40 protein-coding genes, 1 tRNA gene and 1 riboswitch are annotated in these 45,983 nt (G+C 72.3%); of the genes, 27 read left to right on the top strand and 14 right to left on the bottom strand.

From position 1 onward, the window contains the following. Nucleotides 1-130: 130 nt before the first annotated feature. A complete protein-coding gene (locus ACFVX6_RS04910; protein WP_389688005.1) occupies nt 131-583 on the bottom strand; it encodes a hypothetical protein in 453 nt (150 codons plus the stop codon). Nucleotides 584-980: 397 nt separating this feature from the next. Here ACFVX6_RS04910 and ACFVX6_RS04905 point away from each other — a divergent pair, with 397 nt between their 5' ends. The 3 genes from ACFVX6_RS04905 (at nt 981) to ACFVX6_RS04895 (ending at nt 5,372) form a co-directional block, all read left to right on the top strand. After that, nucleotides 981-2,573, top strand: a complete 1,593-nt coding sequence (locus tag ACFVX6_RS04905) for an endo-1,3-alpha-glucanase family glycosylhydrolase (RefSeq protein WP_389688003.1) — start codon at nt 981-983, stop codon at nt 2,571-2,573. Between the two features lie 123 nt (nt 2,574-2,696). Further along, a riboswitch (cobalamin riboswitch) is annotated at nt 2,697-2,838 on the top strand. A gap of 42 nt (nt 2,839-2,880) precedes the next feature. Continuing rightward, complete coding sequence (locus ACFVX6_RS04900) at nt 2,881-4,659, top strand: ribonucleoside triphosphate reductase (protein WP_389688001.1); 1,779 nt, start codon at nt 2,881-2,883, stop codon at nt 4,657-4,659. After that, the gene (locus tag ACFVX6_RS04895; protein ID WP_389687999.1) at nt 4,656-5,372 is read left to right on the top strand and encodes an anaerobic ribonucleoside-triphosphate reductase activating protein; all 717 of its coding nucleotides are present in this window, start codon (nt 4,656-4,658) and stop codon (nt 5,370-5,372) included. Before ACFVX6_RS04900 ends, ACFVX6_RS04895 begins: the two co-directional genes overlap by 4 nt. Here the strand turns inward: ACFVX6_RS04895 and ACFVX6_RS04890 are convergent. Further along, entirely contained in the window at nt 5,369-5,788 is a 420-nt protein-coding gene (locus ACFVX6_RS04890; protein ID WP_389687997.1) for a YybH family protein, read from the bottom strand. The genes ACFVX6_RS04895 and ACFVX6_RS04890 overlap by 4 nt on opposite strands. A 152-nt stretch (nt 5,789-5,940) precedes the next feature. On the opposite strand from ACFVX6_RS04890, the gene ACFVX6_RS04885 reads away from it, so the two are divergent. Next, a complete protein-coding gene (locus ACFVX6_RS04885; RefSeq protein WP_389687995.1) occupies nt 5,941-6,864 on the top strand; it encodes a LysR family transcriptional regulator in 924 nt (307 codons plus the stop codon). A 38-nt stretch (nt 6,865-6,902) separates the two neighbouring features. Further along, nucleotides 6,903-8,132, top strand: coding sequence for an aminotransferase class V-fold PLP-dependent enzyme (locus ACFVX6_RS04880; RefSeq protein ID WP_389687994.1), 1,230 nt, complete (start codon nt 6,903-6,905; stop codon nt 8,130-8,132). A gap of 47 nt (nt 8,133-8,179) precedes the next feature. Here the strand turns inward: ACFVX6_RS04880 and ACFVX6_RS04875 are convergent, their stop codons facing one another. Next, nucleotides 8,180-8,656 carry a MarR family winged helix-turn-helix transcriptional regulator gene (locus ACFVX6_RS04875; RefSeq protein ID WP_389687992.1) on the bottom strand — a complete coding sequence of 159 codons (477 nt, stop codon included), beginning with the start codon at nt 8,654-8,656 and terminating at the stop codon, nt 8,180-8,182. Nucleotides 8,657-8,736: 80 nt separating this feature from the next. On the opposite strand from ACFVX6_RS04875, the gene ACFVX6_RS04870 reads away from it, so the two are divergent. After that, nucleotides 8,737-9,648, top strand: a complete 912-nt coding sequence (locus tag ACFVX6_RS04870; protein ID WP_389687990.1) for an alpha/beta hydrolase — start codon at nt 8,737-8,739, stop codon at nt 9,646-9,648. Here ACFVX6_RS04870 and cobF read toward each other — a convergent pair. After that, nucleotides 9,645-10,397, bottom strand: a complete 753-nt coding sequence (cobF, locus tag ACFVX6_RS04865; RefSeq protein ID WP_250741975.1) for a precorrin-6A synthase (deacetylating) — start codon at nt 10,395-10,397, stop codon at nt 9,645-9,647. The two genes, ACFVX6_RS04870 and cobF, sit on opposite strands and share 4 nt — an antisense overlap. A gap of 18 nt (nt 10,398-10,415) precedes the next feature. Between cobF and ACFVX6_RS04860 the strand changes: the two genes are divergently transcribed. Genes ACFVX6_RS04860 through ACFVX6_RS04845 form a run of 4 tightly spaced genes read left to right on the top strand, consistent with a single transcriptional unit; the run spans nt 10,416 to nt 13,678 of the window. Continuing rightward, nucleotides 10,416-11,171: a (Fe-S)-binding protein gene (locus ACFVX6_RS04860; protein ID WP_389687988.1), complete on the top strand. Its 756-nt coding sequence runs from the start codon at nt 10,416-10,418 to the stop codon at nt 11,169-11,171. Continuing rightward, on the top strand, nt 11,168-12,655 hold the full coding sequence (locus ACFVX6_RS04855) for a lactate utilization protein B (protein WP_389687986.1): 1,488 nt from the start codon (nt 11,168-11,170) through the stop codon (nt 12,653-12,655). The genes ACFVX6_RS04860 and ACFVX6_RS04855 overlap by 4 nt, the downstream gene beginning before the upstream one ends. Continuing rightward, nucleotides 12,652-13,284 carry a lactate utilization protein C gene (locus ACFVX6_RS04850; protein WP_389687984.1) on the top strand — a complete coding sequence of 211 codons (633 nt, stop codon included), beginning with the start codon at nt 12,652-12,654 and terminating at the stop codon, nt 13,282-13,284. Before ACFVX6_RS04855 ends, ACFVX6_RS04850 begins: the two co-directional genes overlap by 4 nt. A 4-nt stretch (nt 13,285-13,288) precedes the next feature. Then, the gene (locus tag ACFVX6_RS04845) at nt 13,289-13,678 is read left to right on the top strand and encodes a VOC family protein (protein WP_389687982.1); all 390 of its coding nucleotides are present in this window, start codon (nt 13,289-13,291) and stop codon (nt 13,676-13,678) included. A 112-nt stretch (nt 13,679-13,790) separates the two neighbouring features. Here ACFVX6_RS04845 and ACFVX6_RS04840 read toward each other — a convergent pair whose 3' ends face one another. After that, entirely contained in the window at nt 13,791-14,354 is a 564-nt protein-coding gene (locus ACFVX6_RS04840) for a DUF309 domain-containing protein (RefSeq protein ID WP_389687980.1), read from the bottom strand. Between the two features lie 118 nt (nt 14,355-14,472). Between ACFVX6_RS04840 and ACFVX6_RS04835 the strand changes: the two genes are divergently transcribed. Together ACFVX6_RS04835 and ACFVX6_RS04830 are read left to right on the top strand one after the other, a co-directional pair. Beyond that, nucleotides 14,473-14,546, top strand: a tRNA-Pro gene (locus tag ACFVX6_RS04835). Nucleotides 14,547-14,753: 207 nt separating this feature from the next. After that, entirely contained in the window at nt 14,754-16,382 is a 1,629-nt protein-coding gene (locus ACFVX6_RS04830; protein ID WP_389687978.1) for a phosphodiester glycosidase family protein, read from the top strand. Between the two features lie 214 nt (nt 16,383-16,596). On the opposite strand, the gene ACFVX6_RS04825 is transcribed toward ACFVX6_RS04830, so the two are convergent. Next, nucleotides 16,597-18,663, bottom strand: a complete 2,067-nt coding sequence (locus ACFVX6_RS04825; protein WP_389687976.1) for a phosphocholine-specific phospholipase C — start codon at nt 18,661-18,663, stop codon at nt 16,597-16,599. A gap of 233 nt (nt 18,664-18,896) precedes the next feature. On the opposite strand from ACFVX6_RS04825, the gene ACFVX6_RS04820 reads away from it, so the two are divergent. Then, entirely contained in the window at nt 18,897-20,747 is a 1,851-nt protein-coding gene (locus ACFVX6_RS04820; RefSeq protein WP_389687974.1) for an ABC transporter ATP-binding protein, read from the top strand. 51 nt (nt 20,748-20,798) lie between these two features. On the opposite strand, the gene ACFVX6_RS04815 is transcribed toward ACFVX6_RS04820, so the two are convergent. Next, nucleotides 20,799-21,554, bottom strand: a complete 756-nt coding sequence (locus ACFVX6_RS04815) for a BTAD domain-containing putative transcriptional regulator (RefSeq protein WP_389687972.1) — start codon at nt 21,552-21,554, stop codon at nt 20,799-20,801. Between the two features lie 312 nt (nt 21,555-21,866). Between ACFVX6_RS04815 and ACFVX6_RS04810 the strand changes: the two genes are divergently transcribed. The 5 genes from ACFVX6_RS04810 to ACFVX6_RS04790 all read left to right on the top strand — a co-directional run bounded on the left by ACFVX6_RS04810 (nt 21,867) and on the right by ACFVX6_RS04790 (nt 27,294). Then, a complete protein-coding gene (locus tag ACFVX6_RS04810) occupies nt 21,867-22,133 on the top strand; it encodes a StsA-related sactipeptide RiPP (RefSeq protein ID WP_250741964.1) in 267 nt (88 codons plus the stop codon). A 71-nt stretch (nt 22,134-22,204) separates the two neighbouring features. Further along, a complete protein-coding gene (stsB, locus tag ACFVX6_RS04805; RefSeq protein WP_389687970.1) occupies nt 22,205-23,704 on the top strand; it encodes a StsB family radical SAM/SPASM domain sactipeptide maturase in 1,500 nt (499 codons plus the stop codon). After that, nucleotides 23,685-24,002: a PqqD family protein gene (locus tag ACFVX6_RS04800; protein ID WP_389687968.1), complete on the top strand. Its 318-nt coding sequence runs from the start codon at nt 23,685-23,687 to the stop codon at nt 24,000-24,002. The genes stsB and ACFVX6_RS04800 overlap by 20 nt, the downstream gene beginning before the upstream one ends. Then, nucleotides 23,999-25,432, top strand: a complete 1,434-nt coding sequence (locus tag ACFVX6_RS04795) for an NAD(P)/FAD-dependent oxidoreductase (protein ID WP_389687966.1) — start codon at nt 23,999-24,001, stop codon at nt 25,430-25,432. The genes ACFVX6_RS04800 and ACFVX6_RS04795 overlap by 4 nt, the downstream gene beginning before the upstream one ends. Further along, complete coding sequence (locus tag ACFVX6_RS04790) at nt 25,429-27,294, top strand: S9 family peptidase (protein ID WP_389687964.1); 1,866 nt, start codon at nt 25,429-25,431, stop codon at nt 27,292-27,294. The genes ACFVX6_RS04795 and ACFVX6_RS04790 overlap by 4 nt, the downstream gene beginning before the upstream one ends. Nucleotides 27,295-27,301: 7 nt before the next feature. On the opposite strand, the gene ACFVX6_RS04785 is transcribed toward ACFVX6_RS04790, so the two are convergent. The 6 genes from ACFVX6_RS04785 to ACFVX6_RS04760 form a co-directional block, all read right to left on the bottom strand. Then, on the bottom strand, nt 27,302-28,585 hold the full coding sequence (locus ACFVX6_RS04785) for a helix-turn-helix domain-containing protein (RefSeq protein ID WP_389687962.1): 1,284 nt from the start codon (nt 28,583-28,585) through the stop codon (nt 27,302-27,304). 82 nt (nt 28,586-28,667) lie between these two features. Then, on the bottom strand, nt 28,668-29,306 hold the full coding sequence (locus ACFVX6_RS04780) for a GAF domain-containing protein (protein WP_389687960.1): 639 nt from the start codon (nt 29,304-29,306) through the stop codon (nt 28,668-28,670). After that, nucleotides 29,303-30,181, bottom strand: coding sequence for a S8 family serine peptidase (locus ACFVX6_RS04775; protein ID WP_389687958.1), 879 nt, complete (start codon nt 30,179-30,181; stop codon nt 29,303-29,305). Before ACFVX6_RS04775 ends, ACFVX6_RS04780 begins: the two co-directional genes overlap by 4 nt. After that, on the bottom strand, nt 30,172-33,264 hold the full coding sequence (locus ACFVX6_RS04770) for an adenylate/guanylate cyclase domain-containing protein (RefSeq protein ID WP_389687956.1): 3,093 nt from the start codon (nt 33,262-33,264) through the stop codon (nt 30,172-30,174). Before ACFVX6_RS04770 ends, ACFVX6_RS04775 begins: the two co-directional genes overlap by 10 nt. A gap of 6 nt (nt 33,265-33,270) precedes the next feature. Then, nucleotides 33,271-33,720: an aroma-sacti cluster domain-containing protein gene (locus ACFVX6_RS04765; protein ID WP_389687955.1), complete on the bottom strand. Its 450-nt coding sequence runs from the start codon at nt 33,718-33,720 to the stop codon at nt 33,271-33,273. Nucleotides 33,721-33,806: 86 nt separating this feature from the next. Next, nucleotides 33,807-34,640, bottom strand: a complete 834-nt coding sequence (locus ACFVX6_RS04760; RefSeq protein ID WP_389687953.1) for a hypothetical protein — start codon at nt 34,638-34,640, stop codon at nt 33,807-33,809. Nucleotides 34,641-34,985: 345 nt separating this feature from the next. On the opposite strand from ACFVX6_RS04760, the gene ACFVX6_RS04755 reads away from it, so the two are divergent. From ACFVX6_RS04755 to ACFVX6_RS04735, 5 genes are all read left to right on the top strand, one after another. Then, nucleotides 34,986-35,927: an ABC transporter ATP-binding protein gene (locus ACFVX6_RS04755; RefSeq protein WP_389687951.1), complete on the top strand. Its 942-nt coding sequence runs from the start codon at nt 34,986-34,988 to the stop codon at nt 35,925-35,927. Between the two features lie 4 nt (nt 35,928-35,931). Then, nucleotides 35,932-36,741: an ABC transporter permease gene (locus ACFVX6_RS04750; RefSeq protein ID WP_389687949.1), complete on the top strand. Its 810-nt coding sequence runs from the start codon at nt 35,932-35,934 to the stop codon at nt 36,739-36,741. A gap of 19 nt (nt 36,742-36,760) precedes the next feature. After that, the gene (locus ACFVX6_RS04745; RefSeq protein WP_389687947.1) at nt 36,761-38,011 is read left to right on the top strand and encodes a YcaO-like family protein; all 1,251 of its coding nucleotides are present in this window, start codon (nt 36,761-36,763) and stop codon (nt 38,009-38,011) included. A 14-nt stretch (nt 38,012-38,025) separates the two neighbouring features. Continuing rightward, a complete protein-coding gene (locus ACFVX6_RS04740; protein WP_389687945.1) occupies nt 38,026-39,372 on the top strand; it encodes a TfuA-like protein in 1,347 nt (448 codons plus the stop codon). Between the two features lie 96 nt (nt 39,373-39,468). Then, on the top strand, nt 39,469-39,633 hold the full coding sequence (locus ACFVX6_RS04735; RefSeq protein WP_389687943.1) for a DUF6434 domain-containing protein: 165 nt from the start codon (nt 39,469-39,471) through the stop codon (nt 39,631-39,633). Between the two features lie 142 nt (nt 39,634-39,775). On the opposite strand, the gene ACFVX6_RS04730 is transcribed toward ACFVX6_RS04735, so the two are convergent. Next, nucleotides 39,776-40,921, bottom strand: a complete 1,146-nt coding sequence (locus ACFVX6_RS04730) for an MFS transporter (protein WP_389688013.1) — start codon at nt 40,919-40,921, stop codon at nt 39,776-39,778. A 180-nt stretch (nt 40,922-41,101) separates the two neighbouring features. Here ACFVX6_RS04730 and ACFVX6_RS04725 point away from each other — a divergent pair, with 180 nt between their 5' ends. The 4 genes from ACFVX6_RS04725 (at nt 41,102) to ACFVX6_RS04710 (ending at nt 45,894) form a co-directional block, all read left to right on the top strand. Continuing rightward, nucleotides 41,102-41,854 carry an AraC family transcriptional regulator gene (locus ACFVX6_RS04725; protein ID WP_389687941.1) on the top strand — a complete coding sequence of 251 codons (753 nt, stop codon included), beginning with the start codon at nt 41,102-41,104 and terminating at the stop codon, nt 41,852-41,854. A gap of 83 nt (nt 41,855-41,937) precedes the next feature. Continuing rightward, on the top strand, nt 41,938-43,683 hold the full coding sequence (locus ACFVX6_RS04720) for an FAD-dependent monooxygenase (protein ID WP_389687939.1): 1,746 nt from the start codon (nt 41,938-41,940) through the stop codon (nt 43,681-43,683). A gap of 181 nt (nt 43,684-43,864) precedes the next feature. Further along, on the top strand, nt 43,865-44,929 hold the full coding sequence (locus ACFVX6_RS04715; protein WP_389687937.1) for an alpha/beta hydrolase family protein: 1,065 nt from the start codon (nt 43,865-43,867) through the stop codon (nt 44,927-44,929). A 164-nt stretch (nt 44,930-45,093) separates the two neighbouring features. Then, on the top strand, nt 45,094-45,894 hold the full coding sequence (locus ACFVX6_RS04710; protein WP_389687935.1) for a polysaccharide deacetylase family protein: 801 nt from the start codon (nt 45,094-45,096) through the stop codon (nt 45,892-45,894). Nucleotides 45,895-45,983: the final 89 nt, after the last annotated feature.

Raw genomic sequence — 45,983 nt, 5'->3', positions numbered from 1 at the left:
CGCGCGGGTGCAGGCCCGCCCGGGCGGCGCCCAACCCCGACTCCGTAACAACCGCACTGCGTCCCCCCGCCCCGCGGGCCCCGCCCGGGCCGCCACCCCCCGCCGGGGGCGGACCCGTCTCCGCGCCCGGTCAGAGCCGGTGCACCTGATCCGGCGCGAAGGCCAGCGGGTCGCTCCCGGCGGCCAGGACCCGCAGCCCGGGAGCCACGGCGAGCAGCTCGCGCAGCCAGTCCAGGGACTCGGACGCGAGGTGCTCGCAGCCGTCGAGGACGAGCAGCATGTCGCGCTCCGCCAGCCACGACGCCGCGTTCGACGTCCCGCACGGCAGGAACGGCATGCCCGGTACGCAGCCCAGCGCGGCCGTCAGGTCGCGGACCCCGAACCGGCGGTCCATGGACACCACGGCCACGCCGTCGTAGAAATTGGACGAGAGCCGTTGCCCTATCTCCCGCACCAATTGGCTCCGGGGCTCCCGGAACCGTCCGGTGACGGTCAGTACTTTGCCCCGCCGCACGGCGGTGAAAAGACGGGACAGCTCTGCGGAGGTCGCCGGGAACGTACCGGCGCCTCTGGAATCCCTCATCGGCACGATGCCCCCCTGCATGCGTGACCTGCGGCAAGAGGGTTGTTTCAAGCCGCATGAAGACGATTATGCGCCAGTTTCCGTGAAAGGCCAGGGGAACTCCCTATTCCGGTGAATCGCCCGTGGCGCCCGATGATCACAGCAGTTGTACAGATCACGCGCCTTTGTCCACGCCTCGGATCCCGGGGAACGGTTGTCCGAGGGCCCGGAATCCGCTGTACTGCTGCTGTGCTTCCCGATGTACGGGCGTGGCGCGGGCATTGTCGGGGGAGGGGCCAGGATGAGTGCGGACCGGCGTCGGTCAGAGCGGGGCGCGAGACCCGCGTCGCACCGGCGCCGTGCGGGCTTCCGACGCCGAAGACCCCTGCTGAGCCTCTTCCTGTCCGCCTTCCTCCTCGTGGGCGTCTGCGCCGCGACGGGCATCGCCTGGGAGCCCCGTACCGTCGCCGACGCGCGGGCCCGCCCGGCACCGGTCCCGGGCGACACCCTGCCCGGGACCCCCGGCGACGGCCCCGCGCCCGCCGTCACCGGCCCCACCGGCCCGGGTGCGACCGCCCCGCAGAGCCCGGGCGGGCAGCCGCCTGACCCGAAGGCCCAGGGGTCCGGCGCGGACGGCGCAGCGCGCCCCACCGGAGCCCTGCCCTTCGACATGCCGCAGCCGTCCGTCCTGCGCTCCGGCACCGCCGGCAAGAAGCTGGTCTTCGCCCACTACTTCACCCCGTACCCGCTCTCCCTGGACAACGTCGGCGCCGACGCCGACTACTACACCCGCAACTACCTGAAGCCGGACGGCGAGAACGGCAAGCACGAGCGCTACGGCGGCCTGCTCCGCGACCGCCCGCTGCCCGTCCCGCCCAAGGCCGGGAACTGGGAGCTCGCCAACCTCCAGCAGGAGGTCCGCACGGCTCGCGCCGCCGGCATCGACGGATTCACCCTCGACCTGCTCTCCCTGGCCGGGAAGAACCGGGAACGCTCCAACCTCCTGATGGAAGCCGCCCGTTCGGTGGATCCGGCCTTCAAGGTCATGCTGATGCCGGACATGACCTCCCTGGGCACCGACGACCCGGTCGTGCTCGCCGACCTCCTCGCGGAACTCGGCAAGGCCCCGGCCGCCCACCGGCTCCCCGACGGCCGGCTGGTCGTCTCGCCGTTCAAGGCGGAGGAGAAGAGCGTCGCCTGGTGGACCGGGGTCATGGACGCCCTGAAGTCGCGGCACGGGATCCGGACCGCCTTCGTCCCGCTCTTCCTCGACTTCGGCGCGCACAGCGGCGAGTTCGAGCCCATCAGCTACGGATTCTCCGAGTGGGGCAGTCGCAGCTACGTCGGCCAGGAGAGCTCCACGCGCGACGTCCGGCGCGCCCACGCCGCGGGCAAGATCTGGATGCAGCCCGTATCGGTCCAGGACGCCCGCCCCAACCAGGGCATCTACGACGAGGCGGGCAACACCGCGACCCTGCGCGCCACATGGAACCGCGCCATCGAGGACGGGGCCGACTGGGTCCAGCTCACCACGTGGAACGACTACAGCGAGAGCAGCCAGTTCGCGCCCTCCCTGCACAACGGCCATGCCTACCTGGACCTTTCCTCGTACTACCTCACCCGGTTCAAGACGGGCGGCTGGCCGAAGATCGTCCGCGACACGCTCTACCTGAGCTCGCGCACCCAGTTCTCCGCCGCGGACCCGAGCGGCAGCCAGTCCCTCGTGATGTCGCTGCGGGGCGGCAGCGCCGCGGCCCGGGACGCGGTGGAGGTGCTGAGCTTCCTGACCGCGCCCGCGAGCATCCGTACGACCGTGGGCGCGGCCGAAGACGCGCACGCGGCCCCCGCCGGGGTCCACTCCGAGCTGCTGCCCCTGGGCCCGGGCGTCGGCTCGGCGTCCGTGGTGCGGGGCGGCAAGGCCGGGGCCCGGGTGGAGCTGCGCTACCGGGTGGACCGGGCGGTGGAGGTGCAGGACCTCCAGTACTACGCCGCCACCAGCGGCCGGAGCTGAGTCCGCCGGGCTGCGGCGCGGGTCCGCAGGGCGCTCCGGCGCGGGTCCCAGGGGCCGAAGTCCCTTGCCTCGGGACCTTCGTCACCCCATATGTAGTGGTGGCGCTCTGCCGTCACATCCATATGTAGTGTTGGCTCTGCCGGTTCGGCGGGGCCTCTCCCCGACCGAGGCAACAGGGAACCCGGTGGGAATCCGGGACTGCCCCGCAACGGTGAGTCCGCCACGGCGGACGAGTCCGACACCTGCCGGCGCGGGCTTTCGAAAAAGCCCGCCATTCTTCCGTGCCGAGCCTCGTGGGAGGGCTGCCGTGACTGCTGTCGTCGATGCCGTAGAGACCGTGACCGAGTACCTGGACCGTCGGGACTGGCGGGTGAACGCCAACGCCAACCAGGGCTATTCGCTCGGCGGACTCATCCTCAACGCCGCGGGCAAGGTCACCGCGAACTACTGGCTGGAGCAGGTCTATCCCGCCGCGGTGGCCCGCGCCCACCGCGAGGGCGACCTCCACATCCACGACCTGGACATGCTCTCCGGCTACTGCGCCGGCTGGTCCCTGCGCACCCTGCTCACCGAGGGCTTCAACGGGGTCCCCGGCCAGATCGACTCCGCTCCGCCCAGGCACCTGTCCTCGGCCGTCGGCCAGATCGTGAACTTCCTCGGCACCCTGCAGAACGAATGGGCGGGGGCCCAGGCCTTCTCCTCCTTCGATACGTACCTCGCCCCCTACGTCCGCCTCGACGCGCTGACGTACGACCAGGTCAGGCAGTGCATCCAGGAGCTCGTGCACAACCTCAACGTGCCCTCGCGCTGGGGCACGCAGACCCCCTTCATCAACCTCACCTTCGACTGGACCTGCCCCGAGGACCTGCGCGCGCAGATCCCGGTGGTCGCGGGGGAGGAGACCGGTTTCACCTACGGCGAGCTCCAGGCCGAGATGGACATGATCAACCGGGCGTACATCGAGGTGATGACGGAAGGCGACGCCGCCGGGCGGGTGTTCACCTTCCCCATCCCGACCTACAACATCACCCGCGACTTCCCCTGGGAGAGCGAGAACGCCGAACTGCTCTTCGCGATGACCGCCAAGTACGGGCTCCCGTACTTCCAGAACTTCATCAACTCCGAGCTCGAACCGCACATGATCCGCTCCATGTGCTGCCGGCTCCAGCTCGACCTGACCGAGCTGCTCAAGCGCGGCAACGGCCTCTTCGGCAGCGCCGAGCAGACCGGCTCGCTCGGTGTGGTCACCCTCAACTGCGCCCGGCTCGGGCACCTCTGCGCGGGCGACGAGACGCGGCTGCTGGCCGAGGTGGACCGGCTGTGCGAGCTCGCCAAGGACAGCCTCGAACTCAAGCGGATCACCGTCCAGGACCTGATCGACGGTGGTCTCTTCCCCTACACCAAGCGGTACTTGGGCACCCTGCGCAACCATTTCTCCACCATCGGGGTCAACGGCGTCAACGAAATGGTCCGCAACTTCAGCGCGGACGCCCACGACATCACCACCCCCGAGGGTCACGCCCTCGCGGTCCGCCTCCTGGACCGGGTCCGGGCCCGGATGGTCGACTTCCAGGAGAGCACCGGCCACCTGTACAACCTGGAGGCCACCCCCGCCGAGGGCACGACGTACCGCTTCGCGAAGGAGGACCGGGCCCGCTTCCCCGGCATCCTCCAGGCCGGCACCGACGCCAACCCGTACTACACCAACTCCTCGCAGCTGCCCGTCGGCTGGACCGACGACCCCTTCGAGGCGCTGGAGCGCCAGGACGAACTGCAGGGCAAGTACACGGGCGGCACCGTCCTGCACCTGTACACGCCCGAGCGGATCCCGACGGCGGAGGCCTGCCGCAAGCTGGTCCGGCGCTCGCTGGAGACCTTCCGGCTCCCGTACCTGACGGTGACCCCGACCTTCTCCGTCTGCGCGGACCACGGCTACCTGGCGGGGGAGCAGCCCCACTGCCCCACGTGCGGGGCGGCGTGCGAGATCTGGACCCGGGTCATGGGCTACCACCGCCCGGTGTCCTCCTTCAACATCGGCAAGAAGGGCGAACACGCCGAGCGAGTCCACTTCAAGGCGGCGGTGTGAGCGGCGAAGCGGCCGGCGAAGCGGCCGGCGAAGCGGCCGGCGAAGCGGCCGGCGGAACGGCCGGTTCGCCGCTCACTCCGCCCGCCGAACCGGCGGGCGGAGTGGGCCCCGGCGAGGTCATCCGCATCGGCGGCTGGTCCCGGCTGTCCACCTGCGACTGGCCCGGCCGACTGGTCACCACCGTCTTCTGCCAAGGCTGCCCCTGGCGGTGCGGCTACTGCCACAACCCCGGCCTGCTGCCCGCCCGGGGCCCCGCCGCCGTCTCCTGGAACGAGGTGCTCGGCCACCTCGCCCGCCGGACGGGGCTGCTCGACGGGATCGTCTTCTCGGGCGGGGAACCGCTGCTCCAGCGCGGCCTGCCCCAGGCCGTACGGGAGGCCCGCGCGCTGGGCCTGGAGGTCGGCCTCCATACCGGGGGAGCCTTCCCCCGGCGCCTGGCCCGACTGCTGGAGGCGGGCCTGCTGGACTGGGTCGGCTTCGACGTCAAGGCCCCGCCCGGCCGGTACGAGAAGGTCACCGGCATCGGCCACGCGGCCGCCTCGGCGGAGCGCAGCCTGCGCCTCCTGCTCGCCTCGGGGGTTCCCCACCAGCTCCGCACCACGGTGGACCCGGCCCTCCTGGACGCGCCCGCCATGGCCGACCTGGACGCCTGGCTCGCGGAAGTGGGCGGGACCCCGACGCACCGGCAGACCGTGCGCCCTCCGGCGGCCTAGGCCGCCTCCTTCGGATCCCGCCCGGCCCGCGCGGGGGCGAACTCCGGCTGGTCCAGGAGGCGGAGCCAGCTGCCGTCGCTCTGGCGGCGGACCACCTGGGCGCGGGCGCCGGTGCCGTCGCTCGGCGGCGTGGAGGTCAGCGCGATCCCGTCGCTGACGAGCGTCGGCAGCGGCGGCTCGGGCTCGAACCGGGGCCGCTGCTCCAGGACCTGCTGCCACAGGACCCGGATGGCCTCCCGCCCCACCGTCAGCTCCCCGGGCGGGAAGGCCATCACGGCGTCCTCCTCGTAGAGGGCGGCGACCCCGACCGCGTCGCCGGCGTTGGACCGCTCGACGAACAGGCGGGTGAGGTCCTCGGGGCGCAGGGCCTTCTCGTACGACGCGTAGTGCGACGCGTGGTCAGGTGTTTCCGGCATGGCTTCCTCCTGTGGTCGAGGGGTCCCCCCCCGAGTCTGCTCGGTGTCTGCTCGGGGTCTGCTAGGGGTCTGCTCGGTGTGTGGTTCAAGCCTCGTCGTCCCGCGATCAGAAGTCCAACAGCTGGTTTTGCTGGAAGCTAGAATCTGTGGTCATGGAACTGAGGCAGCTCGAGTACTTCGTCGCCGTCGCCGAAGAACGGAACTTCACCCGCGCGGCCGAGCGCGTCCACATCAGCCAGTCCGGGGTCAGCGCCCAGATCCGCCGCCTCGAACAGGAGCTGGGGGCCGAGCTCTTCGACCGGTCCGGCCGCACGGCCACGCTCACCGTCGCCGGCAAGGCCGCCCTCGAACACGCCCGCACGGCCCTGGCCGCCACCGGGGCCCTCGCCCAGGCGGTGGGCGAGGTGACCGGCCTGATCCGCGGCCGCCTCACCGTCGGCATGGTCGTCGGATGCACCCTCACCCCCCTCTTCGACGCCCTCGCGGCCTTCCACCGGGCCCACCCCGGCGTGGAGATCGCCCTGCTGGAGGACAACTCCGACCGGCTGGTGCAGGCCGTGCGCGCCGGCGCCGTCGACCTCGCCCTCGTGGGAACCGCCGCCACCACCCCCGACGGGCTGGAGGCCCTCACCCTCGTCAGCGAGCGCCTGGTCGTCGCGGTCCCGCCCGGGCACCCCCTGGCCGGAGCGGACCGGGTGACCCTCCGCGACCTCGGCGGACATCCGGTCATCTGCATGCCGCCGGGCACCGGCCTGCGCACGGTGTTCGACCGGGCCTGTGCCGGACAGGGCCTGGAGCCCTCGATCGCCCTGGAGGCCGGCGCCTCCGACGCCATGGCGGACCTCGCCGCGCGCGGCCTCGGGGTCGCCGTCCTGAGCGCCTCGATGGCTGCTGCGTACGGTGACCGGCTCACCGCCCGGACCATCGAAGACGTGGAGATCCCGGCCCTGCTCTCCCTGGTCTGGCGCGACACCCGCGGCCCCGCCGTACGGGACCTACTCCTGCGGTGCCGCCGCGCCTTCGCCCCCGCGATGGCCGGCGGAGGGGCTGTCGCTCCGCCGGGCGGCGGGGCATGATCGGCCCGACAGCCGCGCCGCACCCACGGAGGTCCCACGTGACCCACCCCGCCGAGCCGACCGAGCGCACCGACCGCGTCGACCCCGACGACGCCACCGGGCAGGTCGGGGCCGCCTCACGCAGCGGGTCGATGCGCCGCCCCGCCGAATTCCCGGGCGGGCGGGAGCTGTTCCGGCTCTCCGCCGACGTCAGCCACCTGAACCACGGGTCGTTCGGCGCGGTGCCCGTCCCCGTCCAGGAGGCGCAGGCCGCCCTCCGGGCGCAGGCGCACGCCGACCCCGACGCCTTCTTCATCGGCGCCCCCGACCGGCTCGTCGATGCCCGGACCCGGATCGCCGCCCGGCTCGGCGCCGATCCGCACGGGCTCGCCTTCGTGTCCAACGCCACCGAGGCCGCCAACGTGGCCCTCGACGCCGTGGAGTTCGCCCCCGGCGACGAGATCCTGGTCACCGACCACGGCTACGGCACGGTCGTCGCGGCCGCCGCCCGGCGCGCCCCGCTCACCACCGTGGCCCTGGGCACCGACCTCCCCGACGAGGACGCCGTACGGGAAGCCGTGCTGGCCGGGGTCACCCCGCGGACCCGGGTCGCCGTACTCGACCACATCAGCTCGCCCACCGCCCGGCTCATCGCCTCGCCCCGGCTGCTCGCCGAACTCGCCGAGCGGGGCGTCACCACCATCGTGGACGGCGCCCACGCCCCCGGGATGATCCCCGACCCCCTGGGCGGGGGCGCCGACTTCTGGTTCGGCAACCTCCACAAATGGGCCTACGCCCCGTCGGGCACCGCGATCCTGTCCGTCGCCCCGCACCACCGCGAGCGGGTCCGGCCGCCCGTGCCCTCCTGGGAAGCGCACTACGGCTTCCCGCGCTCCGTGGAGAACCGCGCCACCTACGACTACACCGGCTGGCTCGCCGCCCCGGACGGGCTCGACCTGCTGGAGGAGCTCGACGCCGCCAAGGTGCGGGCCCACAACAGCGCGCTGGCCGCCTACGGCGCGGCCCTGCTCGCCGAGATCCCCGGAATCGCCCCGCTCCCGTACACCGAGGGCCTCGCCCTGCGCACGCTGCGGCTGCCGCCCGGGGTGGCCGAGACCCCGGACGCCTCCCGCGACCTGCGCGAGCGGATCGCGGCCGAGCAGCGGATCCGGGTTCTGATCTGGCCCTGGCCGGGCGGCGGCGGGATCCGGGTGAGCGGGCAGATCTACAACCGGGCCGAGGAGTACGAGCGGCTCGCCGAGGTACTGCCCGCCTATCTCCGCCGGTAGCCGTACGCAACGGACCCGGTCGTCCCGGGCCTCCGGCAGTTTTGTACCTAGGCCGTTGCCGCCGGACCGGCAGCCTCGGCGGGCATTCCCGCCGGGGCGCCCTCCATGGTCCTGCGCAGCAGGGCGAGGGTGGACGCCAGCTGCTCCAGGGAGCCGGCCGTCAGGGGCTCGGCGAGCAGGGAGCGCAGGCCGTCCTCGAAGGTGGGCGTGGCGGTGACCAGCAGCCCGGCTCCTTCGGGGGTCAGCTCCAGCAGGGACGAGCGGCGGTTGTCCGGATTGGGTCGCCGGACCACCCAGCCGGCGGCCTCCAGGCGGTCCACGCCCTTGCTGGTCGCCCCGACGGTGATGGCGGCCTCCTCGGCCAGGTCGTTGACCCGGCAGCCGTCGCGGCCGTCGATGATGCGCAGGAACTCGAACTGGCCCATCGTCAGACCGTGCTCGGCGCGCAGTCGTTCGCCCAGCGCGTTGTAGAGCCTGGTCTCGTAGCGGACGAGGTCCATGAACACCTGCGTGAGGTCGGTCACACTCTGCTCCAGATTCGTGGGAATGATATTCCTAGGAATATAGTTCCTGGTGAAGAACAACACGTCATCGGGAGGGTCTCATGAGCAAGGTGCAGCGCGCGACGATCGACGCCACGATGCGGCAGGTGCCGTTCGACGGCAGCCTCCCGCCGGAGCAGATGCGCAAGGACTTCGAGGCCCAGATGACCTCGGGCCCGGCCCCGGCCGGGGTGACCGTCACCCCTTCCGTCCTCGGTGGGCGTCCTGCCCTGACCGTCGAACCCGAGGGCGGCTCCGCCACCGGGACGATCCTCTACTTCCACGGCGGAGCCTGGGTCTTCGGCTCACCCGCCACGGCCCTGCACCTCACCGCCGCACTGGTGCGCCGCACCGGAGTCCGCGCCGTCTCGGTCGACTACCGGCTCGCCCCCGAGCACCCCTTCCCCGCCGCGGTCGAGGACGGCCTCGCCGCCTACCGCGACCTGCTCGACCAGGGCGTTCCGGCCGAGCGGATCGTCCTGGCCGGGGAGTCGGCCGGCGGCGGTCTCGGCGTCACCACCCTGCTCACCGCCCGCGAGGCCGGACTGCCGATGCCGGCCGCCGCGGCCGTCTTCTCCCCGGGCCTGGACGCCACCCTCTCGGGCGAGAGCATGACCACGAAGCACGACGCCGACCCGCTCTTCACCCGCGCCGACCTGGCCGCCGTCTTCGCCCACTACCTGGCCGCACAGGACCCCGCCCAGCCGCTGCTGAGCCCGGCCCTGCACGCCGACCTGACCGGGCTGCCCCCGCTGCTGCTCCAGGCCGGGTCCAACGAGGTCCTGCTGGACGACTCCACCCGGTTCGCCGCCCGGGCGGCCGCGGCCGGGGTCGACGTCCTCCTCGACGTCACCGCGGACGTCCCCCACGTCTTCCAGGCCTTCGCGGGCCTGCTGGACGAGGCCGACGCGGCCCTGGACCGCGCCGGACGCTTCATCACCGACGCCTTGGCCCGTACCGACTCGCGCTCCTAGTCGCGCCGGAGCAGGTACGTGTCCATGATCCAGCCCTTGCGGGCGCGGGCCTCGGTGCGCAGTTCCTCGATCCGGCCGGCGACCTCCGCCAGCTTTCCCGAGACCAGGATCTCGTCGGGGGTGCCGACGTACGCACCCCAATAGATGTACAGGTCCTGGTCGAGGTGGGCGGTGAAGGCGTGCCGGGCGTCCAGCATCACCACCACGTCGTCCACATCGGCCGGCCAGCCCTCCGCGAGCCGGCGCCCGGTGGTGATCTGGACCGGGCGGCCCACCCGGTTGAGGGTGGTGCGGTGGCGGGCCAGCAGCGAGGAGATGCTGCTGATGCCCGGCACCACCTCGTGCTCGAAGGCGACCCGGCCCTTCTCCAGCACCTCGTCGAGGATCGCGAGCGTGGAGTCGTAGAGCGAGGGATCGCCCCACACCAGGAACGCGCCCGTCTCGCCCTCCGCGAGGTCCTCGGCGATGAACCGCTCGAAGAGCTCGGCCCGCGCGCTGCGCCAGCCGTCCACCGTGGGGGTGTAGTCGGAGGGCGTCCGGTCGCGATCGGGATCGCGGCCCTCCACCAGCCGGTGTCCGGGGCGGGCGTGCGCGTCGAGCATCGCGCGCCGCAGCCCGGTCAGATCCGCCTTCTCCTCGCCCTTCTCCAGGATGAGGAATGCGTCCGCCGCGCCGATCGCCCTGACCGCCTGGAGGGTCAAGTGGTCCGGGTCGCCCGCGCCTATGCCGATCACTGAGAACTTCTTCACCCGGCTATTCTGCCCGTCATGCGCGTCGCCCTGTTCGTCACCTGCGTCAACGACGCGCTCTACCCGCGCACGGGCATCGCCGTCGTCCGCCTCCTCGAGCGGCTCGGGGTCACCGTGGACTTCCCCGCCGCACAGAGCTGCTGCGGGCAGCCGCAGTACAACACCGGCTACCGGCGCGAGGCCGAACCGCTGCTCCGGCGCACCGCCGAGGCCTTCGCCGGGTACCCGTACGTGGTCACCCCCTCGGGCTCCTGCGCTGCCATGGTCCGCGCCCACTACCCCCGGATCGGGCAAGCGGCCGAGTCCGAGGGCCGGGGCCCCGCCCTGGCCGCGCTGGCCGAGGACCTCGTACCGCGCGTGTACGAGCTCACCGAGTTCCTGGTCGACGTCCTCGGGGTGACCGACGTCGGCGCGTACTTCCCGCACACCGTCACCTACCATCCGTCCTGCCACGGCCTGCGGGGCCTCGGGCTCGGAGACCGGCCCCGGCGGCTGCTGGCCGCCGTACGCGGTCTGGAACTGCGCGAACTGCCCGGCGCCGAGGAGTGCTGCGGTTTCGGCGGCACCTTCGCCGTCAAGAACCCGGACGTATCGACCGCGATGGGCGCCGACAAGACCGCCCACGCGCTGTCCACGGGCGCCGAGGTGCTCTGCGGGGCCGACAACTCCTGCCTCGCCCACCTCGACGGCATCCTGCGGCGCCGGGGCGCCCCGCTGCGGGCCCTGCACCTCGCCGAGATCCTGGCCGCGACGGAAGAGGAGCCACTCGTATGACGGGCACGCATCTGGGCATGCCGGCCTTCCCCGACGCGGCCCGCGAGGCCGTACGGGACGAGGTGCTGCGGGCCAACCTCCGCCACGCCACGCACACGATCCGGGACAAGCGGGCGCGGGCCGTCGCCGAACTGGAGGACTGGGACCGGCTGCGCGCGGCCGGCAAGGCCGTCAAGGACCACACGCTGGCGCACCTCGACCGGTACCTGCTCCAACTGGAGGCCGCCGTCACCGCTGCGGGCGGCACCGTCCACTGGGCGGCCGACGCAGACGAGGCCAACCGCATCGTGACGGAACTGGTCCGGGCCACCGGGGAGAAGGAAGTCGTCAAGGTCAAGTCCATGGCCACCCAGGAGATCGGCCTGAACGAGGCCCTGGAGGCGGCCGGGATCGCCGCGTACGAGACCGACCTCGCCGAACTCATCGTCCAGCTCGGCCACGACAGGCCCTCCCACATCCTGGTCCCGGCCATCCACCGCAACCGCGGCGAGATCCGCGACATCTTCGCCGCGGAGATGGGCGACTGGGGTCGTCCGGCCCCCGTGGGGCTGGGCGACGATCCGCGCGAGCTCGCCGAAGCCGCCCGGCTGCACCTGCGCGAGAAGTTCCTGCGGGCCAAAGTCGCCGTGTCGGGCGCCAACTTCATGGTCGCGGAGACCGGCACCCTGGTCGTCTTCGAGTCCGAGGGCAACGGCCGGATGTGCCTGACCCTGCCCGAGACCCTGATCTCGGTGGTCGGCATCGAGAAGGTGATCCCGACCTTCCGCGACCTGGAGATCTTCCTCCAGACGCTGCCCCGCTCCTCGACCGCCGAGCGGATGAACCCGTACACGACCATGTGGACCGGCACCGTGGACGGCGACGGCCCCTCCGTCTTCCACCTCGTCCTCCTCGACAACGGCCGCACCGACACCCTCGCCGACGAGGTGGGCCGCCAGGCCCTGCGCTGCATCCGCTGCTCCGCCTGCCTCAACGTCTGCCCGGTGTACGAGCGCGCGGGCGGCCACGCCTACGGCTCCGTCTACCCCGGCCCGATCGGCGCCATCCTCAGCCCCCAGCTCCGCGGCACCGGAAGCGAGATCGACGCCACCCTGCCCTACGCCTCCACCCTGTGCGGGGCCTGCTACGAGGTCTGCCCGGTCGCCATCGACATCCCGGAGGTACTGGTCCACCTGCGCGAACGCGTGGTCCAGGGCGGCCCGGTGACCCGCGAGGGCATCCGTGTGCGCATCCGCCCCGCCGACGGCCACACCGCCGAACGGGCCGCCATGCGGGCCGCCAGGCTCCTCCTCGACCGCCCGGGCGCGCTCCGTGCGGGGGAGCGGCTGCTGGCCCGGGCCCGACGGCTGCGACCGCGCCGGCTGCCGGGCCCGGGGCGGGCCTGGACGGACAGCAGGGAGCTGCCGGAGCTCCCGGAGCGCTCGTTCCGCGACTGGTGGGCGGTGCGCGAGAAGGAGGCACGAGCGAAGGAGGCACGCCCATGAGCGCCAAGGAGCAGATCCTGGCCCGCATCCGCCGGGCCCTGCCGGAGCCGCGCCCGGACACCGCCGTTCCCCGGGACTACCTCCGGACCCACGGCGTCCGCACCCCGGCCGAGACCGTCGACCTGCTCGCCGCGAACCTCGCGGAGTACCGGGCCAAGGTCCACCGGGTCGACGAGGACGGCATCGCCGTGCTGCTGGCCCGTCTCCTCGCCGAACGGGGTGCGTCGTCGGTGCTCGTACCGCCCGGGCTGCCGCCGCACTGGCTCGCGGCGGCCGACCCGACCCGGATCCACGACCGCGCGGCCTCCACCCCGCACCAACTGGACGCGGTGGACAGCGTGGTGACGGGCTGCGCCCTGGCGATCGCCGAGACCGGCACGCTCGTCCTCGACGGCGGCCCCGGACAGGGGCGGCGCCGGATCACGCTCGTCCCGGACCACCACATCTGCGTGGTCCGGGTCCCCGCCCAGGTGGTGGACTCGGTCCCGCTGGCGCTGCCCCTGCTGGACCCCACCAAGCCCCTGACCTGGATCTCCGGACCCTCCGCCACCAGCGACATCGAACTGGACCGGGTGGAGGGCGTGCACGGCCCCCGCACCCTGGAGGTCGTCCTCCTCGGCGCACAATGAGGACATGCCCTCCCACCTCGCCCTCACCGCCCTCGTGGTCCACGACTACGACGAGGCCATCGACTTCTACACTCGCGCCCTCGGCTTCGACCTCGCCGAGGACACCCCGCGCCCGGACGGCTCCCGCTGGGTCGTGGTGCGCCCGCCGGGCGCCACGGAATCCGCCATCCTGCTGGCCCGCGCCAAGGACGACGCCCAGCGCTCCCGCGTCGGCGACCAGACGGGCGGCCGGGTCGGCTTCTTCCTCTACACCGACGACTTCGCCGCCGACCACGCCCGGATGACCGCCGAGGGCGTCCGCTTCCTGGAGGAGCCGCGCCACGAGACGTACGGCTCGGTCGCCGTCTTCCAGGACCTCTACGGCAACCGCTGGGACCTCCTCCAGCCGGCGTAGCCCTGGCCGGGCATGGGACCGGGACTGTCCGCGGAGCCCGACGTTCCGGCCTGCGCTGCACCGCCCCGCCCCGGGGCGCCCGGGCGGAACCGTAAGCAGGCTCCGCCCCGGCTCAGGCCGGCCGGCCGGGTCCGCCCGTGAGGTGCGGGGCCTCGGCCGCCGCGTCAACGGCTGCGCCGGCCTCCACCCGCCCCGCCAGCTCCCGGGCCCACCGGACCAGCCCGGGGATGTTCATCCCGTACGCGGGCCCGGCCCCGGGAGCGGCCGCGTCCCGGGCTCCTTCGAGTTCGACCTCGGGGGCGGCTACATCCCCGGCTCCGTCGAGCCCGGCCAGGGCCAGGGCATCGGCTCCGCGGCGCAGCAGCCGCGCCCCGCCCACCGCGTTCCCGCGTGCGGAGTGCGTCAGCCCGACCGCCAGCTGCGCCAGCGCCCGCCACAGCGGTGCCTCGGCCCCGGGCCCCGACTTCCAGGCGTCCTCGAACACCTCGTGCGCGTGGAACGGCATCCCGGCGTCCAGCAGCCGCTGCGCCTGCGCCACCGTCTCCCCGGGTGATCGCACCACTCCCTCGGGCTGCCGCTCCACCCCTTGGGCCCCGTAGGGCAGCGGCCGCCCCAGCCCGTCCCTGGGGCGGGCGTTCCGCGCCCGCCCCTCATCGTCCCGATCCCGTGCGTTCACGCCTTCATCCTCCCTTCATCCCCCTCCTGCCGATAACCGGTGCATGGACACCCCTCGGTGTGGGGTAATGTTCTGCATGTGCCGCCGAGACGGGGGAAACCCCAGATCAGAAGCACATCGGGACGTGGCGCAGCTTGGTAGCGCACTTGACTGGGGGTCAAGGGGTCGCAGGTTCAAATCCTGTCGTCCCGACTCGAAAGAGTCGTAGACCGAGGGGCCGTTTCAGAGCAATCTGAAACGGCCTCTCGGTCGTTTTCGTGTACCGCCCGGGAGTTCCCCGGCACAGTGGAGACCTGAGGTTCCGCGGAATTCACGTGCGCAGCAAGCGGTGTTGCGCCACACGCCACATGCCACCCCTGCACTGAGAGGACGCACCACCTCACCTCCAGGGAGCGTTGTATGCGTAAGACTCCGCAGGTCGCCGCGTCGTCCGCCGCAGTTCTCGCCTTGTGCCTGGTCGCCGCTCTCGGTGCGGCACAGGCAACCGGCGCCGCCGAACGGCCGGCCGCGTCACCGGGCGCTCTGGAGGCCGCCGCCGAGCCCCTCACGCTCCCGTCCGCCACGTCGGCACAGTCCGTCGTGCTGGCCCCCGGGGTCACCCAGACTTCCTTCGTCCTCGGCCGGACCGACGCCGACGACGTCTGGACCGTCCACGTGAACCAGCCCCTGACCGCCGACGGCCCCTACGACCGGGCCACCGCAGCCCTCGGCCCCCAGGCGCGGGCCGATCAGGTGGCCGGGGCCCTGCGCGCCAAGGGTTTCGAACCCCGGGTGGAAAGGGTCCTCATCCCCGCCTTCGCCGACCGCCCGGCCGGCACGCTGGGCTGGACCGTGAGGATCGGGCGGTACGCCGACCAGGGCGCGGCGACGGCCGCGCTCGCCAAGGTCCGGGCGGCCGGGTTCGCGGGGGACACCCGGTACACGGCGCAGGACGGCACGGACGCCGACGCGCTCCAGCGGGTGTTCGTCATGCGGGTGGACTTCAAGCGGTTCACCGGCCGCCTGGCCAGTGACTTCGGGCCGACCATCGACGTCCACGAGAAGCTGCCCGACCTGGCGGCCGCGGCCGGGGCACTGGCGGGCATCAACGCCCAGTGGTTCGCGGACAAGGCGTCGCTCGGTCTGTACGTGAAGGACGGCCGGCTGCTGAGCGCTGCCACCCAGGGCCGCAGCGGGGTCCGGCTCACGGACGGCGGGCGGCAGCTGGACGTCGACACGTACACCACGCGGATCACGGTCGGCGCGGGCGGCTCCACCAGGGAGGTCGACGGCATCAACCGGATACCCGGCGAGATCTGGAACTGCGGGGGCGTCGGCGGTGACCAGCCCACCCAGCACCCGCAGCACGACCTCAAGTGCACCGACGAGAGCGAGATCGTCCGCTTCACCCCCGAGTGGAGCACCCCGCCGACCGGAGCGGGCGCAGAGGTAGTCCTGGACCGCCACGACCGGGTGACGGCGGTCAACCGCACGCGCGGAGCCAAGCCGCCCGCGGGTGGCTCCACCCTCCAGGCCATCGGCGAGAGCGCCGACTGGCTGGTCGCGCACGCGCGCCCCGGAGCCCGGCTGCGCATCACCCAGCGCGTTCTGGACGGCGCCGGACACTCCGTCCCGCTCACCGCGGACACCACGATCGTCCAGGTCGGCCCGACCCTGGTCCGGGACGGACGGATCGCGGTGAACGCCCTGGCCGACGGCATCATCCGCCAGGGAGAGGACCAGACCTTCACCTACAACTGGGTGGTCCGCGGCAACCCGCGCACCATGATCGGCATCGACGAGCAGGGGAGGCTGCTGCTGGTCGTCGTGGACGGGCGCAGGGCCGGGTGGAGTTCGGGCCTGGGCGTGGCAGGCGCCGCGAAGCTGATGAAGGCCCTGCACGCCCGGGAGGCGCTGAACCTCGACGGCGGCGGATCGAGCGTGATGGTCACCGCCGGATCGGGCATCGTCAACCGCCCCTCGGACGCCACGGGTCCGCGCTACCTGGGCAACGTCCTGCTGCTGCATTCCGCGGCCACCGGCCGCTGACCCGGGCCTGCGGACACGCCCTAGACCGGCCGCTGGCGCAGGCGTGCCGCGAGGACGGCGACGTCGTCTTCGGCGTGCTGGGCGTCGAGTCCGGCGTAGACCGCGTCCACCACGTCCGCGAGGCTCGTGGCGGTCAACCTGGCGGGTGGCGCCGGACGGGTCGGCCCGCGGGGCCGCCTGGAACGGCTCCGCGGGCACGTTGGGGCGGGTCCCGTCAGGAGGAGTGCTCCGTCAGGGTCGCCGGGTCCGAGAGGCCTGCCGCGCCGGTCTCCACCTTGCCGGCGAAGCGGCGCAGGAAGGTCGGGGAGCCGGACGCGGTGACCGTCACGTCGTACCAGCGGCGGGTGTTCTTCAGGGAGACGGTGTGCTTTACGGTGGCGCCCTTGGGGACCGTGAGGCGCTTCGGGCCGCCGCCGTAGGCGTTGGTGAGCGTCACCGTGGCGGTGGTGCCCCCGGCGTTGGTGAGGGTGAGGTCCAGGTTCCCGGTGGCGGCGTTGTGGCGGGCGGTGACCTCGGGGCCGGGGGTGGTGCCGGGGTTGCGGAAGGCGCGCAGGAAGCCGTTGGGGCCGTGCACGGTCAGGTCGGTGGCACCGGCCGAGTAGGCGGTGTTCCAGATGTCCGCGATCGACTTGCCGGCCTCGGTGGTGTAGGTCCAGGGGGCGTCGGTGCGGTTGCCGGAGGTGACGTAGAACTGCGCGCCCAGCTCCGGGCCACCGCTGAACGTCAGCCGGAACTTGCCCTCGGAGACGAGCGCGGCGCCGTCCACGTACGGGGCGTACTTGAGCGCGCGCGTGGGACGCAGCCCCTTCTCCTGGCGGGGCATGGCCCCCTGGGTCGGCGGGGTCGCCAGGAAGTCGGGGTGGCGCTCGCGGTCCGGCGGGAACCAGCCCTCGGTGTCCGGCAGCGGGGCCGGGGCGGTGTCCTTGCGGGCGAAGTCGAAGGCGGAGGTCAGGTCGCCGCAGACGGCACGGCGCCAGGGCGAGATGTTGGGCTCGTGGACGCCGAAGCGCTGCTCCATGAAGCGGATGACCGAGGTGTGGTCGAAGGTCTCGGAGCAGGCGTAACCGCCGGTGCTCCACGGGGAGACGACGAGCATCGGCACGCGCGGTCCCAGGCCGTAGGGCCCCGCCACGTACCCGGCCTTGCCGGGGAACACGTCCAGGGCGGTGGGCGTGGTCGACAGGCCCTGCGCGGCGCTGGCGGGGGCGTACGGCGGGACGACGTGGTCGAAGAAGCCGTCGTTCTCGTCGTAGGTGATGAAGAGGGCCGTCTTCGCCCACACGTCGGGGTCGGCGGTGAGCGCGTCCAGGACCTGGGAGATGTACCAGGCGCCGTAGTTGGACGGCCAGTTGGAGTGCTCGCTGAAGGCTTCGGGGGCGGCGATCCAGGAGATCTGGGGGAGGGTGCCTCCCACCACGTCCGCGCGCAGCTTCTCGAAGTAGCCTTCGCCCGCGGCGGCGTTGGTTCCCGTACGGGCCTTCTCGTAGAGGGCGCTGCCGGGCTGGGCGCCCCGGTAGCTGTTGAAGTACAGCAGCGAGTTGTCGCCGTAGTTGCCGCGGTAGGCGTCGTTGATCCAGCCCCACGATCCGGCCGCGTCGAGGCCGTCGCCGATGTCCTGGTAGACCTTCCAGGAGACTCCGGCCGCCTCCAGGCGCTCCGGGTAGGTGGTCCAGCCGTAGCCGGCCTCGGCGTTGTTGAGGACCGGGCCGCCGCCCTGGCCGTCGTTGCCGGTGTGGCCCGACCAGAGGTAGTAGCGGTTGGGGTTGGTGGAGCCGATGAACGAGCAGTGGTAGGCGTCGCAGATGGTGAACGCGTCCGCCAGGGCGTAGTGGAAGGGGATGTCCTGGCGGGTCAGGTGGGCCATCGTGGTGGCCGTCTTGGCGGGCACCCAGTTGTCGTACTTGCCCTTGTTGAAAGCGCTCTGGCCGCCCGCCCAGTCGTGGTTGAGTCCCTGGAGGAACTCCATCCCGAGGTCCTCGGACGGCGGACGGAAGGGCAGCGTCTCTTTCGTGCCGTCGGACTGGTGCCAGACGGACTTGCCGCTGGGCAGGGTCACCGGGCGCGGGTCGCCGAAGCCGCGAACACCGCGCAGCGCGCCGAAGTAGTGGTCGAAGGAACGGTTCTCCTGCATGAGCACCACGATGTGCTCGACGTCCGCGATGGAGCCGGTGGTTCCCTGCGCGGGGATGGCGGCGGCGCGGGCGATGCTCTCGCTCAGCATCGTCAGGGCTGTGGTGCCGCCTGCGAGCTGCAGGAAACGCCGACGATTGAGTTCTGCCATGGCGGGAACGACCTCCGCGGTTGAGGGGTGGCTGAACACCCCAGCACAGCGCGTCCGGGGTTCCGGTAAGGGAGCCTGGCGTGACGTCGGCGCGTACACCAGGCGAACGCCGGTCGGGGTTGGTGCGCAGGTCGGCCGGTTTTCGGCTATCGCGAGAAAAGCCTTGGACCCCGTGGGCGCCCGTGCGGGACACTCCGCTTTCTGACCAGACGGTCCGAGAAGGCAGGGTTGGGATGGGATCGCCCGAATCGCACGGAAGTACACCGAACGCACATCCACCGCGCAGGAGTCCGGTGCTCCTCGCGCTCCGCTACTACGGACGGGAGTTGGTCCGCCTGCGATGGCTGACCGCGCCCGCGATGCTGCTCCCGGCGCTGGGCAACATCGGCATCCACTACATCGCACCGCTCGTCGTCGCGAAGCTCGTCGGTCGGATCGCAGGAGGAGAGGGAACCGCCGCGGACGCCGGGGGCGCCCTCGGCTGGGCGATGCCCTACGTCCTCGGTTTCGCCGGGGTCCTGCTGCTCTCGGAGGTGTTCTGGCGCATCGGGCTGCACTGCCTGAACCGCCTCGACGCCCGCGGGATCGAGCAGCTCTACGTCACCGGCATGGACGAACTGTTCGCCAAGGACGCCGCGTTCTTCCACGACAACTTCGCCGGATCCCTCACGAAGCGGGTCCTGAGCTTCGCCTCCCGCTTCGAGGAGTTCGTCGACACGCTGACGTTCTCGGTCATGGGCAGCTGCGTGCCCCTGCTGTTCGCCTCGGTGGTGCTGTGGCAGTACGACCCGCTGCTCGTCGTCGGGCTCCTGGCGATGATCACGATCACGGGGCTGTGCGTGGCGCCCCTGATCCGTCGCCGCCAGGTGCTCGTCGCCCGGCGGGAGGAAGCGATCGCCCGGGTGTCCGGCCACGTGGCGGACAGCCTGATGAACATGGACACGGTCCGGGCGTTCGCCGCCGAATCGCGCGAGGCCGCCGAACACCGCACCCGCGTCGCGGAGTCGAGGAAGCTCACCCTGCGCTCGTGGGACTACGGCAACCTGCGCATCGACACGCTGGTCGCGCCCCTGTCCGTGGCGACCAACGTGCTGGGGCTGATGCTCGCCATCGTGCTCGGCGGGGGAGCGCACGGGGTGGAGGCGGTCATCGTCGCCTTCACCTACTACGCCAGCGCGACGCGGATCATGTTCGAGTTCAACCAGATCTACCGTCGCCTGGAGAGCTCGATGACGGAGGCCGCGCAGTTCACCGAACTGCTGCTGACACCGCCGACCGTGCTCGACCCGGTGGAGCCCGAACCGCTGCGGCGCCCGCCGACCGCCGAGGTCCGGTTCGATCGGGTGGGCTTCGGCCACGCGGGCGGGAAGCCGCTCTTCGAGGACCTGGACCTGGTCGTGCCCGCAGGGTCCAAGCTCGGTCTCGTCGGCCGGTCCGGCGGGGGCAAGACCACGCTCACCCGGCTGCTGCTGCGGATGACGGACATCGACGCGGGCCGGATCCTGATCGGCGGGCAGGACATCAGCCGGCTGAGCCAGGCCGACCTGCGCAGCCTGATCGCCTACGTCCCCCAGGACCCGGCGATGTTCCACCGCACGCTGCGCGACAACATCGCCTTCGCCCGCCCGGACGCCACCGAGGCGGAGATCCGCCGCGCGGCCGAGGCGGCGCACGTCACGGAGTTCGCCGACGGGCTGGCGGACGGCTTCGACACCATGGTGGGCGAGCGCGGGGTGAAGCTGTCCGGCGGGCAGCGCCAGCGGGTCGCCCTCGCCCGGGCGATCCTGCGCGACGCGCCGATCCTGCTCCTCGACGAGGCGACCAGCGCCCTGGACTCGGAGAGCGAGATCCTGGTGCAGGACGCGCTGTGGCGGCTGATGGCCGGGCGGACGGCGCTCGTGGTCGCGCACCGGCTGAGCACGGTCGCCACCATGGACCAGCTCGTCGTCCTCGACCGCGGGCGGATCGTCGAGCAGGGCACGCACCACCAACTGCTCGCCGCGGACGGCGCCTACGCGAAGCTGTGGCAGCACCAGTCGGGCGGCTTCATCGACGACACCGCCGCACGGGCCGACCTGCGGTGATGGAGGGACGGGAGGGTGTCGTCGTACCGGCGGTGGTACGACGGCATCCGGTCAGAACTCCGCCGCCAGGGCGAGCTGTCGCTCGCGGTCCTGTCTGAGCAGTTGCGGGATGGCGCCGCTCGGAGCCACGCCCAGTTCCGCGGAGAGCAACTCCTGATAGCCGCGGTAGCGGCGGTGCGCGTCGGCCACCTCGCCGACGAACAGGCACGACTGCACGGCGATCCGCCGGGGCCCCTCCCGCAGCGGGTCGGCCTGGGTCGCGGCGTCGGCCAGTTCGAGCACCGCGGCGTGCTGGCGGCGTTGGAGGAACCTCTCGGCGAGGCGCTCCAGCGTCTGGACGCGCTGGACCTTCCACTTCTCCTGGAACGGTACGAGCCAGTCGTCGTCCCAGTCGTTCAGCAGCGGGTGGCGCAGTACGCTCCACGCCTGCGGCAGCCGGTCCTCGTCCGTCACCACCGCCCCGACCGCACCGGACACCGCCGCGATCAGCCTGGCCGCCGCCCGATAGTCCACCTCGACGTGATCGGCGAGGGCGACGGTGGTGTGCGAGGCCCGCAACAGGCCTCCGTCCGTGGCTTGATTCAGCCGCCACAAGGTCTGGCGCAACCGGGCACCCGCCCGGTGGGCCGGGGCATCGGGCCACAGGCGGGCGGCCAGATCGCCGCGCCTGAGCGGGCGGTCGGCGAGCACCAGGGCGGCGACGAGCCGTTGCTGGATGTCACTGAGATCGGTGACCTGCTGGTCGGTGCGGCAGACGAAGCCTGGCAACAGCGATATGTGCACGATGCCTAAGCCGGTGGGATTCATCGCACCTCTCGGGTCGTCCGACGGGCCGCCGGCCGCCGGGTGGGCGCTCCATTGATCCCGATTTCCACGTTCGCTTCACATGAGCTTCACAACGGCTGTGGTATGAGCGTGAGGCAAGGTCTGGAGATCGTCAACACCCGTGCGCGGCGCGTTCCAGTCGCTCCGGTCCACTGCCGCAAGACGCCCCGCCCGCGCTGCGTATGTCCCCTTCGCCGCTCCCGCACAACCCACATTCGTGGGGTTGTTTCACGGGTCCGCCGCGCGCAGTCTCGGTTGCGTCCCCGATCGAACGCGACAGCGAAAGGTGGAAGCATGACCTTCAACGCCCTGGAGTCCCTGCGTGCGGCCGGCGTCATCGGCGGCACGATGGCGCCCGCTCTCGAAGAGTTCTACGCCAGCCTGACCCCCGAGGAGACCAAGGTCCTCATCTCGACGAAGACCCGCCTCGCGGCGATCCTGCCCGACGTGGTGGCGCACTCCCAGGACTGGACCTCCCCGGAGGCCACGAAGGAGGGCTTCGACGCCGCGATGTTGTGTGCCTGCGGCCTCTGGTCGGGATCGGGCCAGGCCGAGAACTGACCGTTCCACAGGCGGGGTCCGGCGGCAACTCGCGTCGGGCCGCGCCTGTGCCAGCCCAGAGAGGAGGCGGGATGCGCGGAAACCTGGTTCGGAACCTGTCGTTGTTCGAGGTGCCCAACGACCTGACGTACTTCGTGCACGGCGAGGACCACCTCGTGGTCAACCCGGAGGTGGCCGCCCGGTGCGTCCTCTCCGGACGTGAGTTTCGGGTCCTCGAAACCCTGGCGGCCGCCCGGGCCCGCGGGGAGCAGCCGGGGCTGGAGCAGAACGACGAGACGGAACGCGTCCTCGCCAAGCTCATCCTGAACTGGATCGTGTACTTCAACGGCAACAAGCCCAAGGTCAGGCTGGGCGAACCGCCCCTGGGCGTCGCGTACTACGCCATCACCGACGGCTGCAACCTCCGCTGTCCCTACTGTTACGCCTCCTCCGAGAAGTGCCTTCCGGGCGAGCTCGACACCGCCGAATCCCTGGACCTGGTCTCGCAGATCGCCGACTTCGGCGCCGGGACCGTCATCTTCACCGGCGGCGAGCCGATGCTCCGCAAGGACTTGTTCCAGATCGTCGAGCACGCCAAGAGCAGCGGCCTCAAGGTCAACATCATCACCAACGCGACGATGATCCGGACCGAGGAGAAGGCCAAGCGGTTCGCCGAGCTCTTCGACGCCGTCACCGTGAGCCTCGACGGAGGTACGGCCGAGACCCACGACCGCACCCGCGGCAAGGGCGCGTTCGCCAAGACCCACCGGGCGATCCAGCTCCTCAACGAGGCCGGGGTGAAGCCGGCCATCAACCACATCGTCACCTCGGACAACATCCACGAGTTGGAGGACTTCGCCTCCTTCCTCGACGGAATCGAGATCCACAGCGTCCGCCTGATGAACCACAACGACCTGGGCCGGGGCGCGGACGACGCCTACGACTTCGGGTGGCAGGACCACCTGGACGTGCAGCAGCTCGTCTGGACCTCGCCGGTCGCCGGCAAGCTCAAGCCGGACGGCCCGAGGCCGGTCACCGCGTGCTCGGTCAAGGGCAACTGCGGCATGGGCGGGCACGAGATCTACGTCAACTCCCTCGGCGACGTCTATCCGTGCAAACTCGTCACGGGCAAGGGGGAGTTCGCCGGAAACATCAGGAAGCAGCCGCTGTCGGAGATCTTCGCCGGCCCGGTCCTGACCTCGATGCGCAAGAGCACCGTGTACGGCGGGGAGTTCCACGCCGACTGCGAGAAGTGCTACATCAAGGCGAACTGCGGCGGCGGCTGCCGGGCCGCGCACATGTCGGAGTCCGGGGACCTGCGGCGCAACAGCCGCCACCTGTGCCGGATCCTGCGGCACGGCGTCACCACGCAGCTGTGGCAGGAGACCGGCGTGACCCGCGCCGAACTCGCCCTGGACGGCCCCGAGATGACCGTCCCGCGGCTGGTCGCCAGCGGGGAGGTGCACGAGGCCCACGAGCAGTGGAAGACCTACGTCCGCCCGCCGGCGCCCGTGCCCGCGATCAAGGTGGGCGAACTGATTCCGATCATGCCGGTGAACAGGAGGCTGGGAGATGTCCCTGCACATCAGTGACGCGGTGATCTGGCAGGAGAGCGGGGACGGCATCTCGCTCTACCACAGCGAGTCCGGTGACTTCCGCACCCTGAACGCGACGGCCGCCCAGATCTGGGCGCTCGTGGAGAGCGACGGGGACCGGGAGACGGTCATCAGGAACCTGTCCCTGCTGTTCGCCGGGCACAACCCCGTGATGACGGCCCGCATCCGCGCCGAAGTGGACGCCTTCATCAGCTCCATGATCGAAGCCGACCTCATCGAGGAGACGGAATCCGGCACGCACGCCACACGGAGCGAGCCGGCCGCGCGGTCATGACCAAGGCCGTCGTCCTCGGCGGGGGCTTCGCGGGCGTGCTGGTGGCCAAGGTGCTCTCCCGGCACGTCGACGAGGTCACCGTCGTCGAGGGCGGCCGATACCCGGCCGGCCCGGGCATCCGGACGGGGCTGCCGCAGGCCTTCCACAGCCACGTGCTGGTGACCGCCGGGGCCGAGGCACTGGACAGCCTGCTCCCGGGAACGCTGGAAGCGCTCCTCGCCCGGGGAGCGCACCGCCGGGGCCTGCCGGACGGCGCGCTGATCCTGAGCGCGGACGGCTGGTTCCGCCGCCACGAGACCGGGGCCTTCATGGTCTCGTGCACCCGCTGGCTGATGGACCACGTCATCCGGCAGCGGGCCCTGGCCGACGGGGCGGTCACCGTACGGGAGCGCACCCGGGTCCTGGGCCTCGTGGGGGACGCATCGCGCGTGACCGGTGTCCGGGTCGCGGGCGAGGACGGCTCCGGCGAGACGCTCCGCGCCGACCTCGTGGTGGACGCGACGGGTCGGCGCTCGCGGGCCGGGCGATGGCTGACCGAGATCGGCGGACCCGGTGTCGAGGAGGAGGTGGTCGACCCGGGGCTGGCGTACTCCACCAGGATCTACCGGGCGCCCCCCGGCCTCGCCACCGACCTCCCGGCGATCATGGTGCACCCGCGGCCTTCGAGCGGCCGTCCGGGGTACGGAGCCACGCTGTTCCCCGTCGAGGGCGGCCGGTGGATCTTCACCCTGACCGGCACGCGCGCCGCCAGACCGCCGGTGGACGAGCCGGGATTCACGGACTGCGCGCGCTCGCTGCGCTCGCCGATCGCGGCGGAGCTGCTGGCGGCGGCCGAACCCCTCGGTGGCGTAAGGCCGTTCCGCGCCACCGCGAACCGCCGGAGGTACTTCGAGCGGCTGCCCCTGCCCGACGGGTTCCTGGTCATCGGCGACGCGCTGACGGCGGTGAACCCCGTGTACTCGCACGGGATGTCCGTCGCGCTGCTCGGCGCCGTGCGGCTGGACCGGGAGCTGGCGGAGCACGGAGCCCGGCCCTCCGTGCTGCCCGCGGTCCAGGCGGCGGTGGCGGAAGTGGCCGGCGAGTCCTGGAGGATGGCGACCGAACAGGACCGGGTACGGGCCTTCGCGGAGGGTTCCGGATCCGCGGAGGGCTCCGGATCCGGCTCCGCTGGGGGATCCGGAGCCGCGGCCGGACAGCGGATGCGGGCCCGGGTGTCCCAAGCGGTGCTCAGCAGCCCGGTGTTGATGACCCGGCTGTTCCGTGCCCAGACGCTGGTCCCGTCCCGGGAGGCTCTCCCGAGGCCCTCCGACGGCCGCTCCGTGGCCCCTCCGCTCGACACCGACGAGGCGGTCGCGCAGTTCCCAGGGCTCCGCGACTGGTGGTTCTCGGAGCGCGGCCTCCAACAACCCACCCCGGGAAGGGAACCGTGACCACCGAAGCCGTACCGCTGATCCCGCACTCCGTCCTGTTCGGCAACCCGTCGTACCTCGTGCCCGAGATCTCACCGGACGGGACCCGCCTCGTCTACCTGGCCCCGGACGACGGCGTGCTGAACGTGTGGACGGCGCCCGTGGACCGGCCCGAGGAGGCGAGGCCCGTCACGCACGACCGGGGCCGCGGCATCCGGACGTACGGCCTGTGCCACGACGACCGGACCCTCTTCTACCTGCGCGACCGGGACGGCGACGAGAGCTGGCGGGTCCACCTCGTCGACCTGGTCACCGGCCGGGAGCGCTGCGCCACGCCCTTCGACGGCGTCCAGGCGCGGGTGCTGGCGCACAACCGGTGGCACCCGACGACCCTGCTGATCGGGCTGAACAAGGACCGCCCTGGGCTGCACGACGTCTACGCCCTCGATCTGCAGACGGACCGGCTCGCCAAGGTCGCGGAGAATCCCGGGTACGTGAGCTGGATCGTCGACACCGACCTGCGGGTGCGCGGCGGCACGGTGATGAAGCCCGACGGCGGTCTGTCCGTGTTCCTCGACCCACCGGAGGGGTCCGGTGCCCCGGGTGGCCCGGACGGCCCCGCGCCCTGGCTCGACGTGCCCTACGAGGACGCCATCGGGACGCGCGTCGTCGGCTTCTCGCGCGATGGCGCCACCTGCCACCTCCTGTCCTCCATCGGGGCCAACGCCAGCCGCCTGTTCGCCGTCGACCTCGCGACCGGGCGGCGGACGCTGCTCGCGGAGGACCCGGTGTACGACGTCAAACAGGTCGAGTTCGACCCGGTGAGCCGACGGCCGCAGGCCGTGCTGTTCGCGAAGGACCGCGACGAACGGGTCTTCCTCGACGAGGAGTTCGGAAAGGACCTCGGGCGGATCCACGGCGAGCTCGCGCTCCTGTCGGTCGACGGCGAGGTCTACGTGGACCGCACCGACCGCGGCGACCGGCTGTGGACGGTCTCGGTGGTGACCGGAGCCGGTCCCGTCCTCTACTACGTCTACGACCGGCCGGCCGGCGCGCTCCGCTACCTCTTCAGCCACCAGCGGGAGCTGGAGGCGTACACGCTGGCCAGGATGGAGCCCTTCGCCTTCGCCGCGCGCGACGGGGTCACCGTCCACGGCTACGTCACCTGGCCGCCCGGAGCCGAACGCGCGGGCCTGCCCGCGGTGGTGAACGTGCACGGCGGGCCCTGGGCCCGTCACACGTTCGCGTTCGACGAAGAGGCGCAGCTCCTGGCCAATCGCGGCTACGCCTGCATCCAGGTCAACTTCCGCGGTTCGACGGGCTACGGCAAGAAGTTCCGCAACCTGGGCGCCAAGCAGTGGGGCGCCGCGATGCAGACCGACCTGCTCGACGCGGTCGCCCACCTGGTCGCGGGCGGCGGGATCGACCCCGCGCGCATCGCGATCATGGGCTGCTCGTACGGGGGTTACGCAGCGCTGGTCGGCGCGGCGTTCACCCCGGAGGCGTTCACGTGCGCGATCGACCTCTGCGGTCCGTCGAACCTGCTGACGCTGCTGGCGGCCGGGGCGCCCTACCGCAGCGCGCTGCGTTCGTTCATGCACGCCCACGTGGGGGACCCGGAAACGGACCGCGCCATGCTGTGGGAACGCTCGCCGCTGTCGCGGGTCGACGCGATCCGCATCCCCGTCATGGTCGTCCAGGGCGCCAACGACGTCCGCGTGCCCCGGGCGGAGGCCGAGCAGATCGTCGCGGCACTGGCGGCCAAGGAACTTCCGCACGAGTACCTGCTGTTCCCCGACGAGGGCCACGGCCTGGCCCGGCCCGCCAACCGGCAGGCTTACTACGCCGCGGTCGAGCGGTTCCTCGCGGAGCACCTGGGCTGAATCCGCGTCAGGCCAGGGCCGCCCGCACCAGGTTCGGCAGGTGCAGGCGGGTCTCCGCCTCCTCGTGGTCGGCCCGGACGAACCCTCCGCCCGTCAGTGCACCCAGCCCGTCCACCACCCGGGTCAACGGCCGGTCCAGGACTTCGGCGGCCTCGCAGACGGTCAACGCCTTGTCGAAGCAGGCCAGTTCGCCGAGGAGCGTGCGAGGTTCGGGGGCCAGCCGTTCGACTCCGGCCCGGATCGGGCAGCCGATCGTCCCGGGAACACCGGCGGGCCGGGCGGCCGCCGGGAGTTCGAGCAACTGGGCCGCGGGCATGTCCGCGAGCCGGTGCAGGCTCAGTACCCCACCCCCCGCGGCGGCCGCCTCCAGCGCGGCCGGCAGACCGTCCAGGGTCCGGCACAGCCGCACCGCAGCCCCCGCGTCCGCCCGGCCGAGTACGAATCCCGGCCGGACCTCCGAGAGCCGGTCCACGAGCAGCCGCACCGACGGCACGGCGGCCAGGGCGTCCAGGGACCCGGCCGCCTCCCAGTCCGGCCCGGGGACCGTCAGCGGCGCGAGCACCGTCCCCTGGATGCCGGCCACGTTCCACGGCGCCCGTGACGTACTGATCACCCGGATGCCCGGACAGTACGCCAACAACTCCTCCACGCCGACCGGCTCCCGGGCGTCGGCGACCCCGTCGAGCACGACCAGCAGCTCGTGCCGGCCGATGAGGCGGCAGACCGCGGACACGTCCTGCGCACCCGATTCGACGAGCAGGCGCAAGGACCGCAGCAAGGGCCCGAAGGCCGTGCCGTGACCGTCGGGGGCCACCGTCCCGGACCCGATCCACAGCACGGGCCAGCCGCGCCGGGAGCCGAGCCGCGCCGCCGTCTCCGCGGCCACCCGCGACTTCCCCACGCCCGCAAGCCCCGAGAGGGAGATCATCCGGCGGTGATCCGACTCCAGGGCGCCCACCATCGCCCGGACCTCGACGTCCCGCCCGAGGAGGGCGTTGACGGACCCGGGCACCGCCGGGCAGGGATCGGCTCCGACCGGAGCCGGCCCCCCGCTGCCCAGGCCCGCGGTGACGAAGAGCTCCCGCGCCAGGCCCTCCAGTCCCAACGCGTCGGCGAGCAGCCGGACGGTCTGCATCCGCGCGTTCACCCGGCCCGACTCCAGGGCCCGGATCGTCCGCGGGCTGATCGTCGAGAGGTCGGCCAGCGTCCGCTGGGTGAGCCCGGCCTGCACGCGCTTGAAACGGAGCAGTTCGGGAAACGACGGGGCCTGGGCCTGGGCGCTGTGGACCATAGGCCAGGAGGGTAGGAGGGGCCCGTTCCGTACGCGTCTCCGCGGCGTCCCCGGCACGTCTGCGCTCCGTCTCCGTCGGCCGTCAGACCACCTTCGAACCGGGGTGCGAACCGCGGTCCAGCAGATCCAGCGAGAGGGTCAGCAGCGAGACGGCCAAGGGGTCGGACGCGTCCATGACCGCGTGTTGGGACAACCGGGCCACCAGCTCTCCCATGCGCGGCGACGCGTCCGCGGCCTGCTCGCTGCGCCGCAGCAGCGCGAGGCTCAGGGCGGCCTGCGTGGCGAGCAGACCCAGCAGTTCGATGTCGTCGAGTTCCCGGCCCGGGGCGTTCTCGTCGTGGGCGTGGCGGTCCAGCACCTCGATCACGCCGATGCACTCCCCGTCCGCGATGAGCGGGGCGGCCATGATGCTCGCGGGAACGTACCCGGTGGAGGCCGCGGCGTCGCGGGCGAACCGGTCGGTCGCGCCCACGTCGTCCGTGATCAGCGGCTGCCCGCTGGCCGCCACCCAGCCGGCGATGCCGGTGCCTGGCTCGAACCGCCTGCCGACCAGGCCCTGTTCACCCTCGCCCGCCACCGCCGCGAAGATCAGCTCACCGGTGTCGGGGCTCACCATGAAGACCGAGGACGCGGCGGCCCCGTAGATGTACCGGGCCACCGTGACGACAGACTGCAGGAGCTGACGTTCGGTGGCCATCAGATCGTGTGGCCAGGGTTTCATTCTTCTCCGCCTCCTTCTCCTTGAACCGATACGTTCGCCGCGCAGTGGTACAGGACGCTCTTGAGCTGGAACGGCGTGAGCCACGGGTGCTTGCTCAGGACGAGGGCCGCGATCCCGGCCATGTGCGGCGCCGCGAAACTGTTGCCGGTGTTGCGGACCGTGCCGCCGCCCAGGCTCGCCACGGGTACGCGCACCCCCCGGGCGCGGAACTCGACCGGGGGAGCGGCGTTGTAGTAGAAGCGCATGCCGTCCGGCTCGGCATGGCTGGCGACGGAGATCACCGAGGCGAAGTTCCACGGGAAGCTCTCGATGGGCAGATTGTGCGCGGCCGCCACGACCGCGGTCCGGCGGAAGTAGGCGCGATCGCACAACTCGCCCAGCCGGTCGCGGAATTCGACCCTCGTCGTCGACAGGCTCATGCTGATGACGTCGAACCCCTCCTCGATCGCGAAGGCGAGCCCGGCGATCAGCGCGGAGGCGCTGCCGGCCCTCCCGTCGCCGAGCACCTTGAGCGAACTGAGCGACACCCGGGGCGCGATGGAGCGGATGATCCCCGCGCAGGCGGTCCCGTGCCCGGCACTGTCGAGCGGCTCGCACTCCTCCACGCGCGGAGCCCGGCCCTCGGCGCTCACCACCTGCCAGGCCCGCTCGACCGTGCCCACCAGCGGATGCCCGGCCTGGACACCGCTGTCGAGCACGCAGACCCGTACGCCCTCGCCGTCGGCGCCTTCCCACGCCCAGCGGGGACCGATCCCCTCGAACAGGGCCGTCGGCAGGGGCTCGCCGGGGTCCCCGCCGGCCGGCATGCTCCACGCGGGCATCCCCGACGCGTGCGGCCGCCGCTCGCGCCGCCAGGGCGCGCCGTTCACATCCATGCCCGTACCGCCCCCAGCGGTTTCACCGCGCCGACGGCCGCGTAGCTGTCGGCGGCCAGAGCGGCCATCGTGCGGGCCTCGGCCCCCTCGCCCAGGTACCGGTGGGCCCGGGCCAGGTCGAAGCAGACCTCGCCCCGCAGGCACGGGTCGTCGAGGTTCCGGAGCAGCCGCAGCACCTCGGCGCGCATCGGCTCGGCGAGGCCCTGCGCCGCGGCGCCCAGCACGGCGGCCGACAGGCACAGGATCCGCCCCCGGACGTCCATCTCCTCGCGCCGCGCGAGCAGCTCCGCGATCCGGCGGTCCGCCTCGTCCGTCCGGTCCCGGCGGGCGCACTCGCGGGCCGCCTGCACCCGCATGGTCAGCGCGACCGGTACGTAGCCGGCCTGTTCGAGAGCGTCCGCCGCGCGGCAGTAGCGCCGCTCGGCCTCCGCGTGCTCACCGTCCAGCGAGGCGGCCAGCGCGGCCACCTGATCGACCAGGACCCGCCCCATGGTCAGCCGGAGCTGTACGACCACGGACTCGGCCTCGGTCAGCGTCGAACGCGCACCGCTCCGGTCCCCGGTGAGCGCCAGGCAGCGCGCGCGGGCGGCCAGCGCGGGCAGGGCCAGGAACCGGTCGGCGGCGAACCGCTCCAGGAGCTCCGCGCATCCCGCGAACTTCTGCGCCATCGGACTCGGCGACCACTGCCGGATCTCGCACAGCGCCACCAGCAGGCGGTCCTCCTCGTACGCGTCGCCGACGCCACGGGCGTGGTCGAGCGCCGCGCAGGCCGCCTCCTCGGCCGCCCCGAAGCGGCCGTGGTCCAGGTGGATCAGCATCAGCAGCTGCTCGAACCGGCACCGGGCGGACCGGTCGGGATCCTCTCCGTCGAGTCCGTCGAGCGCGGCCCGCAGCCCCTCCACATCGGCCGCCGCGACCTTGCCGAGCCGGGCGGCCAGCAGGAGCCGCTGTACCCGTATCAGGGCGGGAACCGACGGGGCGCGCCACTGGTCCTCCTCCACCACCTCCAGCGCACCCCGGGTGTCCCCGGACAGCATGAGGGCGTCGCTCAGTCGGACGGCCGCGACGGACCGGCACCGGTCCGGCCCGCCCCGCGCCAGTACGAGCGCCCGTCCGAGCAGCCCGATCGCCGTCGGCACGTCACGCTGCCGCAGCGCCACGGTGCCCTCGCCGAGCAGGGCCCCGGCCGCCTGCCGCGCCAGTTCCGGCAGCTCCGCATCGTCCGGGCGCAGCCCTCCGAGGAGCCGGGTGGCGGCTTCGAGGTGGAAGCCGGGACTGAAACCGTGCTCGGCCAGCCGCCGGTGCCAGGAGACGCGCTGCTCCTTCTCCAGCCTGCCGTACGCCACTTCGTGCACCGGCTGCTGGACGAAGCGGTAGCCCCCCACTTCCTCCGTGGCCCGGAACAGCCGCCGGCCGGCCAGCTCCGCGACCGCCGCCTCCGGAGCCGGCTCGCCCAGCAGCGCGAGCTGCTCCAGGGTGAACGAGGGCCCGATCACCGAAGCCGCGCCCAGCAGCCGCCGGCCCGGGGCGGGCAGCCGGTCGATCATCGCCCCCACCATGGCCGTGATGCTCGGCGGGACCTCGTCGACGGTCCGGCCGTTCCTCAGCCAGTCCATCATCAGCCGGATGTACAGCGGGTTGCCCGCGCTGTACAGGGCGACCCGGTCGACCTGTTCGGCCAGGTCGAGCCCGTGCAGTTCCACCTCGTCGCCACTCCCGCGCGCGGCCAGCGAGACCGCCAGCCGCGCGCTGTCGGCCGGGAGCAACGCCCCGACCTCGATCACGTCCGGCCACTGCGACGCGTCCGGCTGCCGCGTCGCGTCCGGCTCCTGTGTCCCGTGCGGCTCCCGCGGCCCGTCTACCTCCCGCGGCCCGTCTACCTCCTGTGTCCCGTCCACCTCCAGCGTCCCGTCCGCCTCTCGCGCCCCGGGAACCTCCCGTGTCCAGGGCCCTTCCCGTCCCGCGAGCTCCGGTCTGGACACGCAGACCATCAGGAGCGGGAGGTCCCGCAGACCGTCCATCAGCTCGCCGATGAGCCGCAGGAGCGACTGCCCGGCCCACGCGAGGTTGTCCCACACCACGACGAGCGGGCCGTGGGCCGCGGCGGTCAGCAGTTCGCGGGTCGCCCAGGACACCTCCTCGACGCCCGGGCCCGGGACCGCACCGGCCCGCCGGGGGAGCGAGGCGTCGCGCAGCGCCGCGAGCACTCCGGCGATCCGCTCGTCCGCCCGCAGCAACTCCGCGCAGGACGGCGCCCGCCGGGCCAGCGCGTCCAGCATTTCGACGAGCGCCCCGTAGTTCCCGGCCGTTCCGTAGGACTGGCAACTGCCGAACACCGCGACGGGCCTTGCCCCGGCCGCGACGAGGTCGTCCACGGCCTCCCGGACCAGGCGGGTCTTGCCGATGCCGGGTGGACCGAGCACCGTCACCAATTCCGCGTGCCGCTCCCGGGCCACCCGGTGGTAGACCCGGCGCAGCCGGTGGCGTTCGGCGCTGCGGTCCACCATGAGGGAGTCCTCGTAGGCCCCGCCGTCCGCCGCCTCACCGGTGACCAGCAGCACGGGCACCGGCTCGGCCTTGCCCTTCAGGGCCACCGGGGGCACCGGGACCATCGTGTAGTGGGGCCGGGCCAGGTGCGCCACGGTCTCGTTCACGATGATCTCCCCGGCGACCGCCAGCGACTGGAGGCGTGCGGCGAGGTTGACCACGTCACCGACGACCCGGATGCCGGCCCGGGCCGAACGGGTCACCAGCGCCTCACCGGCCGCGATCCCGCAATGGACCTCGACCGGAGCGGCGTCGGTGGCGGGCGTGCGCAGGTCATGGACCTCGGCGCGGATCCGCATCGCCGCGCGCAGCGCCCGCGGAGCGTCGTCCTCCTGGGAGGTGTCGGCCCCGAAGACCGCCATGACGGCGTCGCCGATGAACTTCTCGACGACCCCGCCGTGTTCCTCCACCGCGGCCGAGCAGATCTCGTAGTACTCGTCGAGGAGCCGTTGCAGCGGCTCCGGGTCCACGCGCTCGGCGAGCCGGGTCCACCCGACCAGATCGAGGAAGAGAACGACCACCAGTCTCCGGCTCATGCGCGCTCAGAGCAGCTTCAGGTCGTGCGCCCACACCTCGGCATCCGCACCGGAATCCGCCTCGACCAGCCGCAGCTGCACCGATACGACGACCGACGTCTCCTCCTCGGTCAGGCCCGCCAGCACCTCGCGCTGCGCGGTGCTCAACTGATCGACCGGAAGCCCGGCCTCGCGCAGAGCGGTCAGAGGGTCGAACACGTCACCCACCCCTTTCACGGGGCCGCACGGCGGCGGCCAGACATCGATCGGCAGGAGCCGGTGGACATAGCAGTAGGCCACCAGCTCAGCCCTGTTCCTGCAGTTGAACCGGTCGAGCAGGACACTGATCTCCTCGCCCACCGTGTGCCTGCTCAGGCGCAGCGCACGGGCCACGCGGTCGGTCGTATGACCTCGCGCCACCAGGGCCACGAGCACCAGGCCCCGGCTGGAGATCTCGGCACCCCGTATCGCCGTCACCGGCGAGAGCTCCTCACGACGCACTCCTCACGACGCTCTCCTCACGACGCTCTCCCTCAGGACGCTCGCCCTCGGGACGCTCTCCCTCAGGACGTACTGCGTACGAACAACTCGCGGACCATGACGGCGGCCATGAACGAGACGCCGTGCCAGCGCGCCTTGCGTTCGAACCAGAGCCAGTCCCCGTCCGGGTTGGCCTCCAGGAACACCGCCTCCCCGGTGTCGGACACGAGCAGGTCGAACGCCCCGTAGCGCAGGTTCCAGGCGGTGCACAGGGTGCGTACCGCCTCGGCCGCGGGGGGCGGGCAGTCGACGCGCGTCACGGTGACGCTGTCGGGATCCGTCATCGGGCTCGACGGATCGGGCTTGCGGACCTCGAAGGCGCAGATCCCGCCGTCGAGGTGATAGACGCGCAGCTCGCGCGCGTGCGCCACGTACTCCTGGACCACGACCGGGCGCTCTCCCGCAACGCCCGGGGCCGGTCCGGCGCCCCGTTCCACCGCCTCCAGGTCCACGACCGAGGGCAGGACGGCCTTCCAGTTGCCCCGGTCCGGCTCGAACAGCCGGAAGTCCGGAGTCTTGACCAGCAGGGTCGGCGCCCCCACCTCGCGCGCCCCCGCCGGCACGTCATTGGTGACGACCGTACGGGGCGTGCGCACGCCCAGCCGGCGCGCCTGGGCCAGCTGACCCGGCCCGACGACCGTGCCGCCGGGCAGCGCGGTGTCCGCCGTGGCCGCCACCTGCCGGAGGAACCCGGACCAGGACTCGGCCCGCAGCGGATTCATCGAACCGGCAGGCCTCGCCTGAGCCATCAGCGCGCAGGCCGAACCGTGTCGTACCCACACCACGGCCGGTCTGACCCGGCGCCCGGAGACGTGCAGCAGACCGGTGTCCACGTCCAGAGTCAGGGGCGTCGACATGAGTTGGTCCTGCCGGATCAGTATCGCCGGAGTTTCCAGAGGTCCCGTCAAAGCATCGCGAACGACCTCCAATTCACGGCCGCCCGCGCAATTCACCAGAACCACAACGGATTGGCCGTCACGGTCTTCCGCCTGTCCAGAACGGCTCATCTGCGCATGCTAGCCAACGGTTCCGTGCGGCAGGCGGCAGAACGGAGGCAGTTCCACGGCAGCTTGGGCAGTGGCCGCTTCCGTGCCGTCCCGCGGGCGTAACGTCCAGCCGCAGCAAGTCGATCGGCCATCCCGGAAAAACACCGGCCGGAGAAACACCAAGAGGAACATCGATCACATTGTGGAGGGCGGACCGTGGCGAATGGTGTGGTGAACGCCGAGGAACTGACCAAGCGTTACCGCGGGAAAGAGACGCCGGCAGTCGACCGTATTTCATTCGACATCGCCAAAGGCGAGACCATCGGGCTGCTGGGACCCAACGGTGCCGGAAAGACCACCCTGATGAAGATGATCTGCGGCGTCACCCCTCCCACCACCGGGCGGATCCGGGTGTTCGGCGTGGATCCGGCCCGAGACCCGGTCGCCGCCAAGACCGGCATCGGCGCGATGCACCAGTCCGCCCCGTACGACGAGATGCTCTCGGCCCTGGACAACCTGCTGATCGCCACCCGCTTCAAGGGCCTGTCCTGGCGCACCACCCGCCCCTGGGCGATGGAGGTGGCCGAGTACCTCGGCCTGGGGGACCACCTGTCCCGGCTCGTCTTCCAGCTGTCCGGCGGACAGCGCCAGCGGCTGCAGCTCGTACGGGCCCTGCTGACCATCCCCGAACTCCTCATCCTCGACGAGCCCTCGGCCGGGCTGGACGTGGCCGGCCGGCACCAGATCGAGCGCTTCGTCCGGTGGCTGCGCGAGGAGTACGGCATGACCGTGATCTGGACCAGCCACATCATCCAGGAACTGGAGCGCAACGCCCAGCGGGTCCTGGTCATCAACCAGGGCAAGGTGGTCCGCTTCGCCCAACCGAGCGAACTGGTCAAGGAGTTCGGCGGAGCGCACCTGCTGGTCAGCGTCGACGACGCGGTCGGTGCCAAGGTCGTCAAGGAGTGGGCGGCCGCGGCCGGACTGACCGCGACGGCCCAGGACGCCGAGGTGCGCATCGAGAACGCGCAGGTCCGGGACGTGCTGCCACAACTGTCCCGGCACTGCCACGACTCCGGAGTCGCGATCTCCGGAATCTCCACCGTCACCGACTCGCTGGAGCAGGTCTTCCTGCGCATGACCGGGAACGAGGGCTGAGACCGTGGCCGACCTGGGATTCAAGACCACCGCACCGGTCGCGTCGGGCAAGCCGGCGGACTTCACCGCCGTGTTCTACCGCGAGTACGCGCTCCTCGCCCGCAACAGGGTCAACCTCATCCTCGGTCTGACCCCCATGCTCGTGTACCTGCTCCTGGTGAACACCTCGCTGGGCAACGTCGTCGGGAACATCACCTACCGCGGCGAAACCCTCCCCTTCGCCGTCTTCCTCCTCCCCATGGTGCTGGCCATGTCGGTGGTCAGCGCCTCCGGGACGACGGGCATGGCGATGTTCCAGGAGGAGATGAGCGGGGTGTCGACCCAGCTCTGGAGCTGGCCGCTGCGCCGGTCGCGCTTCCTGGCCGGCAAGCTGCTGGCCGGGGTCTCGCTCGTACTGGCCCAGAGCCTGCTGGCCCTGGCCGTCGCCGCGATCATCTTCGACTACCCGTTCCACGCGTCCCACTGGATCTGGCTGCTGCTGGCCCTGGTGCTCTCTTCGGTGGCGTTCAACGGGCTGTACCTCGCGGCGGCCGTCCTCATCAGCGACTACCGCACCTTCATGGTGCTCACCAGCGTGTCGGTGCCCGTCCTCGTCTTCGCCGCACCGTCGCTGTCCACCACGCAGCAGCTCCCCACCGTGCTGCGGTGGATCTCGACGGTGAACCCGGTGTCGTACGCCGTCACCGGGATGCGCGACGCCGCGATCTTCGGCCTGGGCAAGGCCTGGCCCTCCCTGGTGGTGCTCGCCGTCGTCGCGATCGTCGCCAACTTCGTCGCCGGCCGGGCGCTGTTGCGGCGCACCCGGAACCTCTGACCCGCAGGAGCTCTCCACCGTGCAGACCGACGACACCGTGCAGTCCGACGCCAGCATGCAGTCCGACGCCACCATGCAGGCGGACGACTCCGTGCAGACCCACGATGCGCCCCTGGCCTGGCTCGCCACGCCGCACGACCGTTCCGTGCACCGCCTTCCGGGCACCGACCGGGCCCAACCGCCCAAGGCCACCTGGGAGATGGCGACCCGCGCGGCCGCCAAGGTGGGCGTCACCCGGGTCGCCGACATCACCCGGCTCGACTCCATCGGCATCCCGACCTTCCAGGCGATCCGGCCGCTCTCCAGAACGCTCGCCGTCTCCCAGGGCAAGGGGATGACACCCGAACTGGCCAGGCTCTCGGCGGTGATGGAATCCGTCGAGACCTGGCACGTGGAACAGCCGGCCCTGCCCGCGCTGACCGCCACCCCCCGCAAGCTGCGTACGCAACTTGGCTACGAGGTGGGCGCATTGGCTCCCTCCGCGCCGAGCCTGCTGCACGACGGGTTGCCGCTGGACTGGGTGGCGGCCAGATCCCTGGTCGACGGGGCGCGCACCCTCGTTCCCGTGAACGTGGTCCGGCTGACCCTGGAGGAGCACGCCGACTGGAACCCGCCGGTGTTCTTCGAGTCGACGAACGGCCTGGCCAGCGGGAACACCCGCATCGAAGCCGCTCTGCACGCGCTCTGCGAGGTCATCGAGCGCGACGCGATGACGGCCGCGGTCACCGGGGGCGGGGACATGGGCGTGCGCGTCGACCCGCGCTCCCTCGGGTCACCGGTGGCCGACGAGCTGTGCACGCTGATCGAACGGGCCGACGTCACCCTGGAGGTCCGCCTCGTCCCGTCGCCCACCGGCCTGCCGTGCTTCCTGTCCTGGGTGGCGAGCGAGGAGTACCCGGCGCCGATGTTCGGCTTCGGCTGCCACCTCAGCCCGGAGATCGCCCTCACCCGCGCCGTCTCCGAAGCGGCACAGGCCAGGCTCGCGTACATCTCGGGGGCCCGGGACGACCTCCGGGACGACTTCGGGCACGTGGACGCCGGCCGGCTGCGCAGCGCGCGGTCCGGTCCGGCGGCCGCCGACATCAAGGGCCTCGTGGAGGAACCCGTCCCGCACGACAGTCTGGCCGGCGCCCTCGCCCACGTGGTGCGCCGGGCGGCCGCCGCCTTCTCCCATCCGCCCCTCCTCGTCGACCTGACGCGTGAGGAGATCGGGGTCCCGGTCGTCAAGGTCGTGGCTCCGGGGAGCCGCGTATGCCCGGAGGTGCTGTAGTGAAGGGGGCCGGCGTGAACGGGTCAGGCGTGAGCGGGGCCAGGGTGATCGTCTACGCGGGGCCGACCCTCTCGGCCGCCGACGTCCACGCCGTGCTCCCGGAGGCGGAGGTGCGCCCGCCCGCGGGCCGGGGCGACCTCCTCGCCGACCGGTGGCACCCGGGAGACGTGGTCGTGATCGTCGACGGCTACTTCCGGGAACGGCGCTCCGTCGGCCACAAGGAGATCCTCCAGGTGCTCACCGAGGGCGCGGAGGTGATCGGCGCCGCGAGCATGGGCGCGCTGCGGGCCGCGGAACTCGCCCCGTGCGGCATGCGGGGCCTCGGCACCGTCTTCACCATGTACGCCTCCGGCGAGATCGACGGGGACGACGAGGTGGGGGTCCTGCACGGCCCGGCCGAGATGGGGTACCCGGCGCAGACCGTGGCCCTGGTGAACCTCCGCTACGGCTGCAAGGAGGGCGCCGAAACCGAGCTGATCGCGCCCGACGCCGGACGGCGGATCGTGGCGGCGGCCGCGGCGCTGCCCTTCACCCACCGCGGCTGGAAGGACATCGAGCGGGCGTTGGACGACGAGGACCACGAATCCCTGGGGACGCTGGAGGAGATGATCGCCTCGGGCGTCTGGGACCTCAAACGGCTCGACGCGATGGCCGCGCTGCGCGCGATCGCGAGCCGGGGCGCGGTGGCCCCCGGTCCGGTCGCGCCCGAGGTGCCCTTCACCGGCATCAGCCGGACCCAGTCCCTGGTCCGCCGGACCCGCCGGGAGCACGCTCCCGGCCGGTGGATGTCGGACCTCGACGTACTGGACGCCGCCCGGCTGTTCGACGAGGGCTACCCCGCGCTGCACGAGGACGTGCTGACCGGTCTGCTGGAGGAGCTCGCCGGGGCCCGGGGCATGACGCTCGAAACGTACGCACGGGCCAAGCTCGGGCTCGACGGCCGGTCGGCGCTGCCGGACTCCCTCGCGCGCTGGTTCACGGAAGGGGAACGGGACGGGCTCCCCGTCGCCGACCGGATCCGGCTCCTCATGGTGCGGGTGTGGCCCGTATGGCAGTCGGTGGACTGGCGGCCGGCGGTCCTGGCGCGGATGCGGGAATCCGAGCGCTGGGAGGAGTGGTGCGCTCTCGTCGTCCGGGCCGACGAGGCCGCGGAGGAGACCAGGCCCAGGCTGGTGGTCCCGCCGCCGCCGATGTGCGCGAAGCTCTTCCTGCGCCACTGGCAGGGGCGCGGCACCTCACCGGACGTCGAAATGGCCCGCCGAGGGTTCTCCGGCCCCGACGGGCTGGGCGGGGCGGTCACGAGGTTCTTCGCCCTCGACGTCCTGCGCGGCCGTGAACGCCGCAACGCCGGGGCCCGCTGACCGCGGGCGGGGCGCGGATCGCCGCCGCGCTGGACGGGCTTCCGGCACCGTCCCCGGCCGGCTGCCGGCCCGCCCGCGCCCGTGGACGGTGCCACGGTGATCGCGCCGGGGCAGCGGTGCAGCCAGGTGCTGCGGGAGTACTTCGTCCGGGAGATCGGGCCCGGCTTCCACCTCGACGCCTTCATGCGGGATTACGTCGCCCAGGGCGCGGGACGCACCCTCGCCGAGGCGGTCGCCCACTGGTACGCCACCCGGGAGTAGGCGTCCCAACCCCAGGAGATCGGGGCCCAGTTCGAGCTGAACCGGTTCCTCCGGGACTGGCACACCCGCCACCCAGACGGCATCCGCCCGCAGGCCCTGGCCGCGTGGCGGGCCCACCGCTCCAGCCCCCGGAAGGCCCCCGTCAACCTCGGGCCGCAGTGAGCTCCGGCTCCGAGGGCTCCGGCTCCGAGGGCTCCGGCAGGCGCCGGGCCAGGGCCCAGGCCAGCAGCGGGAGCGCGGCCAGCGGGAGCAGGGCCGTCCGCAGGGAGGCCGCGTCGGCCGCCGCGCCGATCAGGGGGCTCGCGAGACCGCCCACGCTGACGGTCAGGCCCAGGGTGACCCCGCTCGCCGTGCCCATGCGGGTCGGCAGGTAGTCCTGGCCCAGGGTGACCTGGAGGGAGAACGGCACGTACAGCGCAGTGGCGGCCAGCGCCGAGCAGACGTACACCAGCGGCAGCGGCAGGAAGAGGACGCCCGCGACGGCCGGCACCACGGCCGCGTAGGCGCGGTGGACGGTGGTGACCCGGCCCCAGCGGGCGGCCAGCCGGCCGCCGAGGAGGGTGCCGCCGGCGCTCCCGGCGAAGAGGGCGAACAGGGCGACGGCGCCGGCGGTTTCGCCGCCGCCGCGCTCGCGGACGTACAGCGCGATGAAGGTGCTCAGGCCGGTGAAGACGACCGAGCGCACGACGACCACCAAGGAGAGCCGCAGGAAGGCCCGCCAGTCGTCGCGGGGGCGCCGGGACGCTGCCGGGGCCGGGGCCGGGGCCGGGGCCATGGCCGCCCGGTCCGCGGCCGAACGCTTCGCGGACGGCGGCCTGTTGAGGAACACGCCCAGCGCCGCCGGGGCGGCCAGCAGCCACCACCCCGCCGGGCCCGGCAGTGCCAGCGCGCCGACCACCAGCAGCGGGGCACACGCGAAGCCGATGTTGCCGCCGAGCGCGAACCAGCTCATCGCGCCGTGCCCGGGGCCTCCCACCGTACGGACCAGCCGGGCCGCCGCCGGGTGGTACGCGGCGACGCCCAGCCCGGACAGGGCGACGGCGGCGAGGGTGGCCGCGTACCCCGCGTCGAGTCCGACCAGGGCCACGCCCAGCCCCGCGGCGGCCGTGGCCAGCGGGATCAGCCAGGGCATCGGCCACCGGTCGGTGAGCGCACCGAACAGCGGCTGGACCACGGAGGAGAGCAGCGAGGCGGCCAGCACGATGCCGGACGCGGCGGCGTAGCCGTACGCGCGCTCGGAGACGAGGAAGGGCACGAGCGCGGCGACGGCGCCCTGGTACACGTCCACGCAGGAGTGGCCCGCGGAGAAGGCGGCCGTACGGAGCCGGGCCGGGCCTGGCGCCGGGGCAGGGGTGGAGGTGGAGGTGGAGGCGGAGTCAGAGGGCAGGGTCTGGGGCGGTCTCGAGGAGGTCACCGGTCGAGAATCGCTCTCGCCAGGGGCGTCCCGCTTCCGATAAATTGCCGGGTGATGCAGAAAATCCGCCACACCCCGCGCGCAGCGACGAGCATCCGCGAGCTCGACACCCACCACGGCATCGATCCGCACCGGCACGACGACCACCAGATCTGCTACGCCGGTTCCGGGGTGCTGTCCGTCACCACCGACGCCGGTACCTGGGTGGCGCCGACCACCCGCGCCCTGTGGATCCCCGCCGGGACCGTGCACGAGCACCGGGCCTTCGGCCGCGTCGACCTGCACTGCGTGGGTCTGCCCACGCACCTCAACCCGCTCTCGCTCTCCGCCCCGGCCGTGCTCGCCGTCGGCCCCCTGCTGCGCGAGTTGATCCTGGCCTACACCCGGGCCCCGCAAGACGGCAGCGCCGAGCGGCGCCGGATGCTGGCGGTGCTGCTCGACCAGCTGCGGGCCTCGCCGCTCCAGCCGCTGCACCTGCCCGCTCCCTCCGATCCCCGGCTGGCCGCGGTGTGCGCGCTGCTGTACGCCGATCCCGCCGATGCGCGCGGACTGGCAGAACTCTCCGCGCAGGCCGGGGCCGGGGCGGGGGAGCGGACCCTGAGCCGGCTGTTCCGCGCCGAGCTGGGCATGACCTTCCCCCAGTGGCGGACCCAGCTGCGGCTGCACCACGCGCTGCGGCTGCTGGCGGTGGACACCCCCGTGACCGCGGTCGCGCACCGCTGCGGCTGGTCCTCGGCGAGCGCGTTCATCGACGTGTTCCGGCGTGCCTTCGGGCACACCCCGGGCACGCACGCCAAGGACGGCTGACCGGGTCGTCTGGCCGTCCGCGCCGCACCGGGTCAGCATGGAGGGAGGGAACCGGTTCGGGGCAGGGCGATCGGGAGGAACCCATGGCGCACACCCCGACGACCGACGTACTGATCGTGGGCGCCGGTCCGGTCGGCCTCAGCGCGGCGGCGGAACTGCGCCGGCACGGCGTGAGCTGCCGCCTCGTCGACCGGTTGCCGGCCCGCCTGCCGTACGCGAAGGCGGTCGGCATCCAGCCGCGCACGCTGGAGATCTGGGACCGGATGGGCCTGGCCCGCACCGTCCTGGAGACGGCCGTGCCCCTGCGCGGCCAGCTGATCTACGTCAACGGCACCGAACAGGCTCGGATCGAGCTCATGCTGCCCCCCGAAGTGCCGTACAGATTCGCCGCGTTGCCGCAGTACGAGACCGAGCGGATCCTCGAGGAGCACCTCGCGGCGCTGGGCACCGTCATCGAACGCGGCACCGAACTGCTGTCGTTCACCCAGGACGGGGACGGATCCGCAGGGGGCGTCACCAGCCTCCTGCGCACCGCGTCCGGCGGCGAGGAGGAGCTGCGCACCCGCTACCTCGTCGGCTGCGACGGAGCGCACAGCACCGTGCGCAAGGGGCTGGGGCTCTCGTACGAGGGCGGGGCCTTCGCCGAGGAGTACATGCTGGCCGACGTCGTGAGCGACTGGGACCTGCCCGACGGGTACGGTCTGCGGTCCATGCACCAGGGCGCCGACGGGGCCACCGACGACATGCTGGTGTGCATCCCGCTCCCCGGCCGGGGCCGCTACCGCATGTCGATGCTGGTCCCGCCCGAACTCTCCGCGCAGCCGGCCGGCGGACCGGCAGGGGGCTCGGCAGGGGGCCCCGGAGCGGGCGACGGCGTGCTGCACGGACTGGAGGGGGGCCGGGTTCCCGAGCTCTCCCACATCCAGGCGGTCGTCGACCGGCTCGCCCCGGCCCCGGCCACGGTCTCCGACATGCGCTGGTCCTCCGTGTTCCGCATCAGCCACCGCATCGTCGACCGGTACGGCGACGGGCGCGTCTTCGTCGCGGGCGACGCCGCCCACATCCACCCGCCCACCGGCGCCCAGGGCATGAACACCGGGATCCAGGACGCCTGCAACCTGGCCTGGAAGCTCGCACTCGCCCTCCGGGGATCGGCCGGCCCCGCCCTGCTCGCGAGCTACGACGCCGAGCGCCGCCCCGTCGGCGAGGAGGTCGTCGGCCGGACCGTGCGGCACGCGACCCAGGGCATCGACAAGGAACCGGACGATCCGCGGACCGTGCTGCTCCGCGAGGCCCAACTGCTCGTCGGCTACCCCGACGGACCGCTCGCCGGCAGTCCGTTCGGCCCGGCGGACGCACCACAGCCCGGTGAACGGGCCCCGGACTGCACCGGGTTGACCCTGCCGCTCGCCGCATATCCCTCGCGGCTGCTCGACGTCCTGCGCGGCCGGGCCGGCCACGTGGTGCTCCTGTACGGGGACGACGGCGCGGCCCTGGCCGAGGCCGCGGAACAGGCCCGGGCCGCGGGCCCGGCGCCGGCGGAGGTTGCGGAGGGTGGTGCCGAGGGCGAGTCCAGCGGCCCGCGCACCGTGGTCGTCCTCGCCCGTGAGGCCGCACCCGACGCGTCCGCCGACCTTCCCCTCCCCGTCCCCGGATACCGGGACGCCGCCGGGGAGTTCGCCCGGCTGTACGGCGCCGACGGCCCGACCGGATTCCTCGTACGCCCGGACGGGTACCTCGGCGCCCGCTTCCCGCTGTCCGGCACGGCGGCAGCCCTGTCCGGCTATATCGCCGCGCTGTCCGCTCTCCGGCCCGACCAGGGGCTGTAGTTTTCGATCTTCTTGCTGAGGTCTTCGGCTCTCCATCGCGTCGGCATCGATACGCATATGCGTATGTTCTGATACAAACCTGATGATCATGGTGCATACCATCAAGAAGTCGCCGCGGTACCCACGGATCCGAGCGGCCGTCCCAGCCTGAGATCCGTGCCCCGAAAGGGCCTGCTTGCCGATGCGTATGTTCCCTCGTTCCCTGCGCCGCTGCGTCCTCCCGGTGACAGCCGTCGCCGCGGTCACCCTGGGGACCGCCTGCAGCAGTTCCCAGCCCGAGGTCGTCGGCTCCGCCCGGATATCCACGCAGGACGGCACGGCCCGATCGGCCCGGCTCACCTACGACTTCGGTGACACCGCCTACGCGCCTCCCGGCCTGGACGGCAAGCGCACGGAGCTGAAGGCCGCCGTCACCTACCCGCGCGAGCTGGGCGGGGGCGAGCACCCCCTGGTGATGATGCTGCACGGCTGGGGCGACACCTGCGCCGCGGGTGACGAGCCGGTCCGCGGGCAGGGCTGGCCGTGCGCCAAGGGCGCCAAGCCGGTCGACAACTACCTGGGGTACTCCTACCTCGCCGAGGCACTGGCCGAGCAGGGCTACATCGTGGTGTCGGTCGCGGCCAACGGCATCCAGGCCCAGGAGAAGAAGCAGGGTCACACCGCGCGTGCGGCCCTGCTGGACAAGCACCTGGAGATGTGGAAGCAGCTCTCCACCGGGGAAGGCCCGCTGCAGGCGCTCAGCCGGTTCGCCGGTCATGTGGACCTGGACCGGGTCGGCACGCTCGGGCACTCGCGCGGCGGCGGGGGCGTCCTCGCCCAGGCGCTGGACAGCCACAAGCTCCCGCCCGGCGTGACCATCCGGGGCACACTCGCATTCGCGCCCGCCATGAACGGCATCAACGCCGGCAAGGAACGGATCACCCGCGTCCCCCTCTCGCTGGTCGCCGGAACCTGCGACGCCATGTGGGAGGACAGCAAGGTCCCCGTCGCGATGGCGGCCGGGAACCCGCACGTCGAACACCACGACGTGTCCGGCGGCAACCACAACTTCTTCAACACGGTCTGGACCCCCGGCACCGGGCCGGCTTTCGCGACGGACGATGTCGCCGTCGAGAAGCGGAACCGTCCCGGCGGCCGGTGCGAGAGCACGAACGGGACGGGCACCCCCCAGCAGCTGGGGCCCGCCGAACAACGTGAGACCGCGATCCGCTACGCGACCGCATTCTTCGGCACGTACCTGAAGTAGCAGCCTTCCTGCTGCCCGCCCCTCCTCCCGCCCCGTCGAATCCGGCAGCGCGGCCGGCAATCCGGCAGGCGCCTCAAGGATTCGTTAAGGCTGCTCTGTGCATGCTGGTTCGGCCGCCGGATCTGCCGGATCCCTTTCCTATGACCAATCCAGGGTTTCCCATCATGAATCGCTCGTTCAAGCGCCGTGTGCGCGACACTTCCTCCCGGCGCATCGTCATGGCGGCGGCCGCGCTCTTGGTGACGACTCTCACCGGCTGCTCCACCCTGAACGGGGTCGTCTCACCGGCAGCCGTCCGCGCCGAGGCGGTCCGCTCCCACAACAAGCCCAGTTCAGGGCAGGCTTCCGGCCCGGTGGACTGCAGTGTCGCCAAGTGCGTGGCCCTCACCTTCGACGGCGGCCCGAGCGAGCCGACGCCCCACCTGCTCGATTTCCTGAAACGGGAAGGAGTCCCGGCCACCTTCTTCCTCCAAGGAAAAGGTCACACCGACACCTACCCCGATATCGTGCGCCGCATGGCCGACGAAGGCCACGAAATAGCGAACCACACCTGGTCGCACGAGAACCTCACCGAACTCACCCCTGACGAAATACGTGCCGAAATCGAGCCGGTTCAGCAGGACATAGAAAAGGCGACGGGCCGTGCCCCCACCCTCATGCGCCCTCCGGGCGGCGCCACCAATGACGAGGTGAAGAAGGTGATGAAGGAACTCGGTCTGGCCCAGATCCTGTGGAGCGTCACCGCGAAGGACTACGCGACCACCGACAGCGGGCTCATCAAACAGCGGGTCCTCGACCAGACCAAGCGGGACGGGATCATCCTGCTGCACGAGCGCTACTCCGGAACCATCCCCGCCGTCCCCGGCATCGTCAGCGAACTGCGCGACCGCGGGTACACCTTCGTGACGGTCTCCCAACTCCTCGCGCCCGCCCACCCCGAGCCCGGCAAGGTGTACCGCCCCTGACCACAGCCTTGCCCGCTCCGGTCTTCGTGGTCCCGGACCGGATCCGGACGGCTGGGCGCGGCGGCGGCCGCCGCACACATCTCCCGCGA

The organism is Streptomyces sp. NPDC058289 (assembly GCF_042880975.1).
GTDB classification, from domain to species: domain Bacteria; phylum Actinomycetota; class Actinomycetes; order Streptomycetales; family Streptomycetaceae; genus Streptomyces; species Streptomyces stoeckheimensis.
The sequence above is the reverse complement of the archived record's forward strand: the minus strand, read 5'-3'. Positions and strand labels throughout refer to the sequence as shown.

Bases quoted from the DNA above. Each gene is read 5' to 3' on its own strand.
- ACFVX6_RS04910 (WP_389688005.1), bottom strand. From the start codon at position 583: ATGAGGGATTCCAGAGGCGCCGGTACGTTCCCGGCGACCTCCGCAGAG.
- ACFVX6_RS04890 (WP_389687997.1), bottom strand. From the start codon at position 5,788: ATGCCGGAAACACCTGACCACGCGTCGCACTACGCGTCGTACGAGAAG.
- ACFVX6_RS04885 (WP_389687995.1), top strand. From the start codon at position 5,941: ATGGAACTGAGGCAGCTCGAGTACTTCGTCGCCGTCGCCGAAGAACGG.
- ACFVX6_RS04870 (WP_389687990.1), top strand. From the start codon at position 8,737: ATGAGCAAGGTGCAGCGCGCGACGATCGACGCCACGATGCGGCAGGTG.
- ACFVX6_RS04860 (WP_389687988.1), top strand. From the start codon at position 10,416: ATGCGCGTCGCCCTGTTCGTCACCTGCGTCAACGACGCGCTCTACCCG.
- ACFVX6_RS04855 (WP_389687986.1), top strand. From the start codon at position 11,168: ATGACGGGCACGCATCTGGGCATGCCGGCCTTCCCCGACGCGGCCCGC.
- ACFVX6_RS04850 (WP_389687984.1), top strand. From the start codon at position 12,652: ATGAGCGCCAAGGAGCAGATCCTGGCCCGCATCCGCCGGGCCCTGCCG.
- ACFVX6_RS04845 (WP_389687982.1), top strand. From the start codon at position 13,289: ATGCCCTCCCACCTCGCCCTCACCGCCCTCGTGGTCCACGACTACGAC.
- ACFVX6_RS04830 (WP_389687978.1), top strand. From the start codon at position 14,754: ATGCGTAAGACTCCGCAGGTCGCCGCGTCGTCCGCCGCAGTTCTCGCC.
- ACFVX6_RS04825 (WP_389687976.1), bottom strand. From the start codon at position 18,663: ATGGCAGAACTCAATCGTCGGCGTTTCCTGCAGCTCGCAGGCGGCACC.
- ACFVX6_RS04820 (WP_389687974.1), top strand. From the start codon at position 18,897: ATGGGATCGCCCGAATCGCACGGAAGTACACCGAACGCACATCCACCG.
- ACFVX6_RS04815 (WP_389687972.1), bottom strand. From the start codon at position 21,554: ATGAATCCCACCGGCTTAGGCATCGTGCACATATCGCTGTTGCCAGGC.
- ACFVX6_RS04810 (WP_250741964.1), top strand. From the start codon at position 21,867: ATGACCTTCAACGCCCTGGAGTCCCTGCGTGCGGCCGGCGTCATCGGC.
- stsB (WP_389687970.1), top strand. From the start codon at position 22,205: ATGCGCGGAAACCTGGTTCGGAACCTGTCGTTGTTCGAGGTGCCCAAC.
- ACFVX6_RS04800 (WP_389687968.1), top strand. From the start codon at position 23,685: ATGTCCCTGCACATCAGTGACGCGGTGATCTGGCAGGAGAGCGGGGAC.
- ACFVX6_RS04795 (WP_389687966.1), top strand. From the start codon at position 23,999: ATGACCAAGGCCGTCGTCCTCGGCGGGGGCTTCGCGGGCGTGCTGGTG.
- ACFVX6_RS04785 (WP_389687962.1), bottom strand. From the start codon at position 28,585: ATGGTCCACAGCGCCCAGGCCCAGGCCCCGTCGTTTCCCGAACTGCTC.
- ACFVX6_RS04780 (WP_389687960.1), bottom strand. From the start codon at position 29,306: ATGAAACCCTGGCCACACGATCTGATGGCCACCGAACGTCAGCTCCTG.
- ACFVX6_RS04775 (WP_389687958.1), bottom strand. From the start codon at position 30,181: ATGGATGTGAACGGCGCGCCCTGGCGGCGCGAGCGGCGGCCGCACGCG.
- ACFVX6_RS04770 (WP_389687956.1), bottom strand. From the start codon at position 33,264: ATGAGCCGGAGACTGGTGGTCGTTCTCTTCCTCGATCTGGTCGGGTGG.
- ACFVX6_RS04760 (WP_389687953.1), bottom strand. From the start codon at position 34,640: ATGTCGACGCCCCTGACTCTGGACGTGGACACCGGTCTGCTGCACGTC.
- ACFVX6_RS04725 (WP_389687941.1), top strand. From the start codon at position 41,102: ATGCAGAAAATCCGCCACACCCCGCGCGCAGCGACGAGCATCCGCGAG.
- ACFVX6_RS04720 (WP_389687939.1), top strand. From the start codon at position 41,938: ATGGCGCACACCCCGACGACCGACGTACTGATCGTGGGCGCCGGTCCG.
- ACFVX6_RS04715 (WP_389687937.1), top strand. From the start codon at position 43,865: ATGCGTATGTTCCCTCGTTCCCTGCGCCGCTGCGTCCTCCCGGTGACA.
- ACFVX6_RS04710 (WP_389687935.1), top strand. From the start codon at position 45,094: ATGAATCGCTCGTTCAAGCGCCGTGTGCGCGACACTTCCTCCCGGCGC.